This window comes from Rubellimicrobium sp. CFH 75288 (assembly GCF_009904055.1).
GTDB lineage: Bacteria > Pseudomonadota > Alphaproteobacteria > Rhodobacterales > Rhodobacteraceae > Rubellimicrobium.
Genome location: NZ_WYDP01000014.1, coordinates 53,734 through 108,192 on the forward strand (window position 1 = coordinate 53,734; position 54,459 = coordinate 108,192).

The following is a 54,459-nucleotide window of genomic DNA, read 5'->3' on the forward strand; positions in this document are numbered from 1 at the left end:
CCGCCTTCCGCGACCAGGCGCTCTGGCTCTCGCGCGCCTGGGACGCGCCGCTGGTGGTGGAACCCGGACGGCACCATTTCGACGTCATCGCCGGGCTCGAGACCCCCGCTCACGCCCTGGCCCGCACCGCGACGGGCGAAGCGCCGTGAGCGGCAGGGAGGGATGCGGCGCGATCTGGGTCGCCACGGGGGCGGACTATACCGATCTTGCCGTCCAGTCCGCCCGCTCGCTGCGCGTCCACGAGCCCGACCTGCCGCTCGACCTGTTCACCGACCGCCCCGACCTCGCCCCCCCGGGCCTCTTCGACCGGCTCCACCCCGTCCCCGACCCGCATCCGCGCGCCAAGCTCGACTGCATGGCGCTCACCCGGTTCGACAGGACGCTGTTTCTGGATGCGGACACGCTGGTTCTGGGTCCCCTCGACGACCTGTTCGACATCGCCCTTCGCTTCGACCTCGCCATGGCGCATGACGTGCGCCGCGCCTCGCGCCTCATCCGCGAAGGCTCCGTGCCCACCCCTTACGCCTTTCCCCAGCTCAACTCGGGCGTGGTGCTCTTTCGCCGCTCTCCCGCCGCCCTCGCCTTTCTCGCCCGCTGGGCCGCCCGCTTCCGCGAGACGGGCGCGACGCGGGACCAGACGGTGCTCAAGGACCTCCTGTGGGAGGACGAGACGATCCGCTTCCATGTCCTGCCGCCCGAGTTCAACCTGCGCCGCCTGCCGCTTCTCGACGCCTGGGAGCCGCTCGATGCCCGCCCCACCATCCTTCACTCCCACCGCCTCCTGGATCACCTGCGCGGCAAGGGGCCCCGCCTGACCGACCCGCTCGTCCTCCTCGCCGAGGAGCGGCGGATGCTGGCGGAGGAATGGCGGGCGGCCGAGGCCGCCGGGGCCGGGGGGGACGCGATCGGCCGCTTCCGCTCGGCGCAGAGGGCCCTGGGGGAGGAGTGAGCGCGTCCCGCGACCTCCCGCGCCTTGCCAGCCCCCGCGCAGTCCCGCTAACCCGGCGCCAGCCGGAGGGCACCGATGACCAACTGGGACGAGATCCGCACCGCCCTGCACGTCGCCCGCCTCGGAACCGTGTCGGCTGCGGCCGAGGCGCTGGGCGTCCACCATGCCACCGTCATCCGCCATGTGGACAATCTGGAAGCGCGCCTCGGCGTGCGGCTCTTCCAGCGCCATCCGCGGGGCTACACGCCCACCGAGGCAGGCCAGGACCTGCTGCGCGTGGCCTCCCGGGCGGAGGACGGCTTTGCCCAGCTTGCCGCGCGCCTCAAGGGTCAGGAGGCCACGGGCGAGCTGACGGTGACGGCGCTTCCGTCGCTGGCCGCGCGCCTCGTGCCCATCCTCGTGGAGTTCCAGGAGCGCAATCCCGGCCTCGTGGTCCGCTTTCTGGCCGAGGCGCGGCTGTTCCGCCTCGAATCGGGCGAGGCGCATCTGGCGGTTCGCGCAGGCCAGGTCCCGCCCGACCAGCCCGACAACGTGGTCCGGCCGCTCGGGCGGCTGCGGCTGCATCTGGCCGCCGCACCGGCCTATCTCGACCGCCACGGCCGGCCGGGTCCGGACGGGTTCGGCGGCCACCGCTTCGTCGGCCTGGACGGCGACGGGGGGCGCGCCCCCTTCAACCGGTGGATCGAGGCGCTGGGCGCCGCTCCGGCCTTCCGCGCCTCGGGCGACCCGTCCATGATCGAGGCCATCGCCGCCGGAGCGGGGCTCGGCTTCGTCCCCCTTGCCGAGAGCCGGGCGCGCAACCTCGAGGAGGTGATGCCGCCCCGGCCCGAATGGGAGGTGCCGCTCTGGCTCGTCACCCATGTGGACCTTCACCGCACGCCCAAGGTGCAGGCCGCCGCGGCCCTGATCCGGGAGCGCGCCCGCGACTGGGACGGCTAGGCGGCAGGGTCCTCGGCCCGCTCCCCGAGTTCGGTCCGCAGGAAGCGCTCCAGCGCGTCGAGGTCCATGGCCCCCATCAGCCCGAAGCCGACCAGAAAGGCCTGGGCCTCGCGCAGGCCGTCGGGATCGAGCTTGCACCAGGTGATCCGGCCCCGGCGCTCCTGTTCGACCAGACCGGCTTCCGCCAGGACCTGGAGATGCCGCGACACGGCCGCGAGGCTGATGGGAAAGGCGCTCGCCACGTCCGACACGGCCATGTCGTCCTCGAGAAGCAGCCCGAGGATCGCGCGCCGAGTCGGATCGGCCAGGGCGGCGAAGACGAGGTCCAGCCGGGGGTCCATGCCGCTCCTGTGGCGCGCAGGCCCCGGCCCGTCAACCGCCGGCCGGGCGACGTTCAACCGCCATGTTGAACGTCCGCCACGCAGCCCCCGCCGGGTTGCCCCGAGGAAAACCCTTTCGCGTCAGGGGGCTGGCCCGCCTGCGCCCCATCTTGACTCCCGCGGGGTGCTCGCCTAGCACCCGCCGGAACCTTGCGGGGCACGTGGCGCGATGTCCGAACCCGACCCCCGCTCCGAGTCCGAGCGCCTGCGCGCGCTTGAGGAGCGGATCGCCAGGATGCGCGGGCGCGAGCCCCCGCCCCGCATGGACGAGCATTATTCGCAGGCAAGCCTCGCCTGGCGGATGGTGATCGAGCTCGTGGCCGGCCTCGTGCTCGGCTTCGGGATGGGCTACGGGATCGACTGGGCGCTCGGCACGATGCCGGTGTTCCTGGTGATCTTCACCTTTCTGGGCCTCGCGGCCGGGATCCGCACGATGCTGCGGTCCGCCGACGAGGTCCGGCGCAAGGCCGGGGCACCGGCCAAACGGGAAGGCGGGGCTGCGGCCCCCGATCGGTCGGAGGACGGGCATGGCTGAGACGGCGGAAGGTGGCGGTCTGGTGTTCCACCCGCTCGACCAGTTCATCGTGCGCCCCCTCTTCGGCCAGCCGGGCGACCCGGTTCACTGGTACACGATCACCAACGCGACCCTCTGGATGGGTCTGGCGGTCCTGGCCGTGGTCCTGCTGTTCGTTCTGGGCACGTCGCGCCGGGCCGTGATCCCCGGTCGGGCGCAATCCGTCGCCGAGCTGATGCACGGCTTCGTGCACAAGATGGTCGTGGACATCACCGGCGAGGAGGGCGCGCGCCACTTCCCGTGGATCTTCACGCTCTTCCTGTTCATCTTCTTCGCCAACTTCCTGGCGCTGATCCCGATGTCCTTCTCGCCCACCTCGCATATCGCGGTCACGGCCGCGATGGCCTTCGGGGTGTTCCTCTTCGTCACGGTGCTGGGTTTCGTGCTCAACGGGCGCAAGTTCCTGTCGCTGTTCTGGATGTCGGACGCGCCGCTCTTCCTGCGCCCCATCATCGCGGTGATCGAGGTCATCTCCTACTTCGTGCGCCCCGTGAGCCTGTCGATCCGTCTGGCCGGCAACCTGACGGCGGGCCACGCCATGATGAAGGTGTTTGCGGGCTTTGCCGCCATCGCGGTGGTGGCGCCGGTCTCCGTGGTCGCGCTGGTCGCCGTCTATGCCTTCGAGGTGCTGGTGGCCGCGATCCAGGCCTACGTCTTCACCATCCTCACCTGCGTGTACCTCAAGGACGCGCTGCATCCGGCCCACTGAGGCCCATCCCCACAGGCGGGGCGCGGGCCCCCCGATCCTCCAAAGGAGCACGACACATGGAAGGCAACATCGCGGATATGGGCCTCTTCCTCGGCCAGGGCCTGACCGGCATGGGGCAGCTGATGGGGGCGGGTCTCGCCGCCATCGGGTCGGGCATCGCCGCCGTGGGCGTGGGCAACGTGGCCGGCAACTATCTCGGCGGCGCGCTGCGCAACCCGTCGGCCGCGGCCTCGCAGACGGCCACGCTGTTCATCGGCCTCGCCTTTGCCGAAGCGCTCGGCATCTTCGCGTTCCTGGTCGCCCTTCTGCTGATGTTTGCCGTCTGACCCGGCGGCTGCCCCGGCGCCGCCCCCCTTGCGCGGGCGGCGCCTGACCATCCCAGGAGGGAGCGATGGAACCGGACACCCTTCAGGATGTCCCCCCCGCCTTTGACCCCGAGGCGGTGCGTGCGGCCCAGGGGGCGCAGGCCGTCACGGACCCGGCCGCTCCGGCGGTCACGGCCGTGGACCCGACCGGGCAGGGGGGAGAGGGCACGCTGGTGCCGGGTGCCCTGACCCCGCACGAGGCCGAGGCGGCCGCGGGCATGCCGCAGCTCGACCCCTCGACCTTCGGCAACCAGATCTTCTGGCTTCTGGTGGCGCTTGTCGCCATCTGGCTGATCCTGAGCCGGATCGTCGTGCCGCGTGTCGGCGCCATCCTGGCCGCCCGCCGCGACGCGGTGGAGGGGGACCTCCGGGCGGCCGAGCGGCTGCGGGCGCAGGCGGCCGAGGCCGAAGCCGCCTACGAGAAGGCCGTGGCCGATGCCCGGGCCGAAGCGGGGCGGATCGCGGCGGAGACCCGCGCGACCATCCAGGCCGAACTGGCCGCCGCCTTGGCCGAGGCCGATCGCCGGATCGAGGCCAAGTCGGCCGAGAGCGCCGCCGCCCTGGCCGCCATCGAGGCGGATGCGCAGCGCACGGTCGATGCGGTGGCCCGCGACGTGGCGCGCGCCCTGGTCGAGGCGCTGGGCGGCCGGCCCGACGGCGCCGCGATCGATGCGGCCGTCAGCCGCCAGATGGGAGGGGTCTGATGATCCGCACGACCAGCCTTGCGCTTGCTGTCGGCTTCGGGGCCGCCGCCCCCGTCTGGGCCGCGCCGGCGGGCGAGTACGGGTTCTTCTCGCTCCGCAACACCGATTTCGTGATGACGATCGCGTTCACGCTGTTCGTCGTCCTGCTGCTGTGGCTGCGGGTGCCCGGGCGGATCGGCGCGATGCTCGACAACCGGGCCGAGTCGATCCGCCGCGACCTGGCCGAAGCCCGGTCGCTGCGCGAGGAGGCCCAGGCGCTCCTGGCCTCCTTCGAGCGCCGCCAGGCCGAGATGGCCGAGCAGGCGGCCCGCATCGTCGCCGATGCCCGTGCCGAGGCCGAGCGCGCGAGCGTGGAGGCCCAGGCCGAAGCCGAGCGTGCGGTGGCCCGCCGGATCCGCCAGGCCGAGGAGCAGCTCGAGGCGGCCGAGCGCCGCGCCATCCGCGAGGTGCGCGACCGCGCCGCTGCGGTGGCCGTGGAGGCGGCGCGGGAGGTTCTCGCCGCGCAGATCGGCCCCGAACAGGGCGCACGGCTTCTCGACGAATCCATCGACACGGTGGCCGCGCGCCTTCACTGAGGCGCCGCCGGGACCCGGATGCAGAAGGGGCTGCCGGTCCGGACCGGCAGCCCCGCGCCCTGCCCGGAGCGGAACGGGGCGCCCGGCCGGGCGCCCCCTCGCGCTCAGTTCGGCGTGATGATGATCTCCACGCGGCGGTTCTGCTGCCGGCCCTGCGGGGTCGCGTTGGAGGCAACCGGCTGGTTGAAGCCGCGGCCGATCGTGGTGATCCGCTGGGGCGCCACGCCGCCCGCGATCAGCGCGTTGGCCACCGACCGGGCCCGCTGCTCCGACAGGTTCTGGTTGTAGGCCGCCGTGCCGGTATTGTCCGTGTGCCCGATCACGTTGACCCGCGTGTTGGGATAGCGGTTGAGCGAGCCTGCGACCGTGCGCAGCGACGCCTGCTGGTTGGCGGTCAGCGTCGCCGAATCGACGGGGAACAGCAGGTCGCCCGGAACGGTGACCACGATCTGCTCGCCCGTGTTCACCACGCCGATCTGCGGGCCCAGCTCCTGGCGCAGCTCGGCCGCCTGACGGTCGAGCGCATTGCCCACCACGGCGCCCAGGGCACCGCCGGCCGCCGCGCCGATGGCCGCGTTGCGCACACGGTCGTCGCGGTCGCCGGCCAGCGCCCCGGCCACGGCCCCGAGACCGGCACCGATCACGGCGCCCTGCTGGGTGTTCTGCCCCGTCTGGCCGGGCAGCGGCTGCTGGCAGGCGGCCAGCCCGACGAGCGAGGCCGCCGCAAGCGGGAGGGTGAAGCGGGAAAGAGGCATCTGTCGTGTTCCTTGTTTGCGGGCGCAGGTCGCGCCGGACGCGCCCGTTCTGCCCGTGGCCGTGCTGATATGCGATAACGCCAACCCCGTCAGCAGGTTCCTGTCCGCTCCTCCGGCGGTTCCGGGTCCGCGACGTCTTCCCAGGCGAGCATCATCCGCTTGGCCGGAAGACCCCAGCGATAGCCGCCGAGCGCGCCCGTCGCCCGCAGCACCCGATGGCAGGGAATCAGCCAGGCGACCGGGTTGCGTCCCACCGCGCTCGCCACCGCGCGCACGGCGCGCGGCTCTCCGGCGGCCGCCGCCAGCGCACCGTAGGTCGTGACGCGGCCGGAGGGGATCGCCAGGAGCGCCTCCCAGACCTTGAGATGGAACGGCGTGCCGAAGGCATGGACCGGCACATCCCTGCGCTCCCGGCGGAAGGCGGCTTCGACCCAGGGCCGCAGCGCTTCGGGGCTCTCCAGCAGGCGGGCGTTCGGCCAGCGCGCCGTCAGATCCGCCCGCGCGCGCGCCTCTCCGGTCTCGGCTGCAAAGGCCAGTCCGCACAGACCCTGCCCGGTGCCCGCCGCCACCACCGGCCCGAAGGGCGATCCGAAGGTTCCGGTCCGGATCTCGAGGCCCGCGCCGCCGGCGGCCCAGCGGCCCGGGCTCATCGCTTCCCAGGTCAGGAACAGGTCGTGCAGCCGTCCTCCGCCCGACAGGCCCACGCGATCGGCTACCTCGAGGACCGCCCGCCGTTCCGCCAGCAGCGACCGGGCCCGGGCGAGGGTGAGGGCCTGGGCCACCCTCTTGGGCGACACGCCGGCCCAGGCGGTGAAGACCCGCTGCAGATGGCTCTCGCTCAGGCCCAGCCGGTCGGCCAGCCCGGCGAGCGTGAGGCGCGGCCCTTCGCGGTCGATGATCGCGATCGCGCGGCGGACGACGGCATGGTGATAGGGTTCGCGGCTCTGGTCCATGGCACCCGCATTAAGGCCCTCGCCCGGTCGGCGCGACCCGGAACCTGCGCAAGTCGTCCAGGCCCGGCGCCACGGGTGCGGCAAGCCTTGCCAGACCGCGCGGCAGGGGGCATGACGGAGCCATGCCGCGCCAGCTCGCCTTCGCCGAACAGCGCGAGGTGTTCGCGCGCCTCCGTGCTGCCAATCCCCATCCCAGGGGCGAGCTGGAGCATACCAGCGCCTTCACCCTTCTTGTGGCCGTGGTGCTGTCGGCCCAGGCCACCGATGCGTCGGTGAACAAGGCGACCCGTGCCCTCTGGCCCGTCGCCGACACGCCCGAGCGGATGCTGGCGCTCGGCGAGGAGGGGCTTGTGCCCTTCATCCGCACGATCGGGCTCTACCGGGCCAAGGCGCGCAACGTCATCGCCCTGTCCCGCCTTCTGGTGGAGCGTCACGGCGGCGAAGTGCCTTCCTCGCGCGCCGCGCTCGAGGCGCTGCCGGGCGTGGGGCGCAAGACCGCGAATGTCGTGCTGAACATGTGGTGGGGCCACCCGACCCAGCCGGTCGATACCCATGTCTTCCGTGTCGCCAACCGGACCGGAATCGCGCTCGGGGCTGACGTGATGGCGGTCGAGCGGGCGCTGGAGAACCACGTTCCCGTCGAGTTCCAGACCCTGTCCCATCACTGGCTCATCCTGCATGGCCGCTACACCTGCCTTGCGCGGCGGCCGCGCTGTCCGGATTGCCTGATCCGCGACCTCTGCACCTGGGAGGAGAAGACCACCCCATGAGCCCCTCCTATCCGGTCATCGGCATCGGCAACGCCATCGTGGACGTGATCGCCACGGCCGACGACGCCTTTCTTGCCCGGGCCGGGATCGAGAAGGGAATCATGCAGCTCATCGATCGCGAACGGGCCGAGACCCTCGCTGCCGCCATGGACAACCCGCGGCGCGTCCCCGGAGGCTCCGTGGCCAACACGATGGCCGGTCTGGCCAATCTGGGCCTGCGCAGCGCCTTCATCGGCCGCGTCGCCGACGATGCGTCGGGCCGCTTCTATGCCGAGGCCATGGCGCGGGAGGGTTCCGACTTCGTGAACCCTCCCGTCCGGGAGGCCGAGCTGCCCACGTCGCGCTCCATGATCTTCGTCTCTCCCGACGGCGAGCGCAGCATGAACACCTATCTGGGCATCTCGGCCGAACTGGGGCCCGGCGACGTCCCGGCAGCGGTCGCCGAGCGGTCGGACCTGCTGTTCCTGGAGGGCTATCTCTACGACAAGCCGGCCGGCAAGGCGGCCTTCGAGCAGGCCGTGCGGCTGACGCGGAGAGGAGGGGGCCGGGCCGGCATCGCCCTGTCGGACCCCTTATGCGTGGACCGGCACCGCCGCGATTTCCGCCGGCTCGTGCGCGAACTCGACTTCGTGATCGGCAACCGGCGCGAGTGGGAGGCGCTCTACGAGACCGATCTCCCCGGGGCCCTGCGGCAGGCCGCACGGGATTGCGGCCTCGTGGTCTGCACGCGATCGGGCGACGACGTGATCCTGATCCGGGGCGAGGAGCAGGTCGTCGTCCCCGTCCATCGCGTGGTCCCGGTGGATGCGACCGGCGCAGGCGACCTGTTCGCGGCGGGCTTCCTGTTCGGCCTTGCGGCCGGCGCGCCGCTCGAGGCCTGCGGCCGGATGGGCTGCGTCGCCGCGGCGGAGGTCATCTCCCATCTGGGAGCACGGCCCGAGACCGATCTGCGCCGGCTCTTCGTCGAGGCCGGGCTTCTGGACGGCTCGGCCGCTCTCGCGGCAGGAGCGGCCCGGTAGGGACCAGTGGCATGACCCCTCGTCAAGCGGGGCAGGGGATGGTCTAACACCTCCCGCGCAGGACCGGGCCGCGCACCGCCCGCAGGAGACGCATGACCGACGAACGCCCTTCCGAGTCCCGACACGTCCCCGGACACCTGATGGCGGCCGAGACGGCCGAAGCGCCGGCAGCCTTCGGGCGCGCGGCCCTGTCCGAGCCGCCGCCGCTTCCCGCCACGATCCGGGCGATCCACACCGTCGCCCGCGGGTCTTCCGATGCGGCGGCGACCGTTCTGGCCTACGAGTTCATGCGCGAGACGGGCCTGCCCTGCACGTCGCTGCCCCCGTCCGTGTTTTCGCTCGGACGCGGCGTGCGGCTCGACGGGGCGCTGGTGCTCGTCCTGTCCCAGTCGGGCGCGAGCGATGACCTGGTGCGGGCCGCGCGCGGCGCGCGAGCCGGCGGGGCGACGGTCCTTGCGCTCACCAACGCCGATGCCTCGCCCGTGGAGGCCGAGGCCCATGCGCGCCTGCCGCTGCTGGCCGGGCCCGAACGGGCCGTGCCGGCCACCAAGAGCGTCGCGGCCGCGATCGGCGCGGGGGCGGCGCTGCTGGCCGCGTTGGCCCCCGCCTACGCGCTCCGCCTGCGCGAGGCGGCCGCCGTGGTGGCGCGCTCGGGCGGGCAGCCTCTGGCCGATGCGGACGCGCTCGCCGCCACGCTCGCGGCTGCCCGCAGCGTCTATGTGGTGGGCCGCGACACCGGCCTCGGGGCCGCGCAGGAAGTGGCGCTCAAGCTCAAGGAATGCTGCGCCCTCCATGCCGAGGCCCATTCCGCCTCCGAGGTGCTTCACGGCCCGCTCCAGCTCGCGGCCGAGGGGATCACGGCGCTCGTGCTCGACACCGGCGCGCCGGGCACCGCCGAGAGCCTCGAGATCGCCGCCGGGCGGCTGGAACAGGAAGGGGCGGCCGTCCACCGCCTCGCGCCTCTGCCGGAGGAGCGGGATGCCCTGACCCCCGCCGCGGCGGCCGCGCTGCTGCTCTGCCGCCTCTATCCGGTCGTGCGCGCCGCGGCGCTGGCACGCGGCCACGATCCCGACGCGCCGCCCGCGCTGGCCAAGGTGACCCGGACCACATGATCCCGCCCCTGTCGCAGACCGCCACCTGGGCCGAGATCCAGGCCCAGCCTGCCCTGTGGGAGGCGCTCGCCGCCTCGCCCGCCCTCGCCGCCGCCCACGACTGGCTCGCCGCCCGGTCTCCGGCGGAGATCTGGCTCTGCGGGGCGGGCAGTTCCGCCTATCTGGGCGAGATCGCGGCCGCCGCCTGCCCGGTCGCCGTCCAGGGCGCCCGCGTGCGGGCCCTGGCGACCACCGACCTCGTCGCGCGTCCGCGCGCCTTCCTGCCGGCCGGGGCGGTGGTGGTTCAGTTCGGCCGCTCGGGCGATTCGGCCGAATCGGTCGGGCTGATCGAGGCGCTCGACGCGCTCGCGCCCATGATGCCGCGCCTCCACGTCACCCCCAACCCCGAGGGTGCGCTCGCCCGACGGCCCGCGCCGGGGCCCCTCCACGTCCTGCTCCTGCCCGAGGGGGCGCACGACCGTGGCTTTGCCATGACGGCGAGCTTCACGACCATGCTGCTCGCCGCGCTCGCGCTCCTGTCGCCCGAAGGCGCCCGGCCCCTCCCCGCGCTGGCCGGGCGACTGCGCGACCTCCTGCCCCTCTATGCGGCGCAGGCCGAGGGGATGCGTACGCCCGAGCGGCTGGTCTTTCTCGGCACCGGCCCCCTCGCCTTCGCCGCGCGCGAGGCCGCGCTCAAGGTCATGGAACTGGCCGCGGGCGCGATCCCCTGCCTGTGGGATACGCCGCTAGGCTTCCGCCACGGCCCGAAGAGCGTCGTGCGCGGTGCGACGGACATCGTCCTGCTGCGCTCGCCCGATCCCCATGCGGCCCTCTACGAGGCGGACCTGGCCGCCGAGCTGCGCGAGCAGTTCCCTGACAGCCGCGTTCTGTCGGTGGGCCCGGGCGGCGAGATCGACGTTCCTCTCCCCGAGGGGGAGGGATGGGGGGCGGCGCTCCTCGTGCCCTTTGCGCAGATCCTCGCCGCCACGCTGTCCCACCGGCTGGGCCTGCCGGTGGACGACCCCTTCGCGGGGCGGGGCACGCTCAGCCGCGTGGTGCGGGGCGTGCGGCTGCACCCGGTGGCGCCGTGACCGGCCCGCTCGAGCGCGTCGCGGCGGCCTCGCGCGCGGGACGGGCGGCGGCGATCCCCTCGGTCTGCACCGCCCATCCCGACGCCATCGAGGCGTCGCTGCGCCTGGCCGCCGCCCTCGGCCGACCGATCGTGGTCGAGGCGACCTCCAACCAGGTCAACCACGAGGGCGGCTATACCGGGCAGCGCCCGGACGCGTTCGCGGCACTGGTGCGGCGCCTCGCCGACCGGGCCGGGCTGGACCCCGCGGCGCTGGTGCTGGGGGGCGACCATCTGGGCCCGCAGCCCTGGCGCGCCCTGCCCCCTGAGGCGGCGATGGAGCGCGCCGAGGAAACGGTGCGCGCCTATGCGCGGGCGGGCTTTGCCAAGATCCACCTCGACTGCTCGGAAGGCTGCGCCGGAGAGTCCCCCCGCCCGCCCGAGGCGGTGGCCGTCGCCCGCGCCGCCCGCCTGGCTCGTGCCGCCGCCGGGGCCGCACGGGATGCCGGCGCCCTGCCGCCCGTCTTTGTCGTGGGCACGGAAGTGCCGCCGCCCGGCGGGGCGCGCGCGGGCGAGGAGGCGGTCCGCCCGACCGATCCCGCAGCGGCGCAGGCCACACTCGACGCGCATTGGGAGGCGGTGACACCCCACGGACGCATCGTGGGCCTCGTCGTGCAGCCGGGGGTGGAGTTCGACGCGCTCGCGGTCCACCACCTGCCCCTGCGCGATCCCGGCCTGCGCGACGCCGTCCGGCACCGCGAGGGCGTCGTGCTCGAGGCCCATTCCACCGACTACCAGCGCCCCGAGGCGTTCCGCCGCCTGGCCGAGTGGGGCTTCGCCTTCCAGAAGGTGGGACCGGCCCTGACCTTTGCCTGGCGCGAGGCGGTCTATGCGCTCGATGCCTTGGCGCGGGCTGCGGGCTGGCTCGATGGCCCGTCGCTGCCCGAGACGATGGAGCGGCTGATGCGCGACGATCCCCGCCACTGGGAGCGCCACCTCGACCCCGGCGCGGACCTGCGCCTGCAGCGCCACTTCGCCTGGGCCGACCGCATCCGCTATTACTGGCCGCGCCCCGAGGCGCAGGCGGCGCTGGCCCGGCTGCGGGCGGCCTATGCGGGCCGGGCGCTGCCCGACCCCTTCCTGCGCGCCGGGCTGCCCGCCCCCGTCCTCGATCGCGCCGAGGGGCTGCGCACCGTGCTGCCGCCGGTCGATGCGCTCCTGCAGGCCGCGGTGCAGGAGGCGCTGGCCCCCTATTTCCTGTCCGATCCGGCCTGAGGAGGCATCATGACCTGGATCGCCCCCGACCGTGTCTTCGACGGAGAGCGCCTGCGCGAAGGCGTGGCGCTGCGCCTCGAGGGGGGCCGCGTGGCCGGGATCGCGCCGCTCTCCGCCGCGCCGGAGGCCGAGCGGGTGGAGGGCACCGTCTCGCCGGGCTTCGTGGACCTGCAGGTGAACGGCGGCGGGGGCGTGCTGCTCAACGACGCGCCCACGCCCGAGGGGATGGAGGCGATCGCCGCGGCGCACCGGGCGCTGGGAACGGTGGCGATCCTGCCCACGCTCATCACCGACGCCCCCGAGGCGATGGAGCGCGCGGCGGAGGCGGCCGTAGCGGCGCGCGGGCGGCCGGGCCTTCTGGGCCTGCATGCCGAGGGGCCCCACATCGCGCCCGCGCGCCGCGGCACGCACGATCCCCGCTTCATCCGCCCCCTGGACGAGGCCACGCTCGGGGCCGTGCGCCGGATGCGGGCGGCGGGCTGCGCGGTGATGGTCACGCTCGCCCCCGAGGCGGCGCCGCCCGGCGGGATCGCCGCGCTCGCCGCGACGGGGGCAGTGGTCTCGCTGGGCCATTCGGACTGCACCTTCGCGGCCGCTCGGGACGCCATCGCCGAGGGGGCCGGCGCCTTCACCCACCTGTTCAACGCCATGTCCCCGCTCGGCCACCGCGAGCCGGGGCTGGTCGGCGCCGCGCTCGCCTCGGGGCTGCCCGCGGGGATCATTGCGGACGGGGTGCACGTGGCCGAGCCGGTCCTTGGCATCGCATGGCGCGCGCGGCCGGCGCCGGATCTCACCTTTCTGGTCTCGGACGCCATGCCGACGGTAGGCGGGCCGGACCGCTTCGTCCTCTACGGGCGGGAGATCCGGGTGGAGGAGGGGCGGCTGGTGAACGCCGAGGGCAATCTCGCCGGCGCCCACACCACGATGGCCGAGGGGGTCGCGCGGCTCGTGGCTCTGGGCGTCGCACCGGACGCTGTGCTGCGGGCCGCCATCACGGTGCCTGCGCGCCTGATCGGGCGGGGCGACCTTGCGCGGCTGGAAGGGCGCGCGGTGGCCGATCTGCTCCGCCTCGACGGAGCCTGGCGCCCGATGGGGCCGCCGGGCGGTGGACTTCCGCCGTGACGCGCCGCCCGGCCGGCCGCCCGGTTGGAGCGGGCCGCCCCCTCTGCTAGGCTCGCCTCCGCTGCGCCGGCGCTCGGCCGGCTGGTCCGGAGGGGACATGTCATGTTCGAACCCCGTCCTGCCCTCGGCAGCGAGAGCCCGGCCGACGCGGTCCGGCGTCTCGAGGCGCTCCACCACCGGGTGCTGAACAGCTTTGCCGCCCTGTCGGCCGCCACCGCCATGGAGCTGCGTCGCGCCTCTCCCGAGGCGCGCGCCGCCCTGGAGCGCACGCATCGCCGCATCCAGGCGGTCGGGGCGCTCTACCGCCAGCTCGACCCCGCCCGCGGGACCGAGGAGACCGAGTTGCGGGACTACCTGTCGGCGCTCGCCGTCTCGCTGCGGGGGACGGCCGCGCTGCGGGTGGAGTGCACGCCGCTGCGGCTGAGCGCCCGTCTGGCCGCGCCGCTCGGGCTTCTGACGACCGAATGGCTGGCCGAGGCGCTCTCCTGCGCCGGAGAGGGGGCCGCGGTCCGCCTGCATTGCGGCCCGCTGGACGAGGAAGGCTGGTGGAGCCTGGCGATTCTCGTCGAGGGGCCGGCGCGACCTGCGCCCGAGGATGCGCTGGCCCAGGCTCTGCGCGCCGCCCTTGCCGCCGAGATCGGGGCCGTTGTGGAGACGGGGGGCTGGAGCCTGCGGTTCCGGCCTCCCGGTGCGTCGGCCACGTGATGCCCGCCCTGCAGGGCCCCGTGGACGGGCGCCCTGCCAGCGGATAAGGAGGCGCGGAACGCCCCTCCCGGGGCCAAGGCGGAGACCTCCGGCATGAAGATCGCGATCCTGGGCGGCGACGGCTTCGTGGGCTGGCCCACCTGCCTCCACCTGTCGGAGAAGGGCCACGAGATCCACATCCTCGACAACCTCTCGCGCCGCTGGATCGACACGGAGCTGGGCGTCCAGTCGCTCACGCCCATGGACTCGATCCAGGAGCGCTGCCGCATCTGGCGCGAGGTCACGGGGCGCCGCCTCCAGTTCCACCTGCTCGACATCGCCAAGGAATACGAGCGGCTCAAGCAGTGGCTCCTCGAGCACCGGCCCGACGCGGTGATCCACTTCGCCGAGCAGCGCGCGGCGCCCTACTCGATGAAGACCGACCGCCACAAGGTCTATACGGTCAACAACAACGTGGCCGCGACCCACAACCTGCTGGCCGCGCTGGTCGAGACGGGGATCGACGCGCATCTCGTGCATCTGGGCACCATGGGGGTGTATGGCTATTCCTCGGTCGGGGCGCCGATCCCGGAAGGGTACCTCGACGTCACCATCGACACGCCCTCGGGGCCGAGGGAGCAGCAGATCCTGTATCCGACGCGGCCCGGCTCGGTCTATCACATGACCAAGAGCCTCGATCAGATCCTGTTCCAGTTCTATGCCCAGAACGACGGCCTGAGGATCACCGACCTGCACCAGGGGATCGTCTGGGGCACCCACACGGACCAGACCCGGCGCCATCCGCAGCTCGTCAACCGCTTCGACTATGACGGGGATTACGGGACCGTCCTCAACCGCTTCCTGATCCAGGCCGCGATCGGCTATCCGCTGACGGTGCACGGGACGGGCGGGCAGACGCGCGCCTTCATCCACATCCAGGATTCGGTGCGCTGCATCGAGCTGGCGCTGGGCGATCCGCCGAAGGCCGGGGAACGGGTGCGGATCTTCAACCAGATGACCGAGACGCACCGGGTGCGCGACCTCGCCCATCTGGTCGCGCGGATCACCGGCGCGCGGGTCGCCTTTCTGCCCAACCCGCGCAAGGAGGCCGACGAGAACGACCTGATCGTGGACAACAGCCAGTTCCTGGCGCTGGGTCTCGAGCCCACGACGCTGCAGGAGGGTCTGCTGGCCGAGGTCGTGGACGTCGCGCGCAAGTTCGCCCACCGCATCGACCGCTCGCGCGTGCCGGCGGTCTCTGCCTGGACTAAGGAGATCGCCGAGCGCGTGGACCGAGACCCCGAGCGCCGCGCGCTCAGGCCGGCGATCTGATGCATGGCAAGGGTCTGGCTGGTCCGCTTGGGGCGTTATGGGGAACGGGAGGCTTCTGCTCTCGAGTCGGGCCGCCTCTTGATCGGCTTCAACCTGACTGGAGACGTCTCCGGCCTCAGGGATCGGCCAGCGGTCCTCAAGAAGATTCAGGAAGTCTTTCCGGACGCTCCCCTTGCCCGGCAACGCAACTATGCGGCGCAGATCAACCAGTTCTTGAATGTTGCTCAGATGGGCGATCTTGTCGTGTGTCCGCTCAAGACGACCAAACAGATCGCGATCGGTCGCCTGTCGGGTGGCTATGCGCCCAGCCCAACTGGCGAGGTCGAAAGACCGGTCGAATGGCTGCGGAAAGATGTGCCGCGGTCCGACTTCAAGCAGGATCTGCTGTTCAGTTTCGGCGCCATCATGACGGTTTGCGAGGTCAAGCGGAATGATGCAGCCGCCCGTGTCGGCGTGGTGGCCCAAGGCCATCCCGATCCAGGTTACGGCGCCGCGCCTGTCGGTCCGGGCAAGGCTGACGTGCTGGAGGAAGGAGAGCCGTCCGAAGAATCGTTCGACCTCCCGCAAGCCGCGCGCGACCAGATCGTCCAGCGCATCGCTTCCGAATTCACCGGGCACGGCTTGGCGGAACTGGTTGAAGCAGTCCTTCATGCGCAAGGTCATGTGACCTATCGCTCGCCTCCGGGACCTGACGGCGGAATCGACATCCTCGCGGAGCGGGGTGCGCTCGGAACCGAGGCACCGCGGGTCGTTGTACAGGTCAAGTCGGGTTCCGTGACCGTTGGACATCAGACGCTGCAGTCGCTCCAGGGTCTGATCCACGAGGTGAAGGCCGACCATGGTCTGCTCGTCGCGTGGGGAGGGTTCACCGCGCCTGTCGAGAAGAAGCGGGCCGAACTCTTCTTCCGGATCCGGTTCTGGGATCGCGACGACCTGGTAGATGCTTGTCTGTCGGTTTATGAACGCTTGCCCGAGAGCATCCGCGCGCGCTTGCCACTTCAAAAGGTCTGGGTGCTCGTGCCGGAGAACGGAGAGAACTGACCGGGACCTGGCAATATCACGGAGAAGGGACAGCCCATGACCGGACCCCGCCTGCCGCTTCTGGACGGCCGCTCCATCCCGCAGCTGGGCCTGGGGCTCTGGCAGGTGGAGGAGGCTGCGCGCGTGGTCGAGGAGGGGCTCGCCCTCGGCTACCGGCTGATCGACGGGGCCGCGATCTACGGCAACGAACGCGGCATGGGCGAGGGGCTGCGCGCCGCGGGCCTGCCGCGCGACGAGGTCTTCGTCACCACAAAGGTCTGGAACGACCGGCACCGCGACGCGCGCCGCGCCGTGGGCGAGAGCCTGGAGCGCGCGGGGCTGGACCGCTTCGACCTGGTGCTGATCCACTGGCCGGTGCCCGCGCAGGACGCCTTTGTCGAGGCCTGGCGCGATCTGGTCGCGCTGCGCGAGGAGGGGGTCGTCTCCTCGGTGGGCGTGTCCAACTTCGACGCGGGGCAGATCGACCGGCTGGAGGCCGAGACGGGGGTGCGGCCCGTCCTGAACCAGATCGAGCTGCATCCCCGGATGCAGCAGGCCGCCCTGCGCGAGGCGCATCGCGCGCGCGGGATCGTCACCCAGAGCTGGACGCCCTTGGGGCGCGGGCTCGACTTCGAGGCGGTGCGCCCGATCGCCGAGCGGCTGGGGCGGAGCCCGGCGCAGGTCATCCTGCGCTGGCACGTGGAGATCGGCTGCTCGGTCATTCCCCGCTCCTCCCGCAGGGAGGGGCTGCGGGAGAACGCGGCGCTGTGGGACTTCGCGCTCTCGGAGGAGGACCACGCGCTGATCGCGGGGCTCGAGCGGGGCGAGCGGCTGGGACCCGATCCGGCGACCTTCGGCTGAATGGCCTCGCGCGCCTTTGTCACGCTGGTGACCAACGCCGATTTCGCGATCGGCGCGGGGGCGCTCCTGCGCTCGCTCGCCGAGACGGGGAGCGGGGCCGACCGGGTGGTGATGCATACGGGCGGCGTGCCCGATGCCTCTCTGCGCGCGCTGGAGGCGCGGGGGGCGCGGCTGTGGCCGGTGGACCTGCTGCCGACGTCGGACGCGTTCAACGCGCGCCATGCGCGGGGGCGCCTCCACCGCGACCACCCCTTCACCAAGGGGGAGAAGCCGCCCTTTCACACGCCGCTCGACAATTTCGCCAAGCTGCGGCTGTGGGAGCTGCCCTGGGAGCGGGTCGTGTTCCTGGATGCGGACACGCTGGTGCTGCGGCCGATCGACCGGCTGTTCGAGTATCCCGAACTCTGCGCGGCGCCCAATGTCTACGAGACGCTGGGGGATTTCGGACGCATGAATTCGGGCGTGTTCACGGCGCGCCCCTCGGGTCGCACCTTCCGGCGGCTGCTGGAGGCGCTGGACGCGCCCGGGGCCCTCTGGCCGCGCACGGACCAGACCTTCCTGCAGGCGGCCTTTCCCGACTGGCACGGGCTGCCCGTCTGGGACAACCTGCTGCAATACGTCTGGCTGAACCTGCCGGGCCTGTGGTCCTGGGAGGGGGTGCGGGTGCTGCATTTCCAGTACGAGAAGCCCTGGGTCGAGCACGCCAAGGCCGACCGGTTGCGGCCGCTGATCGATCTGTGGCGCGCCTTCGCGGGCGACGGGCCGATCCCAGACCTGTCCGCCCTGCCGCCGCCGCCGGGCTGAGCCGTGGCGCGAAGGGGGGTGGCGGCGGTCACGGGGGCCTCGGGCCTCGTGGGGGGGTTCGTGGTGCGGGGCCTGCTGGAGGCGGGCTGGGGCGTCGTCGCGCTGGGCCGCCCCTCGCCCTGGGGGGGCGAGGCGCGCCCCTGGCGGCTGGGCGAGCCCGCGCCGCTCGCGGGGTGCGACGCGGTCGTGCACCTGGCGCTGGCCCATGTGCCGGGGCGCTATCGCGGGGGCGAGGGGGAGGACCCGGAAGGCTTCGTGCGGCTCAACCGCGACGGCACGCTGCGGCTCTGGGAGGAGGCGGGCGCGCGGCGCTGCGTGTTCCTGAGCTCGCGCGCGGTGTTCGACGGCTGGCCGGAGGGGACGGCGCTGGGGGACGGGCTGCCGGTGCGGCCGCGGAGCCTCTATGGCCGGATCAAGGCGGAAGGCGAGGCCGCTCTGCACGCGCGCGGGGGGGCGAGCCTGCGCGCGACGGGGATCTATGGCGAGGCGGGAGGCGGTCCGGGCAAGTGGGGGCCTTTGTTCGCCGCGTTCGCGCGGGGCGAGCCCGTGGAGCCGCGGCGCGCGACGGAGCTGTGGGGCGGGGACCTGGCCCGGGCGGTCCTGCTGCTGCTGGAGGGCGGCGGGACGGGGGGCTTCGGCGCCTCGGACCTCCTGCTCGACCGGCGCGAGCTGCTCGTGCGGTGGGGGGCGGCGGCGGGGGTGCGGGGGCTGCTGCCGCCGCGCGACCGCGCGCCCGTCTCGGTCCTGGGCTGCGAGCGGCTGCGGGCGCTGGGCTGGCGACCCGGCGGGTGGGAGGGGCTGGACCGCGCGCTGCGGGGGATGGCCGGCAACGGGATTCCCCGCCGCGGCTGAGCGGGCGCGCCAGTCGGCCTTGTCCTGGTCCCATCGCTCCTGTTCGGCCTGGGCGTCCTGAGGGGTCCAGGGGCGGTCGGAGACGTCCCAGAAGGGGTCTGCGTGGAGGGGGTTGTGGTGGGTCCAGTCGAGCGCGAGCCAGGCCTGGACGAAGCGGCTGAAGGCTCTCTGGCAGGTCAGGGCGAGGGCTGCGTCGGGGGCGGGGGAGGCGGCGCAGAGGGCGGCCTGCCAGAGGGCGGCGCGGGCGAGGGGTCTGGCGTCGCGGCGGCTGGTGGCGAAGGGGCGCAGGCCCTCGCGCAGCCGGGCGAGCAGCGCGTGGCGGGCGGGCGCGAGGCGGAAGGGTTCGTGAAAGGCGAGAAGGGGCGGCATGGGGGCTCCGGGCGCGGGGGAGGGGCTTGGCGCCGGAGGATGCCGGGGAATGGTTAACGCAAGGTTGGACCACCGCACGGTGGTGTTGCGTCCGGCTTCTGCCCGCGGATCAGGGACTTGGAACGCAGCGGTTAACGGATTCTGAACGCGGGCGGCGCGCGCTCAGCCCCCGGCGGCCGGCAGGGGCGTGTAGGAGCGCAGGATCTCGGCCCGGCCGTCGTCGGGGTCGTCCTCGTGGAGTTCCCGCTCGCGCACGCCGGGCAGGCGCCCGAAGGCATGGGCGAGATGGGCGGGGTGGACGGTGGCGGGCAGTCCCTCGAATCCCGGCAGCTCGCGCAGGATGCCGGCCGTGGCGATCGTGCAGCGTGCCATGCCGACGGGGCCCCGCACGCGCGCGAGCGCGAAGGCCTGTTCGGCCACCTCTGCGGGCACGTCGATCTCCTGGAGCTGGACGAAGTAGGATTCGCGCGCGTGGTAGGAGAGGTAGAGGTCGAGCGCCTCCGGGCTCATGCCGTAGAGCAGGTCGTTGCGCTCGGGGATGGAGGGGTGGGTCCAGGTGCCGGCCGGGTCGAAGAGCACCCGTTCGGAGGCGGAGATCAGCAGCGCCGTATGCGCACCCGAGCGCGTGGCGCTGTTGCGCACGGTGATGAGCGTGAGCGAGGGCGCGCCGGGATGGCGGTAGCGGCGCAGCGCCAGATCCTCGTCCGGGGCCCAGGAGGGGGTGCCGCAGGCGGGCAGCGCCGCGAGCGCCCCGAACCCGAGGAGGAGCGCGCGCCGCCGCATCAGGCGTTGATCAGCGCAAGAAGGATCAGGATGACGATGATGGTGATGGTGACGCGGATCGTCAGCCGCATGAAGCCCGCGAAGGTGCGTTCCTGTTCGGTGATGTCCATGGTGCCGGCCTCGCGCGGGTGGTGGTCCTGGATCTGGGTGCCGTGGGCCAGCGCCTCGGTCGCATGCGCGCCCCGGTTGTCCTGGGGCGCGGGGTGGTGGGTGGCCATGCGGGTCTCCTGATGCGTCTCGGGCGGGGGATAGCCCATCGCCCTGGCCCTGTCACCCCGGGGGAGCATGTCTCAGGGCGCGAGCGCCTCGGGGGACACGGCGGTGAGCCCGGCCCCTCCCTCGCGCAGGGCGGCGAGGTGGGCCGCGTGGAGCGGCAGGCGGCGGCGGATGTGGATGGCGGCGAGGGGGGCGCGGGCCGGGTCGGCGAGGGCGGCGACGAGGTGGGCGCGCGCGGCCAGCACGAGGGCGAAGGCGGCGAGGAAGGACGTGGCCCCGGCGCCGCGGTTGTCGGGATGGGCGAGCATCCATTCCGTGCCCTCGCGCAGCGATTCGGCGGCCTGCCAGAGCGGCTCGGCCAGATGCGGCAGCGAGTCGCGGGCGCGGGCGGCGGTCTCGGCCGTCTCGTCGATGAGGCGGAAGGCGGCCTCGCCCCCGTCGGCGAGCTTGCGGCCGGCGAGGTCGAGCGCCTGGATGCCGTTGGTGCCCTCGTAGATGCGGGTCACGCGGAGGTCGCGCAGGATCTGGGCGGTGCCCGTCTCCTCGATATAGCCGATCCCGCCCTGGACCTGGATCGCGGTGTCGGCGACGGCAAAGGCGGTGTCGGTGCCGTGGGCCTTGGCGATGGGGGTGAGAAGCGCGGCGCGCGCGGCCCAGGCCGGGTCGCCCGTGGCCTCGGCCATGTCGAGGGCCACGGCGCAGTCGAGCGCGATCGCGCGCGCTCCGAACAGGTCGGCGCGCGACTCGGCCAGCATGCGGCGCACGTCCGGGTGCTCGATGATGGTGCCGGTGCCGCCGGCGCGGCCCTGGCGGCGGGTGAGCGCCCAGTCGAGCGCCATCTGGAGCGCGGCCTCGGCCGCGCCGATGGCCTGGATGCCGACGCCGAGGCGGGCGGCGTTCATCATGGTGAACATGGCCGCCATGCCCCCATGGGGCGGGCCGACGAGCCAGCCGGTCGCGCCCTCGTAGCTCATGGTCGCGGTGGGCGAGCCGTGCAGGCCCATCTTGTGCTCGAGCTTGAGTGGGCGGAGCGCGTTGCGGGGGCCGGGGCGGCCGTCGGGGCCGGGCAGGAGCTTGGGCACGAGAAAGAGCGAGATGCCCTTGGTCCCCGGCACCCCGTCGGGCAGACGCGCGAGCACGAGGTGGCAGATGTTGGCGGCAAAGTCGTTGTCGGCCCAGGTAATGTAGATCTTCTCGCCGGTCACGGCATAGGTGCCGTCGCCCCTGGGCTCGGCGCGGGTGCGCAGCGCGCCCACATCCGAACCCGCATTGCCCTCGGTCAGGTTCATGGTGCCGCACCATTCGCCCGAGACGAGGGGCGGCAGGCAGAGCGCCCGCAGCTCGGGCGAGGCATGGCGCGCAAGCGCCTCAATGGCGCCCTGGGTCATCAGCGGGTTGAGCTCGAGCGCGAGGCAGGCGCCGGAGAGCATGTCGTGGAAGGCCACCGCGAGCGTCTGGGGCAGGCCCTGGCCGCCCCATTCGGACGGAGCGGAGAGACCGATCCAGCCGCCTTCGGCGATGGCGCGGTAGCCGTCGGCGAAGCCGGGGGGCGTGACCACGGCGCCGTTCTCGAGCCGGGCGGGGTGGAGGTCGCCCGCGCGGTTGAGGGGGGCGAGCGAGTCCGACAGGCGCGCGGCCTCCGAGAGGATCGCGTCCACGAGGTCGGGAGTGGCCTCGGCGAAGCGGTCCGTGGCGGCGACCATGCGCAGGCCGGCCACGCGGTCGAGCAGGAAGCGGATCTCGGACAGGGGGGAGCGGAACGGCATGGGGCCTCCGGGGGTCGGGGGGCGGCTTGGCAGGGCTCGGGGATGAGGCTACAGGGCCGCGCCGTCCTGCCCAACCGGAACGCCGCGTCATGGTCCCCGCCGATCCGCCCCGCCCCCCCGGCTCCGGCCGCTCCTCCCCGGAGGCGGCCGGGACGCGGCGGCTCGCGGGGGATGCGGCGGGCGTGGCCGAGGCGGCGCGGCTGCTCTGCGCGGGGGGGATCGTCGCCTTTCCCACGGAGACGGTCTATGGCCTGGGCGCGCGGGCTGCGGACGGGCGGGCGGTGGCGCGCGTCTTCGAGGCCAAGGGGCGGCCGGCCTTCAACCCGCTCATCGTCCATGTCGCCTCCGCGGCCGAGGCGGAGGCGCTGGCCGAGGCGGGCCCCGAGGCGCGGGCGCTGATGGCGGCGTTCTGGCCGGGGCCGCTCGCGCTCGTGCTGCCGGTCCGGCCGGGCGCGGCGGTGGCGCCGCTGGTGCTCGCCGGGCTGCCGACCGTGGCGCTGCGGATGCCGGACCATCCGCTGGCGCGGGCGCTGCTGGAGGCCGCGGGGCCGCTCGCCGCGCCTTCGGCCAACCCGTCGGGGCGGGTGTCGCCCACGGAGGCCGGGCACGTGCTGGCGGGGCTGGGGGGACGGATCGACGCGGTGCTGGACGGGGGGCCCTGCCCGGTGGGGGTGGAGAGCACGATCGTCATGCCCGACGCGGAGGGGGGCGCGCGGCTGTTGCGGGCGGGGGGACTGCCCGCCGAGGCGATCGAGGCAGCGCTCGGGGCGGCGCTGCGGGTGGAGACGGACCCCGCCCGCGTCGTGGCGCCCGGCCAGACGGCCTCGCACTACGCGCCGCGGGGGCGGCTGCGGCTGGAGGCCATGGAGGCCGGGCCGGGCGAGGTGCTGGTGGGGTTCGGGCCCGTGCGGGGGGAGATGTCCCTGTCGCCCTCGGGCGACCTGCGGGAGGCGGCGGCCAACCTGTTCGCGGTGCTGCACCGGCTGGACGCGGCAGGCGTCGAGCGGATCGCGGTGGCGCCCGTGCCCGAGACGGGGCTGGGCCGGGCGATCAACGACCGGCTGCGCCGGGCGGCGGCGCCGCGCGGCTAGGGCGCGGCCGGGGCCGGGCGGGCGGCGCGAGGCGGCGGGGGGCACCGGGCACGGGCCGGGCTGGCGGGGGCCAGCGGGTCGGTGGCCGGAGCGGGAGGGCGGAGCGGGGGGCGGTCAGGCGCGGTCGCGGGCGGCTTCGGCCTGACGGCGCGCCTCGCGCAGGCCCTCCATGGCGGCGCGCAGCTCGGCCTCGGTCTGGGCGATCTGGTTCTGGAGCTCGGCCTCGCGGTGGGCGAGGTATTCGAGCGCCTGGTCGCGCGTCTCCTCGGCCTCGTGCAGGGCCTGGGCCATGCGGTCGAGCTCGCCGACCTCGGCCTGGGTGACGCGGGTGAAGCGGTTGACGAGCCAGCCCGCGAACCAGCCCAGCGCAAAGGCCGCAAACAGGATCACGGCGGTGGCGAGGATGAGTTCGGTGCGGTTCACGGGGGCAATCCTGGGGCTGGGGCCGGTCTCAGCCGGCGTCGTCCTCGGGCGGGCGCGTGGGCGGGATGACGGGCGGAGCGCCCTCGACGATCTCCGGCGGGCCTTCCTCCACGGGGGCGGGCGGACCCTGGACGGCCTCGGGCGGGGGCGCATCGAGAGCGAACTCGATCCGGCGGTTGGCTTCGCGACCCTCCTCCGTGCGGTTGTCGGCGATGGGCTCGGCCGCGCCGCGCCCCTCGGCGGCAAAGCCCGCCACGGGGACGCGCTCGGCGCGCAGCGCGGCGAGGACCGCTTCGGCCCGGGCCTGGGACAGCGCGAGGTTGGTCGATTCGCGGCCCTGGCTGTCGGTATGGCCGATGATGCGCAGCGGCAGGTCGCCGCATTCGCGCAGGATGCCCGCGATCTCGCGCAGGACGGGGCGGGCGGCGGCCGACAGCGTGGCCGAGCCGGGATCGAAGGTGATCTTCTGCCGCGAGGCGGCGGCCTGGACGGCGCTCAGGCATTCCTCGGCCGAGGGCCGGCCGGCCGCCGGGTCGAGCGCCTCGTCATAGGTCACGGCGATGTCCATGCGCGCGCGCGGCCCCACGGCGGCGATGATTGCGGCGGCGATCTCGTCGCGGGCGGCCGGGTTGCCCGTGCGGCCCGAGACCGCAAGCGTCTCGGGCGTCACGGCCACCGAACCCTCGGCCAGATGGGCGAGCGCCTCGATCCCGGCGAGGACGCGCACGCCCCAGCCCTCGGGCAGGGCGGCCGGGTCCGTCCGGGTGGCGAGGGTGACGGCTCCGGCGCCGAACCGGGCCTGGGCGAGCGAGCGCGCCAGCTCGGCCATGCGGGCATCGGCCACGCGGCCCGTCAGGCGCACGCTGCCGTCCGCGCCGCGCGCCGCGCGGAACTCGGCCGGGGGGGGCGGGGTGGCGGATTCGTCCGGGCGCTCGGCCCGGAGCGCGAAGCCCGGAGGCAGGCGGCCGCCCAGAGCGCCGGTCTCCTGCTCGAAGAGGTCGCGGTCGATGCCGGCGGGAGCGACCACCAGCATGTCGGCATCCGTGAGCGTGAGCGTGCCCCCGCCCAGCGCGGCCAGGGCGGCGATCCCCTCGGCCGCCGCGAGGCCCCAGTCGGGCGAGGGCGCCCCGAGACCCGTGCGGCAGTCGAGCGGTCCCTCGGCCCCGGCGGCCCGCGCGGCGGCGAGGATGGAGGCGCGCTCCTCCTCGCTGCCGGCGGAGCAGGCGTCGAAGCGGAAGGTGCCGTCCTCGAGCCGGGCGCGCAGGACAAAGGGCGCGATGACGGGGCGCGGCGCGGACAGGCTCAGCGCCAGCGCCACGCCGTCGGGCTTGAGGCGCGTGATGGCGCCCTCGAGCCGGCGCCGGTCGGCGGGAGAATCGGCCACGGCCTCCACGGCGATGCGCGAGTCCTCCACGGAGATCTTGGCGCGGTCGAGCAGACCGATGACGTCGATCGCATAGGAGAGGGCGGGGCCCCAGCCGGCGGGGACGGGATGCTCGGCCGTCTGGAGCAGGTCCGAGACGGGGCTTCCGTCGGCGGCGCGCGCGATCTCGCGCGCCAGCCGGGCGCGGTCGGTGGCGGCGGGGACGAGGCCGATCACGGAGACGCCCGAATCGTTGCGCAGGATTTCCATGGCAAAGGCGGGCGGGGCGAGCTGCTCGGAGGGGGTGACGCGCATGTTGTCGATCACGCGCGCGCCGTCCACGACCCGGCCGGCGACCGACATGGCCCCGAAGCGCGCCGCCTCGGTCGGCGCCTCGCCCTCGAGGACGACCTGGAGCCCGTCGGCGATGACCCGGAGCCAGCCGAAGCCTTCGGAGGCCAGTTCCTCTGCCACCGCCTCGGCCGAGCGCTCCTCGAGGGCGAGGACGAGCGACTGGGCGGCGACGGCCGAGACGCTGGCGGCGAGCGCGAAGGCGGCAAGGGCAGGCAGGGAAGGAGGCGTCGGCACGGGGTCTGGGGCCTTGGGCCGCTGGGTGATGTCGGAGGCCGATCCTTACGGGCAGGGCCGGGCGGGAGCAACCGGGGCGGCAGCGGGAGGGGGGGGAGGGGCGGCGGAAAGCCGCGCCTTCAGGCGGCCAGCGCGCCGAGACCGAGAAACAGGAGCGCCAGCAGGCCCGCGTCGCGGTTGGAGCGGAAGAGCCGCAGGAGGAGCGGGCCGTCCTCGGGGCGGAAGCGGGCGAGCTGGCCCGCGAGGTGCCAGCCCAGCGCCCAGGGCGCGCCGAGCGCGAGCGCGAGCGCGAGGGGCGAGCCCCCCGTGCCGGCCGCGAGCACGGCCGCCCCCATCAGCGCCACGGCGGCCAGGAGGAAGCGGCGCAGCCAGCGGGGCGTCGTGTCGCCGAAGAGCCGCGCGGTGGAGCGCACGCCGACAAGGGCGTCGTCCTCGCGGTCCTGGTGGGCATAGATCGTGTCGTAGAAGAGCGTCCAGGCGAGCCCCGCCCCCCAGAGAAGCCAGGCCGGGGCGTCGAGCCGTCCGGCGGCGGCGGCATAGCCCACGAGCGCGCCCCAGTTGAAGGCCACCCCCAGCACGGCCTGGGGCCACCAGGTGACGCGCTTGGCGAAGGGGTAGAGCGCGGCCGGCGCGAGCCCCGCGAGCGCCACGGCGATGGCGAGGGGCGGCAGGGTCAGGAGCACGAGGCCGGCAGCCGCGGCCTGGGCCGCCATCCACAGCAGCGCGGCGCGCGGCGTCACCTGCCCCGAGGGGAGCGGGCGGTCGCGCGTGCGCGCCACGGCGGCGTCGATGTCGCGGTCGGCGAGGTCGTTCCAGGTGCATCCCGCCCCCCGCATCAGCGCCGCCCCGAGCGCGAAGGCCGTCGCGAACCAGAGATCCGCGAGGCTGGGGCCGCGGCCCTCGGCGAGGAGCCCCAGCGCCAGGCCCCACCAGCAGGGGATCAGCAAGAGCCAGGTGCCGATGGGCCGGTCGAGGCGCGACAGGCGCAGAAAGGGCCGCCAGCGCGGGGGGGCGCGGCGGTCCACCCAGTTGAGGGGGGCGGCGTCGGGCACCGCGCGGTCGGGTGCGCGGGGGGTGGGGTCTGGCATCGGTCGGGTCCTCGCCCTAGGCTGGGGCTCTCATGCCGCGGGTGCGCCTGCACATCAACCAGACGCTGGAAGCGGGGGCGGCGGTGGCGCTGTCGCCCGAGCAGGCGCATTACCTGTTCGGGGTGATGCGGCTGGGGCCGGGGGCGCGGGTCCTGCTGTTCGACGGGCGGACGGGGGAGTGGGAGGCGGAGGTCGCCGAGGCCGGACGGCGGGGGCGGCTGCGCGTGGGCGAGCGGGTGCGCCCCCTCCTTCTGCCGCCCGACCTGTGGCTGCTGTTCGCGCCGCTGAAGGCCGCGCGCACGGACCTGGTGGTGGAAAAGGCGGCCGAGCTGGGCTGCCGCCGCATCCGGCCCGTGCGCACGGAGCGCACCAACAGCGAGCGGCTGCGCGCCGACCGGCTGCGCCGCATCGCCGCGGAGGCGGCCGAGCAGTGCGGGGGCACCTTCGTGCCCGAGGTGGACGAGCTGGCCCCCCTGGGCCGCGTGCTGGAGGGCTGGGAGCCGGGGCGGGCGCTGTGGGTCTGCGACGAGGCGCTGGCAGGCGAGGAGGGGGCGGTCCCGGAGGGAGGCGCGCGGGGCGCGCCGGGGGCGGTGCTGGTGGGGCCGGAGGGGGGTTTCACGGAAGGCGAGCGGGCGTGGCTCTCTGGGCTGCCCTTTGCGCGGCGGGTGGGGCTGGGGCCGCGGGTGCTGCGCGCCGAGACGGCGGCGCTGGCGGCCCTGGCGCTGTGGCAGCGGGCCTGCGGGGACTGGCGGTGAGGGGGGCGGCAGGGCGCGAGGGCGTCGGGCGGGCGCCGGGGCTGCGGGCCCGGCCGGTGGAGGGGCAGGGTGGCTGAGGAGCGCGCACCGGGGCGGGAGGAGGTGCTGCGGGCGCTGCGGCGCGGCCGCGAGGCGCTGGCGGGGCTGGTGCTGGCGGGGCTGGGGCTGTGGGGGGCCACGGCCACGTGGGGGGTCACGCGCTGGCTGATGGGGGCGGTGGCGGCGGTGGGACTCGGGCTCGTGTGGACGGGGGTGCAGCGCTGGCGGTTCGCCGCCGCGCGCGAGGCGGCGGGGGCGGGCCTCGTGCGGGTGGACGAGCGGCGGGTGGAATACTGGGGTCCCGAGGCGGGGGGGTTTCTGGACCTGGACGAGCTGGAGGCGCTGGAGATCGACCGCGACGCGCGGGCCTGGCGGCTGTGGCGGGCCGACGGCACGGTGCTGACGGTGCCGCTGGGGGCGCGAGGGGCGGGGGCGCTGTTCGACCTGTTCGCCGCCCTGCCGGGGATGCGGATGGAGGCGCTGCTGGCGGCGCTGGGGCGCGAGGGCGGCGGCACCGAGACGCTGTGGCGCGCGGTGCCGCCGGAGGTGCGGCGTCTGGGCCGGGCGCCCGTCAGCCGCCGAGGCGGGGGGAGCGGGCCCTGAGGCGGTCGATCGCCTCGGAGGCGGCGGCCCTGGTCGGCATGTCGTCGAAGGGCTCTCCGCTCTCCTCGCACGGGGTTGGGGACAGGAAGCCCGGGCGCCGGTCAGGGGCTCGTCGCCCGCGACCCCCTGGCCGGCGGGCTTTCCCGCGCTGGAGTCGGGGTGCTGCCCGGAGCCGGACAGGGGGTCCGGCTGTGCCGTGTTCGCGGGACGGTCCGGCCCCGGGGGCGGTTCCGGTCAGCCGAACAGGTCGGGGATGTCGCCAAGCGCGGCGCGGCCGCGCGCGGCGCGCAGGTTGCGCGCGAGCAGGTCCATGGCGGCCATGCGCACGGCCACGCCCATCTCGACCTGGGTCTGGATCACCGAGCGGGTGAGGTCGTCGGCGATGGCGCCGTCGATCTCGACCCCGCGGTTCATGGGGCCGGGATGCATCACGATCGCGTCGGGGGCGGCATGGGCGAGCTTGGCCGCGTCGAGGCCGTAGCGGTGGAAGTACTCGCGCTCGGAGGGGACAAAGGCGCCCTCCATGCGCTCGCGCTGGAGGCGGAGCATCATGACGACGTCGGCGCCCCGGAGCCCCTCGGCCATGTCGTGGAACACCTCGCAGCCGAGATCGGCGATGCCGGGGGGCAGGAGGGTGGGGGGGGCGACGAGGCGGATGCGGCTTTCCATCCGGTTCAGCAGCAGGATGTTGGAGCGCGCGACGCGGCTGTGGGCGATGTCGCCGCAGATGGCGACCGAGAGGCGGTGGAGGCGGCCCTTGGCGCGGCGGATGGTGAGCGCGTCGAGCAGCGCCTGGGTCGGGTGCTCGTGGCGGCCGTCGCCGGCGTTGAGGACGGCGCAGTTGGCGACCTTTTCGGCCAGAAGCGCGACCGCGCCGGACATCGGGTGGCGGACCACGAGAAGGTCGGGGCGCATGGCGTTGAGCGTGAGCGCGGTGTCGATCAGCGTCTCGCCCTTGCGCAGCGAGGTCGACTCGGCGCTCATGCTGGTGACGGCGGCGCCGAGGCGGCGGCCGGCCAGTTCGAAGCTGGCCTGGGTGCGGGTGGAGGGCTCGAAGAAGAGGTTGATCTGGGTGAGCCCCTCGAGCGCGTCGCCCGCGGGCAGGCCGCGGCGCGCGCGCTCGGCATAGGTCTCGGCGAGGTCGAGAAGCGTCGTGATCTCGGCCGGCTGGAGGTCCGCGATGCCGAGAAGATGGGTCTGGCGGAAGGGCATGGGCGGGCTCCGCTGCGCGCTGGGCGCCTGTCTAGGGGGCAGGGGGCGGGGGGGCAAGCGGGGCGGTTAGAGCGCGTCCCAGAGCAGGCGCAGCGCCATGGCGAGCGAGGTGACGACGAGGAGCGGGCGGATGAGGCGCGCGCCCCCGCGCACGGCCGCGCGCGCGCCGATCTGGGCGCCGACGATCTGTCCCGCACCCATGACGAGGCCCGCGATCCACCACGTCTCGGCCACGAGCGCGAAGACGGCCATGGCGCCGACGTTGGAGGCGCAGTTCAGGAGCTTGGTATGCGCCGTGGCCTTGAGCAGGCCGTAGCCGCGCAGCGCGACAAAGCCGATCATGTAGAAGGACCCCGTGCCGGGCCCGAGCACCCCGTCGTAGAAGGCGAGGCCCGGCACGGCGGTCGCCCCGAAGGCCCGCGGCCCGAGCCGCTGGGCGCGGTCGCTGTCGTCGAGGCCGCGGCGCAGCGCGAAGAAGAGCGCGACGGCGATGAGCAGGACGGGCAGCGCGAGGCGGATCGCGTCCGCAGGCAGGCGCGAGGCGACCAGCGCCCCCGCCCCGGCGGCCAGAGCCGCGACGAGGGCGGGCCCCGCCTGCGCCCGCAGGTCCACCTGCCCTGCACGCGCATAGGAGAGCGCGGCCGAGGCGGTGCCGAACAGGCCCTGGAGCTTGTTGGTGGCGAGCGCCGTGACGGGGGGCGCGCCCGCGAGCAGGATCGCGGGCAGCGCGAGGAGCCCGCCCCCGCCGGCGATCGAGTCGATGAAGCCCGCCAGCAGCGCGGCGAGCGCGAGAAGGGCGAGGATCTGGGGGTCGAGCGGGTCCACGGGGCGCCCCTTCAGGCCGCGAAGTCGGCGCGGGCATAGCCCTGCAGGAACAGGAGCGCGGACAGGTCGGCGTGGTTGACGCGCAGGCGGCACCGGGCCTGGACGGCGGGCTTGGCATGGACGGCGACGCCGAGGCCCGCGAGGCCCAGCATGCCGAGATCGTTGGCCCCGTCGCCGGCGGCGAGCGCGTCCCGGGGGCCGAGGCCGAGGGAGGCCGTCACCTCGGAGAGGGTTTGGGCCTTGGCCTCGCGGCCGAGGATGGGCTCGGCCACCCGGCCGGTGAGGCGGCCGTCCTCGGCCAGAAGGGTGTTGGCGCGCGCCTCGTGGAAGCCGGCCCATGCGGCGACGGGGCGGGCGAAGGAGAGAAAGCCCCCGGAGACGAGGACGCAGCGCGCGCCGTCGCGCGCCATGGTGGCCACCAGCGTGCGGGCGCCGGGGGCGAGCGCGATGCGGGTGGCGAGGACGCGGGCGACCGTTTCCTCGGGCAGGCCGGCGAGAAGGGCCACGCGCTCGCGCAGCGCGCCCTCGAAGCCGAGCTCGCCGGCCATGGCGCGGGCGGTGATGGCGGCCACGCGCTCGCCCACGCCCGCCTCGGCGGCGAGTTCGTCGATGCATTCCTGGCCGATGATCGTGGAATCCATGTCGGCGAGAAGGACGCGCTTGCGCCGCCCCCCCGCCGGGGCGGGGAGGAGGTCGATCCCCTCGGCCTGGAGCGCCGCCCAGACGTCCCAGAGGTCGGGGGGCTCGGCCGGAAGGGGGATCTCCGCGGCCTCCCCGGGCGAGAGCCAGCGCAGGGGGGCGGCCCAGCGCGCGGCGAGCGCCTCGGCCCGGGCGGGGGGGAGGCGGCCGGGGGGGGCGACGAGGACGGCGACGAGGGGGCCGCCGGGGAAGGCGGGATCGGGCGGAGCGGGGGCGGTCATGCGTTTCCGATCGTGGACGGGCGGGGCGGGCGCGGAGCGAAAAGGGCCGCGTGCGGGCCGGCATAGCCCCCGGCGGCGCCTTGCGGAAGCCCCGCGACCCTTCTAGCGGTGGCGGCGGGACATCCCCCCCCAACGGGGGACGCATATCTGGAAGGATACCATGACCGAGACCCATCCCCCGCCGCCCCGCGCGGCGGACCCGGCCGCCGAGGCCGCCCTGCCCCCCCGGCCCGCCCGCCTGCCCCGCAATCCCCGCTTCTCCTCGGGGCCCTGCGCCAAGCCGCCGGGCTGGGAGCCGGGCTGGCTCGGGCGGGCCTCGCTGGGGCGGTCGCACCGCTCGGGCGAGGGCAAGGCGCGGCTGGCGGAGGCGATCGACCTGACGCGCGCGCTGCTCGAGGTGCCCGAGAGCCACCGCATCGGGATCGTGCCCGCCTCGGACACGGGCGCGGTGGAGATGGCGATGTGGTCGCTCTTGGGCGCGCGGCCGGTCGAGATGCTGGCCTGGGAAAGCTTCGGCGAGGGCTGGGTCACGGATGCGGTGAAGCAGCTCAGGCTGGACGCGAGGGTGACGCGGGCCCCCTACGGGCGGCTGCCCGACCTCGGGGCGGTGGACTGGGACCGGGACGTGGTGCTGACCTGGAACGGGACCACCTCGGGCGTGCGGGTACCCGACGGGTTCGCGCCGCCCGCGGGGCGGGAGGGCCTCGTGATCGCGGACGCGACCTCGGCCGCCTTCGCGCAGCGCCTGCCCTGGGAGGCGCTCGACGCCGTGACCTTCTCCTGGCAGAAGGTCATGGGGGGAGAGGCCGCGCATGGCGTGCTGGTCCTGGGGCCGCGCGCGGTCGAGCGGCTGGAGGGCTACGCGCCGCCCTGGCCCCTGCCCAAGATCTTCCGCCTGACCTCGAAGGGCCGGCTCAACGAGGGGATCTTCCGGGGCGAGACGATCAACACGCCCTCGATGCTGTGCGTCGAGGACTGGATCGCGGCGATGCGCTGGGGTCTGGGGATCGGGGGCCTCCCGGCGCTGATCGCGCGGGCGGACGCGAACGCGCAGGCCGTGTGGGATTTCTGCGCGGGCCGCGACTGGATCGCGAACCTGGCCGAGGCGCCCGAGACGCGGTCGAACACCTCGGTCTGCCTGCGCTTCACGGACGGGCGGATCGCGGACGGGGCGGCCTTCGCCAAGGCGGTCGCGCGGCGGCTGGAGGCGGAGGGCGCGGCCTGGGATGTCGGCTCCTATCGCGACGCGCCGCCGGGCCTGCGGGTCTGGTGCGGCGCCACCGTCGAGCGCGAGGACATCGACGCGATGCTGCCCTGGCTCGACTGGGCCTATCGCGCCGAGATCGCGCGCCTCTGAACCCCCTTTTCCTTTTCTTTCCTGCCGGAGCCCCCTCATGGCCCCCCGAGTGCTGATTTCCGACGAACTCTCGCCCGCCGCCGTGCAGATCTTCCGCGACCGCGGCGTGGACGTGACCTACGAGCCGCGGCTCGGGCGCGACAAGGACGCGCTGCTGGCCGCGATCCCCGATTACGATGGGCTCGCGATCCGGTCCGCGACCAAGGTGACGGAGAAGCTTCTGGCCGCGGCGCCGAGGCTCAAGGTCGTGGGCCGGGCGGGAATCGGGGTGGACAACGTGGACATCCCCGCCGCCTCGCGCCGGGGGGTGATCGTGATGAACACACCCTTCGGCAACGCGATCACCACGGCCGAGCACGCGATCGCGCTGATGCTGGCGGTGGCGCGGCAGATCCCGGAGGCCAACGCCTCCACCCATGCGGGACGGTGGGAGAAGTCGCGCTTCATGGGCGTGGAGATCACGGGCAAGACGCTGGGCGTGATCGGGGCGGGCAATATCGGCTCGGTCGTGTGCGACCGGGCGCGCGGGCTGCGGATGAAGGTGATCGCCTACGACCCCTTCCTGTCGGAGGACCGCGCGCTGGAACTGGGCGTGGAGAAGGTGGAGCTGGACGCGCTGCTGGCGCGGGCCGATTTCGTGACGCTGCACGTGCCGCTGACCGAGCAGACGCGCAACATCCTGTCGGCCGAGGCGATCGCGCGGCTGAAGCCCGGCGCGAGGGTCATCAACTGCGCGCGCGGCGGGCTGGTGGACGAGGCGGCCCTGGCCGAGGCGATCCGCGAGGGGCGCGTGGCCGGGGCGGGGTTCGACGTGTTCGCCGTGGAGCCCGCGACCGACAGCCCGCTCTTCGGCCTGCCCAATGTGGTGGTGACGCCGCATCTGGGCGCCTCGACCACGGAGGCGCAGGAGAACGTGGCGCTGCAGGTGGCCGAGCAGATGAGCGACTTCCTGCTGACGGGGGCGGTGTCGAACGCGCTCAACATGCCGTCGGTCACGGCCGAGGAGGCGCGGGTGATGGGCCCGTGGATTCGCCTTGCCGGGCATCTGGGGAACTTCGTGGGCCAGATGACGGACGAGCCCATCACGGGCATCAACGTGCTGTTCGACGGGGTGGCGGCCGGAATGAACACGGCGGCGCTCGGCTCGGCGGTGATCGCGGGGATCATGCGGCGCGCGAACCCGGACGTGAACCTGGTCAGCGCGCCCGTGATCGCGCGCGAGCGGGGCATCCATGTGAGCACCACGCGGCAGGACCAGTCGGGAATCTTCGAGGGCTACATCAAGGTGACGGTGGCGACCGAGCTGCGCGAGCGCAGCGTGGCCGGGACCGTGTTCTCGGACGGCAAGCCGCGCTTCATCCAGATCAAGGGCATCAATGTGGATGCCGAGATCGGGGCGCACATGGTCTATACCACCAACGAGGACGTTCCCGGCATCATCGGCGCGCTGGGCCAGACGATGGGGGCGAACGGGGTCAACATCGCGAACTTCACGCTGGGCCGGGCCGAGCGGGGGGGCGAGGCCATCGCGATCCTCTATGTGGACGACCCGGTGCCCGAGGCGGTCCTCGACCAGCTGCGCGCGACGGGGCTGTTCCAGCAGGTCAAGGCGCTGCGCTTCGACGTGGGCTAGTAGCCCGTCATCTCGAGATAGCCGCGGCCCCGGTGCGAGCCCTCGACCGTGACCGGCCCTTCCCAGTAGGGGACGGAGAGGGGCATCCAGGCGGCGGGCTCGACCGCCGCCACGGTGGCGTCGAGGCCGCGCTCGGGCAGCGTCACGCGCCAGCGCGTGGGCACGCGGCGGCCCGCCACCTCGGTCCAGCCGAGCGGCTCGGCGTCGAAGGCGCCGTCCGGGAAGGGGGTGGGGGTGCCGTCGGGGGCGATCCAGGTGGCGGCGGTGAAGCGCGAGCCGTCGCGCGCGTTGAGGCGGAAGCCCATCATCTTCTCGCCCGTCTCGAAGGAGAGCGAGAACCAGTCCCAGCCGGTCTGGTCGGGCGAGAGCGGCTGGGAGGACCATTCGCGGTCGATCCAGGCGGTGCCGGTCACGGCGACCTCGCCCTCGGGCAGGAGGAGGGTGCCCTCGGCGGCGAGAAAGGGCAGCGAGTAGTAGTGGCTGGCCTGCCCCTCGGGGGACTTGACCGAATAGCCGCGGTCGCCCTGAAGGACGACGGGCCCGGTGGCGAGGAGGCGCAGATCGTAGGCCCAGTCGGGGCCCTGCGCAGTCACGGTGGCGCCGCCGGGTCCGTCGAGGTCGCCTTCGAGGCGCCATTCGTCGATCCAGGCGGCGAAGGGCTCGGCGACGACGCCGGCCTGACCGGTGCCGCCCAGGGCCAGACGCTCGGCCGCGCGGTGGGCGCCGGGGCGGGTGACGGCGGCATGGCCCATCCAGACCTGGTCCTCGGGGAGGCCGGTGGGGCGCAGCGCGGTGCGGAAGAGCGTCCACTGCACCCCATGGGGCGTGCCGTCGGGACCCTCGAGATTGGCCGTCAGGTACCACCACTCGATGCGGAAGAGGGGGTGGGGGCCGTGATCCTCGGGGAAGCGGAGGTCGTGGCCGCGCTCGGGGATGGCGAAGCCCTCGGCCGCGGCGCCGAGGCCGGCGAAGCCCGAGGGGCCGGGCTCCTGCGCCGGGGCGGGGGCGGCGAGGAGCAAAAGCAGCAGGGGCAGGAGCGGCCTAGCGTTCATCGGCGAAGACCCGGAGAAGGCGCGCGGGCGGCGTGCGGGCGAGGCGCAGCGCGGGCCAGAGCGCGGCGAGGAGAGCGGCGAGGACCGCGAGCGCGCCGAGCCGCGCCCAGTCGGCGGGAAAGAGGCGCAGCGGCAGGCGCCAGCCGAAGGCCTCGACATTGACGATCGCGAGGAGCACCCAGGCGAGGGCGAGGCCGAGGGGCAGCGCCAGAAGGGCCGTCAGCGCGGCGAAGCCCGCGGCGCGCGCGAGCTCCAGCCCCCCCAGCACCGCGCGGCGCGTGCCCAGCGCCCAGACGGGGGCGAGCTGGGGCAGGCGCATCCCCGCGAGCGTGAGCAGCGACATCAGGAGCGCGAATCCCGCCACCCCGAGCGTGAGCGCGTTGAGCGCGGCGGTGACGGCGAAGGTGCGCTCGAAGATCCCGAGCGAGAGCGCCTTGAGCGCGGCCTGATCGACGAGGCGCGCGGGGTCGGCGCCGGCGGCGAGCAGGCGCTCGGCGACGGCGTCGGTTTCGCCGGGGGGGATGCGCAGGCCGAAGGAGAGGGGGGGCGTGTCGGGAAAGAGGGTGCGGAACAGGTCCTCGGACAGGATCGCCTGGGCGCGGGCGTTGCCGTAATCGCCGTAGATCCCGAGGATGGGCAGGACGAGGCCGGGCGCGACCTCGAGCGCGTCGCCGGGGGAAAGGCCGGCGCGGCGGGAAAGCTGTTCGTTGACGAGCAACCCCTCGCCCCGGGCGAGGCGGTCCCAGGGGTCGGGCAGGGCCGCGAGGAAGCGCCAGTTGTCGCGGAAGGTGGGGTCGTCGCGCATCATGCCCACCGTGCCGGGCAGGCCCGCGAGCGGGCGGGGGACGGAAGCGATGGGCAGCGCGCGCACCCCCTCGGGCAGGGCAGCGAGGAGGCGGGCGGCCTCGGCCTCGGTCGCGGCGGCGACGTAGAGCTCGGCGGCGAGGCGCTGGTCGAGAAAGCCGCGGAACGTGTCGCGGAAGGAGGCGACCATGGTCGAGACGCCGACATTGGCCGCCATGGCGAGAAGGAGCGCCATGAGCGCGAGCGAGAGGCCCGGCAGCTCGGCCCGCGCGTCGGCCCAAGCCCAGCGCGCGAGCGGGCCCCGCGCCAGCCGCTCGCCGAGGCGCAGCGCCCCGTCGAGGAGGAGCGGCAGCAGGAGCGCGCCCCCCACCATCAGCGCGGCGAGGCCCCCGAAGCCCAGAGCGAGGCCGCGCCCCCAGAAAAGGAGCGCCCCCGCGACAAGGAGGAGGAGCGCGCCCGCCGCCCCCTGCGCCCGCGCCCGCCGTGCGGCCCAGAGCGCGCCGCCCCGCCGCGTGGCGCCGCCGAGCAGCGGTTCCGTGGCGAGGCGGCGGAAGGCGGAGGCCGAGGCGAGCGCGGTGCCGAGAAGCGCCATGCCGAGGCCCGAGGCCGCCCAGAGGGGGCGGAAGGCGAGCGTGCCCGCCACCTCGGCCCCGTAGAGGCCGCGCAGCGTGCCCGCCACGTCGGGCAGCAGCGCCGCCGCCACGAGCCAGCCGAGCGCGAGGCCCAGGGTCCCCGCGAGGAGCGCGAGCGCCGCCAGTTCGGCCGCCATCAGGAGCGCGAGGCGCCGCGCGGGCAGGCCCAGCGCGCGCAGCGTGCGCACCGTGGCGCGCCGCCCCTCGAAGGCGAGGCCCACGGCGCCGTGGACGATGAACAGCCCGACCGCGAAGCTGAGCAGCGCGAAGGCCGTCAGGTTGAGGTGGAAGCTGCCCGCGAGCGCGGCGGGATCGGCCGTCTCGTCCGGGGCATCGAGCCGCAGGGTGGGGGCCACGTCCTCGAGCGGGGGGCGGCGCAGCGGCTGGTCGGGGGAGAGCAGCAGGTGGGAGAAGCCGTCCGTCCCCAGCAGGCGCCGGGCGGTGCGCGTGTCGGTCAGGACCGTGCCGGGGGGGGCGTCGGGCGCCTCGATGAGGGTGGCGCCGGTGGGGGGCAGGCGCGCGAGCACCTCGGCCCGTCCCGCAAGCGCGCCCCCGGGCGAGAGAAAGGCGGCGAGGCCGGCATCGGGGGCGACGGCGAGGGGGCCCGCGCCGGGGGGGGCGGTCAGCGGGTCGAGGCCGAGGAGGCGCACGCCCTCGGGGCCGCCGAGGCGCCCCTCGATCACCGGGGAGGCGAGCCAGCCCGCGCGGCGCAGCGCGACCCATTCCCCTTCGGTCACCGGGCCGCCCGCGGCGGCGGCGAGGCGCGACAGCCGCCCGCCGCCCAGCGCCTCGGAGGCGCTGGCATAGGAGGCGCGCGCCTCGGCGTTGATGGCCTGGACCCCCGACCAGAGCGCGGTGGCGAGCGCGAGGCCCCCGAGCAGCGTCAGGAGCTGGAGCGGGCGGCGCCGCCAGTGGGAGAGAAGCGCCAGGAGCGCCGCGCGCGTCACCGGACCACCCCGCCCCGCAGATGGGCGCGTGCGTCCATGCGCGCCGCGACGCGCTCGGAATGGGTGACGCAGAGCAGCGCGGCCCCCGTCTCGGCCACGAGGGCGAGGAGGAGGTCGAGCACCGCCCCGGCCGAGCCCTCGTCGAGGTTGCCCGTGGGCTCGTCGGCGAGCACGAGGCGGGGGCGGGCGGCGAGCGCGCGGGCGATGGCGACGCGCTGCTGCTGGCCGCCCGAGAGCTCCTCGGGATACTTGGAGAGGTGGGGCAGGAGGCCGAGGCGGGAGGCCAGGTGATGCTCCCATGCGGGGTCGGGGCGGCCCGCGAGGCGGGCGGCGAAGCCGAGATTGGCACGGGCGTCGAGCGAGGGGATCAGGTTGAACTGCTGGAAGACGATGCCGATTGCCTCGCGACGGAGGCGGGCGCGGGCGGCCTCGTCGAGGCCGAGGATCTCGGCGCCGTCGAGGCGGACGGAGCCGGAATCGGCGGGCTCGAGCCCGGCGGCGACGTGGAGCAGCGTGCTCTTGCCCGAGCCCGATTCGCCCGTGAGCGCGAGCGAGCGGCCGGGGGCGAGGTCGAGCGAGGCGCCGCGCAGGACGGGCACGGGGCCGTCGGGGCCGGGGAAGGTCTTGCGGAGGTCGCGCACGCGCAGCAGCGGCGTGGCGAGCGCGGCGCTGTCCTTCACGGCAGCCGGGCGAGGCGCGGCATGGCAAGCGCCGCGGCGAGCGCCAGCGCCGCGGCGAAGGCCGCCAGGATGGGAAACAGAGCCGCCTCGCCCATGCGCCCGAGGATAGGGCGCAGCGCGACCGGGCCAAGGGTTCCCGCGAGGAGCCCCGAAGCGAGGATCAGCGCGCCCATGCGCGGGTCGGGGCCCAGAAGGCGGCTGGACCAGACGAAGAAGGCCGGAAAGCAGACGGCCGCGAACCCGCCCGCGAGCGCGAAGCCCGCCCCCGGCGCGACCGTGGCCGCGAGCAGGCACGAGAGCGCCACGCCGAGGAGGCCCCCCTGGAAGGTGCGGGCGGGGGGGAGACGGTGGCCGAGAGCGGCCTGCAGGAGGCGGGCGGCCACGAAGGCCGCGAAGAAGAGCGAGGCGAGGCGCGCCGCCTCGGCCGCCGAGAGGCCGCGCGCGACGAGCGCGGCGGCGCCGAGGCCGATCAGCAGCGCCTCGGCCGCGACGGCGCCGAAGTTGAGAAGGAGCGCGAGCAGGCGCGGCGAGGGGGAGGGCAGGCCGAGGGGGGGCGTGCGCGCCTCGGGGGCGGTGAGGGCAAGGGCGGCGAGCGCGAGGGCCGCGACGAGGGCGAGGGGCGGGCCCGCGCGCTGGTCGGCGAGAAGAAAGACGAGGGGGGCGAGGATGGCGCCCATGCCGTAGACCGCGTTGACGAGGGCGACGAGGGCGGGGCCGCGGGAGCCCCCCTCGAGCAGCATGCGGCGGTTGACGGCCACGGCGAGGGCGCCGTAGCCGATCCCCGCCAGGGCGGCGGCGGCATGCATGGGCCCCCAGCCGGGCCCGAGGGCGAGCGCCGCGGCCCCGAGCGCGACCGCGAGGAGCGCGGGCCGCATCCGCATTGCCCCGAGGCCGGCCGCCCCCGCGAGCACCGCGGCCGCGGCCCCCCCGTTATAGGCGGCGAAGACCGTGCCGCCCGCGCCGGGGGGCAGGGCAAAGGCCGCGCGCCAGCCGGGCAGGGCCACGCCGAAGATCGCGGGCAGCATCCCCAGCAGCAGGAAGGCCAGCGCGCCCGCGGCGACGAGGCGGACGGGCAGGCCCGCTGGGGGGGCGGCGGTGGTCATGGCGGGCCTTTCGGCGGAAGGGTCGGCGCGGGTGTGGCCGATCGCGGGCGCGAGGTCCAGCCGGGGGGCATCACTCTCCGCCGCGGGCGGCCCACCAGGCGGCGTAGGGGGTGTTGCGGGCCATGCGGCGGTTCCAGTCGGGGGCGCCGTCGGTCCACCAGGGGTCCCCGCGTTCGCCCAGCGCGCGCTTGGCCGCGTCCACGCGGGCGCGGGCGGCGGCCGTGGCGGCGGGGTCGCCCTGCGCGGCGCGGACGGCGCGGCGGGCCGCCATCAGCTCGCCCACGAGGGCGGCGCGCGTCTCGGGCGGAAGCGCGGGGTCGGCGCGGCGCCACAGACGGCCGCGCACGACGATGTAGCGGCCGTCCGGCGTGACGGGGGGCCCTTGCGCGGTCACGTCCAGTCGAGGACGACCTTGCCCGCCTCGCCCGCGCGCATGGCGGCGAAGCCCCGGGCGAATTCCTCGGCGGGCAGGCGGTGGGTGATGACGCCGCGCACGTCGAGCCCGTTCTCGAGCATGGCGATCATCTTGTACCAGGTCTCGAAGATCTCGCGGCCATAGACGCCCTTGATGGTGATGGCCTTGAAGACGATGCGGCTCCAGTCCACGGGGGACTTGCCGGGCGGGATGCCGAGAAGCGCGATGCGCCCGCCCATCACGAGGCTGTCCACCATGGCGTCGAGCGCGGCCTGCGAGCCCGACATCTCGAGGCCCACGTCGAAGCCCTGCACCATGCCGAGGCGGCGGGCCACCTCGCGCAGGTCCTCGGCCGAGGGGTCCACGGCCACGGCGCCCGAGACGGCGCGGGCGAGCGCGCGGCGGCGGGGGTTGGGGTCGGTGATGACGACATGGCGCGCGCCCACGTGGCGGGCCACGGCCGCGGCCATGATGCCGATGGGACCCGCCCCCGTGACCAGCACGTCCTCGCCCACGAGGTCGAAGGAGAGCGCGGTGTGGACGGCGTTGCCCAGGGGGTCGAGGATCGCCCCGATCTCGTCGTCGATGGCCTCGGGCAGGGGGACGGCGTTGAAGGCGGGCAGGCGGAGATAGTCGGCGAAGGCGCCGGGGACCTGCACGCCGATGCCGCGCGTCTCGGGGTCGAGGTGGAAGCGGCCCGACCGGCTCTGGCGCGAGGTGCGGCCGATCAGGTGCCCCTCGCCCGAGACGCGCATCCCCTCGTGCAGGTCGGGAAAGGCGGCGGGCACGTCGCGGCCGAGGGCGGCGATCGTGCCCGCGAATTCGTGCCCGATCACGAGCGGCAGCGGCACGGTGCGCGCGGCCCACTCGTCCCAGGACCAGATGTGGAGGTCCGTGCCGCAGAGCCCCGTGCGGCGCACGCGGATCAGCACCTCGTCGGGGGCGGGATCGGGGACGGGCAGCTCGCGCAGCGCGAGACCCTCTCCGGGGGCCTCCTTGACGAGGGCGCGCATGGTGCGGGTCATCGCAGGCCCGCCTCCTGCGCGGCGGATTCGAAGGCGGCCAGCGCCTCGGCCAGGTCGGCCTCGGAATGGGCGGCGCTCATCTGGGTGCGGATGCGGGCGGCCCCGCGGGGGACCACGGGAAAGAAGAAGCCGGGGGCGAGCACGCCGCGGTCCATGAGCGCGCGGGCCATGGCCTGGGCGGTGCCCGCCTCGCCCAGCATGACGGGGACGATGGGATGCTCGCCGGGGATGAGCTCGAAGCCCGCGGCGGAGAGCCCCTCGCGCCAGCGCCGCGCGTTGGCGTGGAGGCGGGCGCGGCGGGCCTCGCCCTCGGGGCCCTCGGCGAGGTCGATGGCGGCGAGCGCCGCGGCGGTGACGGCCGGCGGCAGCGCGTTGGAGAAGAGATAGGGCCGGCCGCGCTGGCGCAGCAGGTCCACGACCGCGCGCGGCCCCGCGACGAAGCCCCCCAGCGCGCCGCCCAGCGCCTTGCCGAAGGTGCCGGTGACGATGTCGGGGCGCACGCCCGCGCGCGGGCCGGTCCCCCGCCCCTCGGGCCCCACGAGGCCGGTGGCGTGGCAATCGTCCACCATCAGGAGCGCCCCCCAGCGGTCGCAGAGCGCGCGCATCTCGCGCAGGGGCGCGAACAGGCCGTCCATGCTGAACACCCCGTCGGTGGCCACGAGGACGAGCTCCGCCCCCCCCTCGCGCGCCTCGCGCAGGCGGGATTCGAGCGCGTCGAGGTCGGCGTTGGCGAAGCGCAGGCGGCGGGCCTTGGACAGGCGGATGCCGTCGATGATGGAGGCGTGGTTGAGCGCGTCCGAGACGACCGCGTCGCCCTCGCCCAGAAGGGGCTCGAACAGGGCGCCGTTGGCGTCGAAGCAGGCGGCGAAGAGGATCGCGTCCTCCGTGCCGACATAGGCGGCGACGCGGGCCTCGAGCGCCTTGTGGAGGTCCTGGGTGCCGCAGATGAAGCGCACGGAGGCGAGGCCCCAGCCGCGCTCCTCCATCGCCTCGCGCGCGGCGGCCTTGAGGGCGGGGTGGTCGGCGAGCCCGAGATAGTCGTTGGAGGACAGGTTGATCGCCGCCCGCCCGGAGGCCAGGCGCAGGCGCGGCCCCTGGGGCGAGGCGAGCACGGCCTCGTCCTTCCAGAGGCCCTCGGCGCGGATCGCCTCGAGCCGGTCGCGGACGGTCTCGAGCGGGTCGGGCATGGCGCGGCCTCCGGGATGCGGACGGGCGGCAGGGTAGGGCGTCGGGCGGGCCGGGAAAAGGGCATTAACCCCCTTGTCCGGTTTGGCTGCGCGCCGGAGCGGGAGCCTGCTAGGCTCGGCCCCGGTTGCGGAGCGGAGGGCCGTCATGCTGTCGCTGTTGGGCCTGGTCGGCCTTGCGCTGGGTGCCCTGGCCCTCGCTCCCGGATGGGGGCGGGTCGGCGACGGGGCGGAGGCCGACGACGACCGGATCGACGGCGAGGAGCCCGACACGATCCGCATCGACCTCGACGGTGCGGGCATGGAGGATCACGGGCCGCCGGAGCCGGACGGTGCGGCGGGGCCCGGGCCGCAGGGCGGCGACGGCGCCGACATCCTGTTCGGGACCGATCGCGACGACATGATCGACGGGCGGGATGGGGCGGACTTTCTCGACGGGGGCGGCGGCGACGACCGGATGGAGGGGGGCCGGGGCGACGACGCGCTGCACGGGGTGGCGGGCGACGACAGGCTGGGTGGCGGGCCGGGGGACGATCTGCTCGCCGGGCATGGCGGCGACGACGACCTCGACGGCGGCGAGGGCGACGACAGCCTCTGGGGCGGCGAGGGCGACGACACCCTCCGGGGCGGCGACGGGACCGATGCCCTGCTGGGCGGAGCGGGCGACGACCGTCTGACCGGAGGCGCGGGCGAGGACGCGATGCAGGGGGGCTATGGCGACGACATCCTCGACGGGCGCGAGGACGCCCGGCAGGAGCGCGACGCCCTCAACGGCGGCGACGGCGACGATCGCCTGCTGGCCGGAGCGGGCGACCATCTCCACGGGGGCGCAGGCGCGGACCGGTTCGGCCTGTCGCTGCCGCACATGACCGGCGGGCCTGCCGTGATCGAGGATTTCGACCCGCGCGAGGACGTGCTGCTGGTGCTGCACGCGCCGGGCGCGACCCCGCCCGTGCTGGCCTGGCAGGCCGGGCCCGAGGGGGCAGTGCTGCTGGCGGACGGCAGGGCGGTCGCCCTGCTGCGCGGCGTGGCGTCGGTCGATCCGGGCGCGGTGCGGCTGGAGGCGGGCTGAGCCGGCCTGTGCGATCGGGGCGTGCAGCCCCTCGGGCGGCCGGTCCGCCGGCTTCGGGTGCTTGCCCCCTCGCGCGCGCGATGCCATGATGCGACCGGGCTTGCGGCGATGGCGTCGCCGCAGGAGCCGCTGGGCTCCGGGTGCCTGCGGGGACGACCCCGCTCCGTCCTGTACGCCGGGACCTTTCGGGGTCCGGCGCCGGTTCGGACCCCCTGCCAAGGGTCTGCACCATGAACGCCATCGACACCGCCGCCGCCGTTCCCTCCTTCGGAGACCGCGCGCGGCCCGCCTTCTACCGCTTCCGGCAGGGCGAGCGCGTCCTGCCCTTCGCCCCCGAGGAATACGACGCGCGCCTCAGGGGTCTGCGCGCAGCCATGGAGGAGGCGGGGGTGCAGGTGGCGCTGCTCACCTCCATGCACAATGTCGCCTATTACTCGGGCTTCCTCTATTGCTCGTTCGGGCGGCCCTATGCGCTGGTCGTCACCGCAGGGGGCGCGGTCACGATCAGCGCGGGCATCGACGCGGCCCAGCCCTGGCGGCGCGGGCACGGCGACAACCTGATCTATTCGGACTGGGCGCGGGACAATTTCTGGCGCGCGGTCGCCCATGTCGCCGGGCGCGGCCGGACGGTGGGCGTCGAGGAGGATCACCTGACGCTCGCCGCCTCCGCGCGGCTGGATGCCTTTCTCGCCCCGGCCCGGCGCGTCGATCTGGCCCCCGCGACGATGCGCCAGCGGATGCGCAAGTCGCCCGCGGAGATCGCGCTGATCCGCGAGGGGGCGGCGGTGGCCGATGCCGGCGGCTACGCGATCCGCGAGGCGGTGCGCGTGGGCGCGCGCGAGATCGACGTGGCCATGGCGGGCCGCGACGCGATGGAGGCCGAGATCGCCCGCCGCTTTCCCGAGGCCGAGTACCGCGACACCTGGGTGTGGTTCCAGTCCGGGATCAACACGGACGGCGCGCACAACCCGGTCACCGCGCGGGTCATCCGGGCGGGCGACATCCTGTCGCTCAACTGCTTTCCGATGATCTCGGGCTATTACACCGCGCTCGAGCGGACGCTGTTCGCGCGCGAGGTGGACCCGGCCTCGCTCGCGATCTGGGAAGCCAATGTCGCCACCCACGAACTGGGGCTGAGCCTGCTGCGGCCGGGCCTCTCCTGCGCGGAGGTGACGGCGCGGCTCAACGCCCATCTGGAGGAGCGGGACCTGCTGCGGTGGCGGACCTTCGGCTACGGCCATTCCTTCGGGATCCTGTCGCATTACTACGGCCGCGAGGCGGGGCTGGAGCTGCGCGAGGACATCGAGACCGTGCTCGAGCCCGGGCATGTCGTCTCCATGGAGCCGATGCTGACGATCCCCGAGGGGATGCCGGGTGCGGGCGGCTACCGCGAGCATGACATCCTCGTGATCACCGAGGACGGGGCCGAGAACATCACGAAATATCCTTATGGGCCGGGCTTCAACGTGGTGGGTTAGGGCCGCCGCATCGCCGCCTCGCCGGGCCGGGGGCGGATTGCGCCTCCGGTTCAGGCTGTTAGTCTGCGCCGAAACGCCTTCTGCCAAAGGACGTCACCATGGCTGTTCCGTTTGCCGGCGCCGCGGGCGCGCGCGCCCTGGGCCTTGTGGCCGCCCTGTCCCTCGCCGCCTGCGCCCCCCGCCCGCCGGCCGAACCGGTCGTCCAGGATGTCATCATCGGCGGTGTGCCCGCCTCGCAGATCGTGCCTGGCTACGGCCTCATCGAGGACGGCGAGTACACGCTGCCCCCCGTGCCGCCCGGCTATCTCGAGGGCGTGAACCGCCGCGCCTTCGTGCCCTATCGCGGCAACGAGCCGCCCGGCACGATCGAGATCGACCCGCACGCCAAGTTCCTCTACTGGGTCGAGCCGGGGGGGATGGCCTGGCGCTATCCCATCGCGGTCGGCCGCGAGGGTCTGGGCATGAGCGGGCGCACCACGGTGGGGCGCAAGGCGCGCTGGCCGGGCTGGACGCCCACCGCCAACATGCTGCGCCGCGAGCCCGAGGTGTACGGCCCCTTCGCCGGCGGCGTGCCGGGCGGCCTGCAATCGCCCATGGGCGCCCGCGCGCTCTATCTCTACCGCGGCGGGCGCGACACGTTCTATCGCATCCACGGCACCAACGACCTGAGCTCGATCGGCAATTCCGGCTCGGCCGGCTGCATCCGGATGTTCAATCACGACGTGATCGACCTCTACGAGAAGGTGCCGAACGGCACCCAGGTGGTCGTGCGGACGCTCGAGGATTCCATCCGCATCGAGGGGCCGCTGATGGCCAATCGCGGCATCACCCTGCCGCCCTTCTTCGTGACCCCGGGCGATCTCGTCTCGGGCGGGCCGGGCCAGCGGCCGCCCGTGCCGCAGGCGATGGTCCCCGAGATGTATTACGGCAACCCTGCCGCCCAAGCCGGTGTGGCCTATATCCCCGACGAATCCGACGCGGCGATCGCGGCGGCGCTGGGGGTCGAGCCGCCGCCCGGCACGCCGATGCCCGCCACCGATCCGCTGATCGACGCCCAGCTGCGCGCGGCCGGCTTCTGACGGGCTCACAGGAGCACGACGTAGTCCTTGACCGTGGTCTCCAGAACCTCCCAGGTGCCGCGAAAGCCCGGGCGGATCACGAAACTGTCGCCCGCGCGGACGATCCGCGCGGCACCCCCCTCTTCCGTGATGACGGACAGGCCCTCGACGATGCGGCAATATTCCCACTCGTCATAGGCGATGCGCCACTTGCCCGGCGTGCTCTGCCACAGGCCACAATGAAGCCCTTCGCGCTCCTCGCTGTTCCAGGTGGTGAAGACCGGGTCGCCCGCGATGACCCGGTCGCGGGGGGGACGGGAGGTTTCGGGCGCAGCCGCGTTGCGCGACAGGAAATGGAACAGCTCGGCCATCGCCGCACCCTCCTTGACCCCGCGCCCCGCCGGCAGGCGAATCACGCGTGACGCGCCTCTCGCCGGTGCGCTAGAGGGGGAGATACCACGGATCGCGCGCCGCGCGAGGGTGGGCAGGATGGAGGCGCGCCATGGTCCGTCGCGGGAGCGGTCCGAGCCGAAGGGGCAGGGGCGTCGCGTGACCGGCTGGTTCGCCGACGGGCTGCTGGTGCCGGCGATCGCCCTGGCCGCGCTGGGATGGGTCGTCCCGCGGCTGCTGGCGCGGATCTGGCCGGAGGGGGTACTGGCGCTCCTTGCCCTCGCCTTTGCGGCCGCGGTCGCGATGACCGGCGTGGCGATGGGATTCTTCCTGCTCCTCTACCTGTGGCAGGGGGTGCCGCTCGCGGATCTCGCGGCGGCGGGATGGGGGCCGCTCCTGCGGCAACTGGCGCGGCTCGGCCTGATCTCGGCGCTGCTCTGGGCGCCGCTCCTCCTGCTGTCGGTGATGGGCCTGCCCCGTCGCTGGAGGACGCGGACCTGGTGAGGGGGCAGGACCGAAGCGGGTTCCGGGCCGCCTGCCGCCGAAGGGCGCGACAGCGGCCGCCGGAGGCCATGGCGTCCCGGCCTGTGGTGCTTTACGTCCTTGGCCGAGGCTGAGAGGGAATGGGCGATGCGCGTCGTCAAATGGGTGCTGGCGGTCCTGGTCGTGGCGGTGGCGGGCGCGTTCCTGCATTATGTGCTGCCCAAGCGCGAGGTGGTCACGATCACCTCGGCCTACAACCGCTTCGTCGAGCCGGGCGAGATCCGCGGCCTGCGGTCGCTGGGCCGCACGCAGGCGCAGGCCGGCCGGCCGGGGGTGGACGTGTTCTTCATCAACGCGCGCAGCCGCACGGGCCGGCTGATGGAGTTCCGCAACGAGGACACGGGCTTCGGCTTTCCGCCCTATTTCAAGTTCAACAGCGCCACGCTGCACAACCGCGCGCAGGAGGCGGTGAGCACGCCCGACAACCCGCGCTGGATGGTGATCCGCTATTACGGCTGGCGGGTGCCGTTCCTGTCCATGTTCCCCAACGCCGTGGGCCTCGAGCCCGCCGAGAGCCGCGACATGCGGCTGATCCCGTGGTTCAACATCGTCGTCCTGACGCTGCTGGCCGCCCTGATCTGGGCCGTCTGGGCGCGGGTCCGGCGCTGGCGCCGCCGCCGCATGGACCCGGTGGCCGAATCCTGGCGCACCGAGTCCGAGCGGCGCCGGGGCTGGGCGTTCTGGCGACGCTGAGCGGGGCCTTGCCGCGGCCGGCCGGGGCGGCCAAGGTGCCGCGCGGGCCGAAGGGGGCAAACATGCGGCATGGCGGGCGGCTTCTGGCGGATCACCTGGCGGCACATGGGGTGCGCCGGGTGTTCTCTGTTCCGGGCGAGAGCTTTCTGGCGCTGCTCGACGGGCTGCCCGATGCGGGGATCGCCAATGTCGTCTGCCGCCACGAGGGGGGGGCGGCCTTCATGGCCGAGGCGACGGGCAAGCTCTCGGGCGCGCCGGGAATCTGCCTCGTCACGCGCGGGCCCGGCGCGACCAACGCCGCCGCGGGGGTCCATGTCGCGCGGCAGGACGGCACGCCCCTGCTGCTGCTGGTGGGCGACATCGAGCGCGGCCATCGCGGGCGCGAGGCGTTCCAGGAGGTGGACTTTCCGGCGATGTTCGCCCCCCTCGCCAAATGGGCCGCCGCCGTGACCGAGACCGAGCGGCTGCCCGAGATGCTGGCGCGCGCCTGGCGGGTGATGACCTCGGGCCGGCCGGGCCCCGTGGTCCTGTCGCTGCCCGAGGACATGCTGGACGCCGTGACGGACGCCCCCGACCGCCCGCCCGAGGGGCCGCGGCTCTCGCCCGACTGGAGCGGGGCGGCGGCAGCGATGCTGGAGCGGCTGGCCGCGGCGCGCCGGCCCCTCGTGGTCGCGGGCGGGCCCCACTGGTCCGAGCGGGCGGCGCAAGACCTCGGCCGCTTCGCCGAGGCGCAGGGGCTGCCCGTGGCGCTGGCCTTCCGCCGGCAGGACTTCCTCGACAACGAGCACCCCCATTACGCGGGCGAGCTGACGGTGGCGACCAACCCCGCCCTTCTGCGCCGCCTGCGCGAGGCGGATGCGATCCTGCTGCTGGGGGCGCGGCTGGGCGACATCGAGAGCGCGGGCTACACGGCCCTCGACCCGCGGGGGCACGGCAAGGTCCTGCTGCAGGTCCATCCCGAGCCCGAGGAGCCCGGACGCCCTTGGCGCCCCGACCTGTCGGCGACCGCGCCCGCGCCCGACTTCGTGGCCGCCCTGGCCGCCCTGCCGCCGGGGGGGCGCGACGCCGCGGCCGCGCGCGAGGCGCACGAGGAGTATCTGCGCTGGTCCAGTCCGCAGCCCACGCCCGGCGCCGTCCGGCAGGAGGAGGTGATCGCGCACCTGTCGCGCACGCTGCCCCCCGATGCGATCCTGACCAACGGGGCGGGCAACTTCGCGGCCTTTCTCGGGCGCTACTACCGGTTCCGCCGCTGGGGGACGCAGCTTGCGCCCGGCTCGGGCTCGATGGGCTACGGCTTTCCGGCGGCGGTCGCGGCCAGCCTGCACCATCCGGGGCGCACGGTGGTCTGCGTGGCGGGCGACGGCGACATCCAGATGACGCTGAACGAGATGAGCACAGCCATCCAGCACGGGGCCGCCCCGGTCGTGGTGGTGATGAACAACGGCACCTACGGCACGATCCGCATGCATCAGGAGCGGCGCTTTCCCGCCCGCGTCTCGGGCAGCGACTGCCTGAGCCCGGATTATGCCGCGCTGGCCCGCGCCTATGGCGGCTGGGGCGCGACGGTCGAGCGGACGGAGGATTTTCCCGACGCGCTGGAGCAGGCCCGCGCGGCCGGCACCCTCGCGGTGATCGAGTGCCGGCTGGACCCCGAGGCGCTGACCACCACCCGCACCCTTTCCGAGATCCGGGCAGCCGCGCGGGGGGGCTAGAACTCCACCCCGGGCTGCGCCTTCACGCCCGAGCGGAAGGGGTGCTTGACCAGCTCCATCTCGGTCACGAGGTCGGCCGCCTCGACGAGGCGAGGATCGGCGTTGCGGCCGGTCAGGACCACATGCGTCGTGGGGGGACGTTCGGCCGCGAGAAAGGCCAGAACGGCGTCGAGGTCGAGATAGCCGTAGCGCAGCGCCACGTTGATCTCGTCGAGCAGGACCATGCGGCGGGCGGGATCGCGGATGAAGCCCTTGGCCACCTCCCAGGCGGCCTCGGCCGCAGCGATGTCGCGGGCGCGGTCCTGCGTTTCCCAGGTAAAGCCTTCGCCCATGGCACGCACGGTGCAGAGATCGGCGAAATGCGCCTCGATCAGGCTGCGCTCGCCCGTGGGCATGGCGCCCTTGATGAACTGGACCACCGCGCAGGGCATCCCGTGGGCGATGCAGCGGAAGATCATCCCGAAGGCGGCCGAGGACTTGCCCTTGCCCTTGCCCGTGTGGACGATCACGAGGCCGCGTTCCTCGGTCTTGGTGGCCATGATGCGGTCGCGCGCGGCCTTCTTGCGGGCCATCTTGGCGGCGTGGCGGGCGGCGTCGGTCTCGGGGATGTCGTCGGTCATGAACCCTCCCTGGTCTCGCGCAGCGCGTCGATGCGGGCGCGGGCGGAGTTGGAGCGCGGGGTCCAGAGGCCGCGGGCGATCGCCTCGTGCAGCCGCTCGGCGATCTCGCGCAAGGCGGGGGCGTTGTGGGCGGCCAGAAAGGCGCGCACCGCCTCGTCGCCCAGCACCGCCTCCTCGACGGCGTCGAAATGGTGGCCGCGCACGGCGTTCGTGGTGGCGGCGAAGGCGAACAGGTAGTCCACGCTGGCCGCGATCTCGAAGGCGCCCTTGTAGCCGTGGCGCATGACGCCCGCGATCCATTTCGGGTTGACCACGCGCGAGCGGACGACGCGCGCGACCTCCTCCTCGAGCGAGCGGATGACAGGCCGCTCGGGGCGGGAATGGTCGCCGTGCCAGACGGGCACCGCCTCGCCGCGCAGCCATTCGACGGCCGCCGCCGCCCCCCCCTCGAACTGGTAGTAATCGTCCGAATCGAGCAGGTCGTGCTCGCGGTTGTCCTGGTTCTGGACCACGGCCTCGGCCCGGCGCAGCCGCTCGGCAAAGCCCGCATGGTCGGCCACCCCCTCGCGGTGGGCGCCATAGGCCCAGCCGCCCCAGTCGAGATAGGCGCGGGCGAGGTCCGCGCGCCCTTCCCAGGCGCGGCCGTCGATCAGCGCCTGCAGCCCCGCCCCGTAGGCGCCGGGCTTGGAGCCGTAGACGCGCGGGCCCGGCGCGCGGGGGGCGGCGTTCATCTCCTCGGGCTCCTCGAGGGCCTGGATCGCGCGGGCGGCGCTGTCGAACAGGGCCACGAGCTGGGGGAAGGCGTCGCGGAAGAAGCCCGAGATGCGCAGGGTCACGTCCACCCGGGGCCGGCCGAGCTGCGCGAGCGGCACGACCTCGATGCCGGTGACGCGGCCCGAGATCGCCTCCCAGACCGGGCGCACCCCCATCAGCGCGAGGCCCTGGGCCACGTCGTCGCCCCCCGTGCGCATGGCCGAGGTGCCCCAGGCCGTCAGGACCAGCGCGCGGGGCCAGTCGCCCGTCTCGGCGGCGTGGCGCTCGACCAGCGCCTCGGCCGAGGCGCGGCCGAGCGTCCAGGCCGCGCGGGTGGGCATGGCGCGGCCGTCCACCGAGAAGAAGTTGCGCCCCGTGGGCAGGACGTCGGGCCGGCCCCGCGTGGGCGCCCCCGAAGGCCCCGGCGCGACCGCCCGGCCGTCCAGAGCGGCGAGGAGCGCCGCCCCCTCGGCCGGGCCCGAGGCGTCGAGGCGGGGCCCGAGGTCGTCGCGGATCTCGGCCAAGACGGCGGCGCTGGCCGGGCCCGGCGCCTCGGCGCGTCCCTCGAGCAGGGCCTGCGCGAACAGTTCGAGCCGCTCGACCGTGTCGCCCTGCGTGCGCCACGGGTCCGGGCTGAGGCCCGCGAGCCCGTCCGGGCGCGGCCCCTCCCACGGGGCGGCCCAGTCGGCCGCGAGCGGGTCGAGCGGCAGCCCGAGGTCCGCCGCCAGCGCGCGCGGCAGCGAGGCGCGGTCCCCCCGCGGCACACGGGCGAGCGCGAGCAGCAGGTCGCGCCGCTGCACCCCGCCGGGCGAGGCGCCGAAGACGTGGAGGCCGTCGCGGATCTGCGCCTCCTTGAGGTCGCAGATCCAGGCATCCAGCTTGGCGAGGTCGCGCCCGTCAGCCAGGCCCGCATCCGCCGCGATGCCGGTGCTCTCGGCCAGGGTCGCGATCTCGCGCCGCAGGTGGGCGGCGCGGCGGGAATCCGTCGCCTCGGCCGAGGCCAGCTCGTCGAGCAGCCCCTCGAGGTCGCGCAGGGGGCCATAGGTCTCGGCCCGGGTCAGGGGCGGGGTGAGGTGGTCGAGGATGACGGCCTGCGCGCGGCGCTTGGCCTGCGTCCCCTCGCCGGGGTCGTTGACGATGAAGGGGTAGAGATGGGGCAGGGGGCCCAGCGCCACCTCGGGCCAGCAGGCGGCCGAGAGCGCGACCCCCTTGCCGGGCAGCCATTCGAGGTTGCCGTGCTTGCCCATGTGGACGATCGCGTGGGCGCCCCATTCGGCCCGCAGCCAGAGGTAGAAGGCGAGATAGCCGTGGGGCGGCACGAGGTCGGGGGCGTGGTAGGTCGCCCGGGGGTCCACGCCGTAGCCGCGCGCGGGCTGGAGGCCGACGACGACATGCCCCATCCGGTGCAGCCCGAGGACGAAGGCGCCGTCGCGCACGGCCGGGTCGTCCTCGGGCGCGCCCCAGCGGTCGGCGACCTGCCGCTTCACCTCCCACGGAAGGGCGTCGAACCAGGCGCGATAGGCCCCGAGGGGCAGGCGCTCGCCCCCCTCGCGGGGGCCCGGCGCGTTGGTGGGCCCGGCAAGGAGCCGCGCCATCAGCGCGTCCGCGTCCTCGGGCGCCCCCTCGACCCGGTAGCCCGCCCCCGCCATCAGCCGCAGCGCGGCGACCGTCGAGGCGGGTGTGTCGAGGCCCACCCCGTTGGCGAGCCGCCCGTCCCGGTCGGGATAATTGGCGAGCACGAGGGCCACGCGCCGTTCGGCGGCCGGGGTCGCGCGCAGCCGTGCCCAGGCAGCGGCGAGGTCGCCCACGAAGGCCACCCGGTCGCCGCGCGGCACATGGGTGACGATCGGGCACTGGGTCGCGGCGTCGAAGCGCGCCTCGTCCTTGAACGAGACCGCGCGGGCCAGCACGCGGCCGTCCATCTCGGGCAGGGCGACGTTCATGGCGATGTCGGCGGCCGACAGGCCCCGCGTCCCCTCCTCCCACTGCGCCTCGGTCGAGCCGGCGAGGACCACCTGGAGGACGGGTGCCCCGTTCGCTTCCGGCATGGCGAGCGGGTTCTCCCCCCCGGCGGCGAAGGCGGTGGCGTTCAGGATCACCGAGGGCGGCGCCGCCCCCATCAGCGCGCGCAGCGTGTCGGCCGAGAGCGGGTCCTTGAGCGAGGCCACAAAGACCGGCAGCGGGTTGAGCCCCCGCCGCAGGAGTGCGCGGACCAGATGCGCCACGGGCGCCGTCGCCCCCGAGAGGAGCAGCGCGCGGTAGAACACCACCGGCACGACCGGCGCCCCCCCGGTCCAGCGCGCGCGCAGGAGGGCCGGGTCCAGCACCCCCTCGCCGGGCCACCAGACCCCGGCGCGCAGCAGCGGGCGCGCGGGCGGGGGCCGGGGGGTGCCGTCCAGCATCGCGCGGGCGTGGCGCAGGAACCCGGCCGCGTTCTCGGCCCCGCCCTCGACCAGAAAGGCCCAGAGCGCGGCGTAATCCTCGTCCCCCACGGTCGAGAGGGCGCGCAGCTCGGCATCGGGCTTGTCGTCGCCGGGCAGCACGACAAGGGGCACCCCGGCTTCGTGCAGGCGGGCGGAGTACTGCGACAGGCCGTAGCGCCAGTAGTTCGCCCCCCCGAGGAGGCGCACCACGACGAGGCGCGAGCGGCTCGCGCAGGCCTCGAGATGGAGATCCACCGACAGGGGATGGGCAAGGTTGGCAAGGCTCCAGAGCCGCAAGCCGGGCGCCTCCTCGCCCAGGGCCTCTCGCGCGGCGGCGAGAAGGGCCAGCTCGGTGTCGGCGGCCGACAGCACCACGAGGTCGGCGGGCGTCTGGCCGGGATCGACGGGGCGGGCGCCGTCGTCCAGCGTGCCGGGCGTGGCGGCGAGCAGGTGCATCAGGCTGGACTCGGGGCCCACGCGCGCCCATGTGGTGTCACCCGATCACGGAGGCGAACATGGGCGTGGGTGGCAAGCGCACGGGGCCGAAGCCCCCCAAGGACCGCAACCGCGACCCCCGCGCGCCCGCGATCCCGGCCGCGAAGCCCAGCAAGGCCGCGCTGGTCGAGAAGCTGCGCGAGGCGGCGCGGCGGCGCGACGAAAAGCCGGGCTGAGGCGGTCACAGCCGCTTCTCCATGAAGACCGAATGGGGCCCCTCGGCATAGTCGCCGAAGGGGCCGCGGGGAACGAAGCCCGCGCGCGCATAGAGGCGCTGCGCGGCCCAGAGCGTGTCGCCGGTCTCGAGCCGCAGGAGCGGCAGGCCCGCCGCCCGCGCCTCGGCCTCGAGCGCGGCCATCAGCGCCGCCCCCGTCCCCGCTCCCCGCGCCTCGGGCGAGACCCAGAGCGACTTGACCTCGCCATAACCCTCCATCCGGGCGAGCGCGACGCAGCCGAGCGGCCGGCCCTCCGCCTCGGCGATCCAGAAGGCGATGTGGGGCGCGGCCAGCGCCTCGGCCGAAAGGAAATGGTTGTGCTCGGGCGGGTAGAGCGAGGCGAGATAGGCTTGCGAGGCCGCGAGCAGCGCCCGCCCCTCGGGGGAAAGGGGGTCGCCCCGCCGCACCGCAACGCTCATGGCGCGAGTGCCGCCTCGATGGCCGGGCGGTCGAGCCCGGCCTCGCCGATGACGACGAGGCGCGTGCGGCGCGGGGCGTCCCCCCAGGGGCGGTCGAAACGGGTCTCGACGCGCGGGCCGGCCGCCTGCACGGCCAGGCGCAGGGGCTTGCCCGCCACGGCGGCAAAGCCCTTGAGCCGCAGGATGCCGTGCGCCGCGACCGCCGCGCGCACCCGCGCGGCCAGCGCGGCGGGGTCCGCCTCCTCTCCGGGCAGATCGACGACGAAGCTCTCGAACTCGTCGTGGTCGTGGTCGTCTTCGCCGTCGTGGTGGGGGGCGCGGCGGTCCTCGGCCTCGGCCCCCACGCCCAGGCCCAGCAGCACCCCGAGCGGCAGCGCGCCGTGCCGGGCCGGCAGCGCGCGCACGCCGGGCCGTGCGCCCGCGCGCAAGCTGGCGGCCAGCGCCTCGGCCGCCTCGGGCTCGAGCAGGTCAGCCTTGTTGAGCACGACAAGGTCCGCGCAGGCGAGCTGGTCCTCGAACAGCTCCCGCAGGGGGGAATCGTGGTCCGCGCCCTCCAGCCCCGCGCGGGCGCTCGCGACCGCGTCCTCGTCCCCGGCGAAGCGGCCCTCGGCCAGGGCGGCGCCGTCCACCACCGTCACCACCCCGTCCACCGTGACGCGCCCCGCCACGCCCGGCCAGGCGAAGGCGCGCAGGAGCGGCTGGGGCAGGGCGAGGCCCGAGGTCTCGATCACGATGTGATCGGGCGGGTCGGGGCGGTCGAGCAGCCGCTCCATCGCGGGCAGGAAGTCGTCGGCCACCGTGCAGCAGATGCAGCCGTTGGACAGCTCGATCATGTCCTCCTCGCGGCAGAGCGCGTCGCCGCAGCCCCGGATCAGCTCGCCGTCCACGCCGAGATCCCCGAACTCGTTGATGA

General features: G+C 74.7%; 56 protein-coding genes (2 of these 56 cut by a window edge). 32 read left to right on the forward strand and 24 right to left on the reverse strand.

The annotated features are described in order from the left end of the window. The 3 genes from GT358_RS12095 to GT358_RS12105 form a co-directional block, all read left to right on the forward strand. A protein-coding gene (locus GT358_RS12095; RefSeq protein WP_166582881.1) for an alpha/beta hydrolase crosses the window boundary here: on the forward strand, positions 1–149 show its end. 697 nt of this gene lie to the left of the window's left edge; the window shows 149 of its 846 coding nt (coding positions 698–846); the start codon falls outside the window, past its left edge; the stop codon is at positions 147–149. After that, complete coding sequence (locus GT358_RS12100; RefSeq protein WP_166582882.1) at positions 146–949, forward strand: putative nucleotide-diphospho-sugar transferase; 804 nt, start codon at positions 146–148, stop codon at positions 947–949. Before GT358_RS12095 ends, GT358_RS12100 begins: the two co-directional genes overlap by 4 nt. Before the next feature lie 75 nt (positions 950–1,024). After that, entirely contained in the window at positions 1,025–1,888 is an 864-nt protein-coding gene (locus GT358_RS12105) for a LysR family transcriptional regulator (protein WP_166582883.1), read from the forward strand. On the opposite strand, the gene GT358_RS12110 is transcribed toward GT358_RS12105, so the two are convergent. Continuing rightward, positions 1,885–2,229 (reverse strand): helix-turn-helix transcriptional regulator, encoded by a 345-nt coding sequence (locus tag GT358_RS12110; RefSeq protein WP_166582884.1) that lies wholly within the window; start codon positions 2,227–2,229, stop codon positions 1,885–1,887. The two genes, GT358_RS12105 and GT358_RS12110, sit on opposite strands and share 4 nt — an antisense overlap. A 208-nt stretch (positions 2,230–2,437) precedes the next feature. Here GT358_RS12110 and GT358_RS12115 point away from each other — a divergent pair, with 208 nt between their 5' ends. The 5 genes from GT358_RS12115 (at position 2,438) to GT358_RS12135 (ending at position 5,195) form a co-directional block, all read left to right on the forward strand. Next, positions 2,438–2,803 (forward strand): AtpZ/AtpI family protein, encoded by a 366-nt coding sequence (locus GT358_RS12115; RefSeq protein ID WP_166582885.1) that lies wholly within the window; start codon positions 2,438–2,440, stop codon positions 2,801–2,803. After that, on the forward strand, positions 2,796–3,551 hold the full coding sequence (locus GT358_RS12120; RefSeq protein ID WP_166582886.1) for a F0F1 ATP synthase subunit A: 756 nt from the start codon (positions 2,796–2,798) through the stop codon (positions 3,549–3,551). The genes GT358_RS12115 and GT358_RS12120 overlap by 8 nt, the downstream gene beginning before the upstream one ends. A 56-nt stretch (positions 3,552–3,607) precedes the next feature. Then, positions 3,608–3,877: a F0F1 ATP synthase subunit C gene (locus GT358_RS12125; protein WP_208103495.1), complete on the forward strand. Its 270-nt coding sequence runs from the start codon at positions 3,608–3,610 to the stop codon at positions 3,875–3,877. A gap of 65 nt (positions 3,878–3,942) precedes the next feature. Then, the gene (locus GT358_RS12130) at positions 3,943–4,620 is read left to right on the forward strand and encodes a F0F1 ATP synthase subunit B' (protein ID WP_208103496.1); all 678 of its coding nucleotides are present in this window, start codon (positions 3,943–3,945) and stop codon (positions 4,618–4,620) included. Next, positions 4,620–5,195, forward strand: coding sequence for an ATP F0F1 synthase subunit B (locus GT358_RS12135; protein ID WP_166582887.1), 576 nt, complete (start codon positions 4,620–4,622; stop codon positions 5,193–5,195). The genes GT358_RS12130 and GT358_RS12135 overlap by 1 nt, the downstream gene beginning before the upstream one ends. 104 nt (positions 5,196–5,299) lie before the next feature. On the opposite strand, the gene GT358_RS12140 is transcribed toward GT358_RS12135, so the two are convergent. Then, the gene (locus GT358_RS12140) at positions 5,300–5,950 is read right to left on the reverse strand and encodes an OmpA family protein (protein WP_166582888.1); all 651 of its coding nucleotides are present in this window, start codon (positions 5,948–5,950) and stop codon (positions 5,300–5,302) included. Between the two features lie 89 nt (positions 5,951–6,039). Then, positions 6,040–6,903 (reverse strand): bifunctional helix-turn-helix domain-containing protein/methylated-DNA--[protein]-cysteine S-methyltransferase, encoded by an 864-nt coding sequence (locus GT358_RS12145; RefSeq protein WP_166582889.1) that lies wholly within the window; start codon positions 6,901–6,903, stop codon positions 6,040–6,042. 122 nt (positions 6,904–7,025) lie between these two features. Between GT358_RS12145 and nth the strand changes: the two genes are divergently transcribed. From nth to GT358_RS12205, 12 genes are all read left to right on the forward strand, one after another. Beyond that, a complete protein-coding gene (nth, locus tag GT358_RS12150; protein ID WP_166582890.1) occupies positions 7,026–7,673 on the forward strand; it encodes an endonuclease III in 648 nt (215 codons plus the stop codon). Beyond that, positions 7,670–8,692 carry an adenosine kinase gene (locus GT358_RS12155; protein ID WP_166582891.1) on the forward strand — a complete coding sequence of 341 codons (1,023 nt, stop codon included), beginning with the start codon at positions 7,670–7,672 and terminating at the stop codon, positions 8,690–8,692. The genes nth and GT358_RS12155 overlap by 4 nt, the downstream gene beginning before the upstream one ends. Before the next feature lie 92 nt (positions 8,693–8,784). After that, complete coding sequence (locus tag GT358_RS12160) at positions 8,785–9,804, forward strand: SIS domain-containing protein (protein WP_243730855.1); 1,020 nt, start codon at positions 8,785–8,787, stop codon at positions 9,802–9,804. Beyond that, positions 9,801–10,874, forward strand: a complete 1,074-nt coding sequence (locus tag GT358_RS12165; RefSeq protein ID WP_166582892.1) for an SIS domain-containing protein — start codon at positions 9,801–9,803, stop codon at positions 10,872–10,874. Before GT358_RS12160 ends, GT358_RS12165 begins: the two co-directional genes overlap by 4 nt. After that, positions 10,871–12,127 carry a class II D-tagatose-bisphosphate aldolase non-catalytic subunit gene (locus GT358_RS12170; protein WP_166582893.1) on the forward strand — a complete coding sequence of 419 codons (1,257 nt, stop codon included), beginning with the start codon at positions 10,871–10,873 and terminating at the stop codon, positions 12,125–12,127. Before GT358_RS12165 ends, GT358_RS12170 begins: the two co-directional genes overlap by 4 nt. 9 nt (positions 12,128–12,136) lie before the next feature. Continuing rightward, positions 12,137–13,249 carry an N-acetylglucosamine-6-phosphate deacetylase gene (locus GT358_RS12175; protein WP_166582894.1) on the forward strand — a complete coding sequence of 371 codons (1,113 nt, stop codon included), beginning with the start codon at positions 12,137–12,139 and terminating at the stop codon, positions 13,247–13,249. 102 nt (positions 13,250–13,351) lie between these two features. Then, a complete protein-coding gene (locus tag GT358_RS12180; RefSeq protein ID WP_166582895.1) occupies positions 13,352–13,954 on the forward strand; it encodes a histidine kinase dimerization/phosphoacceptor domain -containing protein in 603 nt (200 codons plus the stop codon). Positions 13,955–14,047: 93 nt separating this feature from the next. Then, complete coding sequence (locus GT358_RS12185; RefSeq protein ID WP_166582896.1) at positions 14,048–15,265, forward strand: NAD-dependent epimerase/dehydratase family protein; 1,218 nt, start codon at positions 14,048–14,050, stop codon at positions 15,263–15,265. 78 nt (positions 15,266–15,343) lie between these two features. Further along, the gene (locus GT358_RS12190; protein ID WP_166582897.1) at positions 15,344–16,306 is read left to right on the forward strand and encodes a restriction endonuclease; all 963 of its coding nucleotides are present in this window, start codon (positions 15,344–15,346) and stop codon (positions 16,304–16,306) included. A gap of 36 nt (positions 16,307–16,342) precedes the next feature. Continuing rightward, the gene (locus GT358_RS12195) at positions 16,343–17,146 is read left to right on the forward strand and encodes an aldo/keto reductase (protein WP_166582898.1); all 804 of its coding nucleotides are present in this window, start codon (positions 16,343–16,345) and stop codon (positions 17,144–17,146) included. Further along, on the forward strand, positions 17,147–17,950 hold the full coding sequence (locus GT358_RS12200; protein WP_166582899.1) for a glycosyltransferase: 804 nt from the start codon (positions 17,147–17,149) through the stop codon (positions 17,948–17,950). Positions 17,951–17,953: 3 nt separating this feature from the next. Then, positions 17,954–18,802 (forward strand): NAD-dependent epimerase/dehydratase family protein, encoded by an 849-nt coding sequence (locus tag GT358_RS12205; RefSeq protein ID WP_371416281.1) that lies wholly within the window; start codon positions 17,954–17,956, stop codon positions 18,800–18,802. A 531-nt stretch (positions 18,803–19,333) separates the two neighbouring features. Here GT358_RS12205 and GT358_RS12210 read toward each other — a convergent pair. The 3 genes from GT358_RS12210 to GT358_RS12220 all read right to left on the reverse strand — a co-directional run bounded on the left by GT358_RS12210 (position 19,334) and on the right by GT358_RS12220 (position 21,936). Further along, positions 19,334–19,954, reverse strand: a complete 621-nt coding sequence (locus GT358_RS12210) for a hypothetical protein (RefSeq protein WP_166582900.1) — start codon at positions 19,952–19,954, stop codon at positions 19,334–19,336. Further along, the gene (locus tag GT358_RS16715; RefSeq protein ID WP_166582901.1) at positions 19,954–20,172 is read right to left on the reverse strand and encodes an aa3-type cytochrome c oxidase subunit IV; all 219 of its coding nucleotides are present in this window, start codon (positions 20,170–20,172) and stop codon (positions 19,954–19,956) included. Before GT358_RS16715 ends, GT358_RS12210 begins: the two co-directional genes overlap by 1 nt. 72 nt (positions 20,173–20,244) lie before the next feature. Continuing rightward, complete coding sequence (locus GT358_RS12220; protein ID WP_166582902.1) at positions 20,245–21,936, reverse strand: acyl-CoA dehydrogenase family protein; 1,692 nt, start codon at positions 21,934–21,936, stop codon at positions 20,245–20,247. An 89-nt stretch (positions 21,937–22,025) separates the two neighbouring features. Between GT358_RS12220 and GT358_RS12225 the strand changes: the two genes are divergently transcribed. Beyond that, complete coding sequence (locus tag GT358_RS12225; RefSeq protein ID WP_166582903.1) at positions 22,026–23,027, forward strand: L-threonylcarbamoyladenylate synthase; 1,002 nt, start codon at positions 22,026–22,028, stop codon at positions 23,025–23,027. A gap of 114 nt (positions 23,028–23,141) precedes the next feature. Here GT358_RS12225 and GT358_RS12230 read toward each other — a convergent pair whose 3' ends face one another. From GT358_RS12230 to ubiA, 3 genes are all read right to left on the reverse strand, one after another. Next, complete coding sequence (locus GT358_RS12230; protein ID WP_166582904.1) at positions 23,142–23,450, reverse strand: hypothetical protein; 309 nt, start codon at positions 23,448–23,450, stop codon at positions 23,142–23,144. A gap of 28 nt (positions 23,451–23,478) precedes the next feature. Continuing rightward, positions 23,479–25,401, reverse strand: a complete 1,923-nt coding sequence (locus GT358_RS12235) for an OmpA family protein (RefSeq protein ID WP_166582905.1) — start codon at positions 25,399–25,401, stop codon at positions 23,479–23,481. 119 nt (positions 25,402–25,520) lie between these two features. Next, complete coding sequence (gene ubiA, locus GT358_RS12240; RefSeq protein WP_166582906.1) at positions 25,521–26,489, reverse strand: 4-hydroxybenzoate octaprenyltransferase; 969 nt, start codon at positions 26,487–26,489, stop codon at positions 25,521–25,523. Between the two features lie 32 nt (positions 26,490–26,521). Between ubiA and GT358_RS12245 the strand changes: the two genes are divergently transcribed. After that, a complete protein-coding gene (locus tag GT358_RS12245; protein ID WP_166582907.1) occupies positions 26,522–27,244 on the forward strand; it encodes a 16S rRNA (uracil(1498)-N(3))-methyltransferase in 723 nt (240 codons plus the stop codon). A gap of 69 nt (positions 27,245–27,313) precedes the next feature. Further along, positions 27,314–27,886 carry a hypothetical protein gene (locus GT358_RS12250; RefSeq protein WP_166582908.1) on the forward strand — a complete coding sequence of 191 codons (573 nt, stop codon included), beginning with the start codon at positions 27,314–27,316 and terminating at the stop codon, positions 27,884–27,886. Positions 27,887–28,120: 234 nt separating this feature from the next. Here GT358_RS12250 and GT358_RS12255 read toward each other — a convergent pair whose 3' ends face one another. From GT358_RS12255 to serB, 3 genes are all read right to left on the reverse strand, one after another. Then, positions 28,121–29,098 (reverse strand): aspartate carbamoyltransferase catalytic subunit, encoded by a 978-nt coding sequence (locus GT358_RS12255; protein WP_166582909.1) that lies wholly within the window; start codon positions 29,096–29,098, stop codon positions 28,121–28,123. Between the two features lie 66 nt (positions 29,099–29,164). After that, a complete protein-coding gene (locus GT358_RS12260) occupies positions 29,165–29,923 on the reverse strand; it encodes a TSUP family transporter (RefSeq protein ID WP_166582910.1) in 759 nt (252 codons plus the stop codon). 11 nt (positions 29,924–29,934) lie between these two features. Then, on the reverse strand, positions 29,935–30,843 hold the full coding sequence (gene serB, locus GT358_RS12265) for a phosphoserine phosphatase SerB (protein ID WP_166582911.1): 909 nt from the start codon (positions 30,841–30,843) through the stop codon (positions 29,935–29,937). A 160-nt stretch (positions 30,844–31,003) separates the two neighbouring features. Between serB and GT358_RS12270 the strand changes: the two genes are divergently transcribed. Together GT358_RS12270 and serA are read left to right on the forward strand one after the other, a co-directional pair. Next, complete coding sequence (locus GT358_RS12270; protein WP_166582912.1) at positions 31,004–32,200, forward strand: phosphoserine transaminase; 1,197 nt, start codon at positions 31,004–31,006, stop codon at positions 32,198–32,200. Between the two features lie 37 nt (positions 32,201–32,237). Continuing rightward, positions 32,238–33,833: a phosphoglycerate dehydrogenase gene (serA, locus tag GT358_RS12275; RefSeq protein WP_166582913.1), complete on the forward strand. Its 1,596-nt coding sequence runs from the start codon at positions 32,238–32,240 to the stop codon at positions 33,831–33,833. Here the strand turns inward: serA and GT358_RS12280 are convergent. The 7 genes from GT358_RS12280 to GT358_RS12310 all read right to left on the reverse strand — a co-directional run bounded on the left by GT358_RS12280 (position 33,830) and on the right by GT358_RS12310 (position 41,678). Beyond that, entirely contained in the window at positions 33,830–34,885 is a 1,056-nt protein-coding gene (locus GT358_RS12280) for a lipocalin-like domain-containing protein (protein ID WP_166582914.1), read from the reverse strand. The genes serA and GT358_RS12280 overlap by 4 nt on opposite strands. After that, positions 34,875–37,268: an FtsX-like permease family protein gene (locus tag GT358_RS12285; RefSeq protein ID WP_166582915.1), complete on the reverse strand. Its 2,394-nt coding sequence runs from the start codon at positions 37,266–37,268 to the stop codon at positions 34,875–34,877. The genes GT358_RS12280 and GT358_RS12285 overlap by 11 nt, the downstream gene beginning before the upstream one ends. Continuing rightward, on the reverse strand, positions 37,265–37,948 hold the full coding sequence (locus GT358_RS12290; protein ID WP_371416282.1) for an ABC transporter ATP-binding protein: 684 nt from the start codon (positions 37,946–37,948) through the stop codon (positions 37,265–37,267). Before GT358_RS12290 ends, GT358_RS12285 begins: the two co-directional genes overlap by 4 nt. Further along, on the reverse strand, positions 37,945–39,051 hold the full coding sequence (locus GT358_RS12295) for a sugar MFS transporter (RefSeq protein ID WP_166582916.1): 1,107 nt from the start codon (positions 39,049–39,051) through the stop codon (positions 37,945–37,947). The genes GT358_RS12290 and GT358_RS12295 overlap by 4 nt, the downstream gene beginning before the upstream one ends. A gap of 70 nt (positions 39,052–39,121) precedes the next feature. Further along, on the reverse strand, positions 39,122–39,445 hold the full coding sequence (locus tag GT358_RS12300; RefSeq protein WP_166582917.1) for a hypothetical protein: 324 nt from the start codon (positions 39,443–39,445) through the stop codon (positions 39,122–39,124). Beyond that, on the reverse strand, positions 39,442–40,479 hold the full coding sequence (gene tdh, locus GT358_RS12305) for an L-threonine 3-dehydrogenase (protein ID WP_208103508.1): 1,038 nt from the start codon (positions 40,477–40,479) through the stop codon (positions 39,442–39,444). The genes GT358_RS12300 and tdh overlap by 4 nt, the downstream gene beginning before the upstream one ends. An 8-nt stretch (positions 40,480–40,487) precedes the next feature. Beyond that, positions 40,488–41,678: a glycine C-acetyltransferase gene (locus GT358_RS12310; RefSeq protein ID WP_166582919.1), complete on the reverse strand. Its 1,191-nt coding sequence runs from the start codon at positions 41,676–41,678 to the stop codon at positions 40,488–40,490. 145 nt (positions 41,679–41,823) lie between these two features. Here GT358_RS12310 and GT358_RS12315 point away from each other — a divergent pair, with 145 nt between their 5' ends. The 3 genes from GT358_RS12315 to GT358_RS12325 all read left to right on the forward strand — a co-directional run bounded on the left by GT358_RS12315 (position 41,824) and on the right by GT358_RS12325 (position 45,304). Then, positions 41,824–42,747, forward strand: a complete 924-nt coding sequence (locus tag GT358_RS12315; protein ID WP_166582920.1) for a calcium-binding protein — start codon at positions 41,824–41,826, stop codon at positions 42,745–42,747. A 230-nt stretch (positions 42,748–42,977) separates the two neighbouring features. Next, a complete protein-coding gene (locus GT358_RS12320; RefSeq protein WP_166582921.1) occupies positions 42,978–44,225 on the forward strand; it encodes an aminopeptidase P family protein in 1,248 nt (415 codons plus the stop codon). 98 nt (positions 44,226–44,323) lie between these two features. Then, complete coding sequence (locus GT358_RS12325; RefSeq protein ID WP_243730856.1) at positions 44,324–45,304, forward strand: L,D-transpeptidase; 981 nt, start codon at positions 44,324–44,326, stop codon at positions 45,302–45,304. A gap of 5 nt (positions 45,305–45,309) precedes the next feature. On the opposite strand, the gene GT358_RS12330 is transcribed toward GT358_RS12325, so the two are convergent. Continuing rightward, positions 45,310–45,654 carry a cupin domain-containing protein gene (locus GT358_RS12330; RefSeq protein WP_166582922.1) on the reverse strand — a complete coding sequence of 115 codons (345 nt, stop codon included), beginning with the start codon at positions 45,652–45,654 and terminating at the stop codon, positions 45,310–45,312. A gap of 178 nt (positions 45,655–45,832) precedes the next feature. On the opposite strand from GT358_RS12330, the gene GT358_RS12335 reads away from it, so the two are divergent. The 3 genes from GT358_RS12335 to GT358_RS12345 all read left to right on the forward strand — a co-directional run bounded on the left by GT358_RS12335 (position 45,833) and on the right by GT358_RS12345 (position 48,621). Continuing rightward, the gene (locus GT358_RS12335; protein ID WP_166582923.1) at positions 45,833–46,177 is read left to right on the forward strand and encodes a hypothetical protein; all 345 of its coding nucleotides are present in this window, start codon (positions 45,833–45,835) and stop codon (positions 46,175–46,177) included. 126 nt (positions 46,178–46,303) lie between these two features. Beyond that, the gene (locus GT358_RS12340; RefSeq protein ID WP_166582924.1) at positions 46,304–46,909 is read left to right on the forward strand and encodes a DUF1523 family protein; all 606 of its coding nucleotides are present in this window, start codon (positions 46,304–46,306) and stop codon (positions 46,907–46,909) included. Between the two features lie 62 nt (positions 46,910–46,971). Further along, positions 46,972–48,621, forward strand: a complete 1,650-nt coding sequence (locus GT358_RS12345) for a thiamine pyrophosphate-dependent enzyme (protein WP_166582925.1) — start codon at positions 46,972–46,974, stop codon at positions 48,619–48,621. On the opposite strand, the gene cobO is transcribed toward GT358_RS12345, so the two are convergent. Together cobO and cobN are read right to left on the reverse strand one after the other, a co-directional pair. Continuing rightward, positions 48,618–49,241, reverse strand: coding sequence for a cob(I)yrinic acid a,c-diamide adenosyltransferase (gene cobO, locus GT358_RS12350; protein WP_166582926.1), 624 nt, complete (start codon positions 49,239–49,241; stop codon positions 48,618–48,620). The two genes, GT358_RS12345 and cobO, sit on opposite strands and share 4 nt — an antisense overlap. Beyond that, positions 49,238–52,873, reverse strand: a complete 3,636-nt coding sequence (gene cobN, locus GT358_RS12355; RefSeq protein ID WP_166582946.1) for a cobaltochelatase subunit CobN — start codon at positions 52,871–52,873, stop codon at positions 49,238–49,240. Before cobN ends, cobO begins: the two co-directional genes overlap by 4 nt. Positions 52,874–52,932: 59 nt before the next feature. Here cobN and GT358_RS12360 point away from each other — a divergent pair, with 59 nt between their 5' ends. Further along, positions 52,933–53,088, forward strand: coding sequence for a hypothetical protein (locus tag GT358_RS12360; protein WP_166582927.1), 156 nt, complete (start codon positions 52,933–52,935; stop codon positions 53,086–53,088). 5 nt (positions 53,089–53,093) lie between these two features. Here the strand turns inward: GT358_RS12360 and GT358_RS12365 are convergent, their stop codons facing one another. Continuing rightward, positions 53,094–53,546 (reverse strand): GNAT family N-acetyltransferase, encoded by a 453-nt coding sequence (locus GT358_RS12365; RefSeq protein WP_166582928.1) that lies wholly within the window; start codon positions 53,544–53,546, stop codon positions 53,094–53,096. Further along, a protein-coding gene (gene cobW, locus GT358_RS12370) for a cobalamin biosynthesis protein CobW (protein ID WP_166582929.1) crosses the window boundary here: on the reverse strand, positions 53,543–54,459 show its 3' portion. Its footprint extends 106 nt past the window's final position; only the last 917 of its 1,023 coding nucleotides appear in the window; its start codon lies off the right edge, out of view; the stop codon is at positions 53,543–53,545. Before cobW ends, GT358_RS12365 begins: the two co-directional genes overlap by 4 nt.

Coding starts and splice junctions, on each gene's coding strand:
- GT358_RS12315 (WP_166582920.1), top strand. CDS start 41,824: ATGCTGTCGCTGTTGGGCCTGGTCGGCCTTGCGCTGGGTGCCCTGGCC.
- GT358_RS12175 (WP_166582894.1), top strand. CDS start 12,137: ATGACCTGGATCGCCCCCGACCGTGTCTTCGACGGAGAGCGCCTGCGC.
- GT358_RS12270 (WP_166582912.1), top strand. CDS start 31,004: ATGACCGAGACCCATCCCCCGCCGCCCCGCGCGGCGGACCCGGCCGCC.
- GT358_RS12195 (WP_166582898.1), top strand. CDS start 16,343: ATGACCGGACCCCGCCTGCCGCTTCTGGACGGCCGCTCCATCCCGCAG.
- GT358_RS12165 (WP_166582892.1), top strand. CDS start 9,801: ATGATCCCGCCCCTGTCGCAGACCGCCACCTGGGCCGAGATCCAGGCC.
- GT358_RS12155 (WP_166582891.1), top strand. CDS start 7,670: ATGAGCCCCTCCTATCCGGTCATCGGCATCGGCAACGCCATCGTGGAC.
- cobN (WP_166582946.1), bottom strand. CDS start 52,873: ATGCACCTGCTCGCCGCCACGCCCGGCACGCTGGACGACGGCGCCCGC.
- ubiA (WP_166582906.1), bottom strand. CDS start 26,489: ATGCCAGACCCCACCCCCCGCGCACCCGACCGCGCGGTGCCCGACGCC.
- GT358_RS12140 (WP_166582888.1), bottom strand. CDS start 5,950: ATGCCTCTTTCCCGCTTCACCCTCCCGCTTGCGGCGGCCTCGCTCGTC.
- GT358_RS16715 (WP_166582901.1), bottom strand. CDS start 20,172: ATGGCCACCCACCACCCCGCGCCCCAGGACAACCGGGGCGCGCATGCG.
- GT358_RS12310 (WP_166582919.1), bottom strand. CDS start 41,678: ATGCCCGACCCGCTCGAGACCGTCCGCGACCGGCTCGAGGCGATCCGC.
- GT358_RS12105 (WP_166582883.1), top strand. CDS start 1,025: ATGACCAACTGGGACGAGATCCGCACCGCCCTGCACGTCGCCCGCCTC.
- cobO (WP_166582926.1), bottom strand. CDS start 49,241: ATGACCGACGACATCCCCGAGACCGACGCCGCCCGCCACGCCGCCAAG.
- GT358_RS12330 (WP_166582922.1), bottom strand. CDS start 45,654: ATGGCCGAGCTGTTCCATTTCCTGTCGCGCAACGCGGCTGCGCCCGAA.
- GT358_RS12220 (WP_166582902.1), bottom strand. CDS start 21,936: ATGCCGTTCCGCTCCCCCCTGTCCGAGATCCGCTTCCTGCTCGACCGC.
- GT358_RS12295 (WP_166582916.1), bottom strand. CDS start 39,051: ATGACCACCGCCGCCCCCCCAGCGGGCCTGCCCGTCCGCCTCGTCGCC.
- GT358_RS12210 (WP_166582900.1), bottom strand. CDS start 19,954: ATGCGGCGGCGCGCGCTCCTCCTCGGGTTCGGGGCGCTCGCGGCGCTG.
- GT358_RS12280 (WP_166582914.1), bottom strand. CDS start 34,885: ATGAACGCTAGGCCGCTCCTGCCCCTGCTGCTTTTGCTCCTCGCCGCC.
- GT358_RS12345 (WP_166582925.1), top strand. CDS start 46,972: ATGCGGCATGGCGGGCGGCTTCTGGCGGATCACCTGGCGGCACATGGG.
- GT358_RS12130 (WP_208103496.1), top strand. CDS start 3,943: ATGGAACCGGACACCCTTCAGGATGTCCCCCCCGCCTTTGACCCCGAG.
- GT358_RS12110 (WP_166582884.1), bottom strand. CDS start 2,229: ATGGACCCCCGGCTGGACCTCGTCTTCGCCGCCCTGGCCGATCCGACT.
- GT358_RS12115 (WP_166582885.1), top strand. CDS start 2,438: ATGTCCGAACCCGACCCCCGCTCCGAGTCCGAGCGCCTGCGCGCGCTT.
- nth (WP_166582890.1), top strand. CDS start 7,026: ATGCCGCGCCAGCTCGCCTTCGCCGAACAGCGCGAGGTGTTCGCGCGC.
- GT358_RS12340 (WP_166582924.1), top strand. CDS start 46,304: ATGCGCGTCGTCAAATGGGTGCTGGCGGTCCTGGTCGTGGCGGTGGCG.
- GT358_RS12255 (WP_166582909.1), bottom strand. CDS start 29,098: ATGCCCTTCCGCCAGACCCATCTTCTCGGCATCGCGGACCTCCAGCCG.
- GT358_RS12125 (WP_208103495.1), top strand. CDS start 3,608: ATGGAAGGCAACATCGCGGATATGGGCCTCTTCCTCGGCCAGGGCCTG.
- serA (WP_166582913.1), top strand. CDS start 32,238: ATGGCCCCCCGAGTGCTGATTTCCGACGAACTCTCGCCCGCCGCCGTG.
- GT358_RS12365 (WP_166582928.1), bottom strand. CDS start 53,546: ATGAGCGTTGCGGTGCGGCGGGGCGACCCCCTTTCCCCCGAGGGGCGG.
- GT358_RS12325 (WP_243730856.1), top strand. CDS start 44,324: ATGGCTGTTCCGTTTGCCGGCGCCGCGGGCGCGCGCGCCCTGGGCCTT.
- GT358_RS12360 (WP_166582927.1), top strand. CDS start 52,933: ATGGGCGTGGGTGGCAAGCGCACGGGGCCGAAGCCCCCCAAGGACCGC.
- GT358_RS12145 (WP_166582889.1), bottom strand. CDS start 6,903: ATGGACCAGAGCCGCGAACCCTATCACCATGCCGTCGTCCGCCGCGCG.
- GT358_RS12200 (WP_166582899.1), top strand. CDS start 17,147: ATGGCCTCGCGCGCCTTTGTCACGCTGGTGACCAACGCCGATTTCGCG.
- GT358_RS12245 (WP_166582907.1), top strand. CDS start 26,522: ATGCCGCGGGTGCGCCTGCACATCAACCAGACGCTGGAAGCGGGGGCG.
- tdh (WP_208103508.1), bottom strand. CDS start 40,479: ATGCGCGCCCTCGTCAAGGAGGCCCCCGGAGAGGGTCTCGCGCTGCGC.
- GT358_RS12180 (WP_166582895.1), top strand. CDS start 13,352: ATGTTCGAACCCCGTCCTGCCCTCGGCAGCGAGAGCCCGGCCGACGCG.
- GT358_RS12320 (WP_166582921.1), top strand. CDS start 42,978: ATGAACGCCATCGACACCGCCGCCGCCGTTCCCTCCTTCGGAGACCGC.
- serB (WP_166582911.1), bottom strand. CDS start 30,843: ATGACCGCCCCCGCTCCGCCCGATCCCGCCTTCCCCGGCGGCCCCCTC.
- GT358_RS12185 (WP_166582896.1), top strand. CDS start 14,048: ATGAAGATCGCGATCCTGGGCGGCGACGGCTTCGTGGGCTGGCCCACC.
- GT358_RS12225 (WP_166582903.1), top strand. CDS start 22,026: ATGGTCCCCGCCGATCCGCCCCGCCCCCCCGGCTCCGGCCGCTCCTCC.
- GT358_RS12135 (WP_166582887.1), top strand. CDS start 4,620: ATGATCCGCACGACCAGCCTTGCGCTTGCTGTCGGCTTCGGGGCCGCC.
- GT358_RS12160 (WP_243730855.1), top strand. CDS start 8,785: ATGACCGACGAACGCCCTTCCGAGTCCCGACACGTCCCCGGACACCTG.
- GT358_RS12120 (WP_166582886.1), top strand. CDS start 2,796: ATGGCTGAGACGGCGGAAGGTGGCGGTCTGGTGTTCCACCCGCTCGAC.